The sequence below is a fragment of the Pseudomonas arcuscaelestis genome (genome assembly GCF_016881005.1).
GTDB classification, from domain to species: Bacteria; Pseudomonadota; Gammaproteobacteria; order Pseudomonadales; family Pseudomonadaceae; genus Aquipseudomonas; species Aquipseudomonas arcuscaelestis.
Window position 1 is genome coordinate 56,372 of record NZ_JACOPV010000013.1, and the last position, 55,409, is coordinate 111,780.

General features: G+C 59.5%; 57 protein-coding genes (2 of these 57 running past the window's edge). 34 read left to right on the forward strand and 23 right to left on the reverse strand.

All coding sequences use genetic code 11. The features are described from left to right. From H8F21_RS20040 to H8F21_RS20055, 4 genes are all read left to right on the forward strand, one after another. Positions 1-333, forward strand: the final stretch of a protein-coding gene (locus tag H8F21_RS20040) for a LysR substrate-binding domain-containing protein (RefSeq protein WP_203541987.1). 654 nt of this gene lie to the left of the window's left edge; 333 of the gene's 987 nt are visible here — the last part of the coding sequence; its start codon lies off the left edge, out of view; the stop codon is at positions 331-333. A 249-nt stretch (positions 334-582) separates the two neighbouring features. Next, complete coding sequence (gene katG, locus H8F21_RS20045) at positions 583-2,817, forward strand: catalase/peroxidase HPI (RefSeq protein ID WP_268963084.1); 2,235 nt, start codon at positions 583-585, stop codon at positions 2,815-2,817. 255 nt (positions 2,818-3,072) lie between these two features. Further along, complete coding sequence (locus tag H8F21_RS20050; protein ID WP_203475900.1) at positions 3,073-3,543, forward strand: VOC family protein; 471 nt, start codon at positions 3,073-3,075, stop codon at positions 3,541-3,543. A 101-nt stretch (positions 3,544-3,644) separates the two neighbouring features. Further along, a complete protein-coding gene (locus H8F21_RS20055) occupies positions 3,645-4,448 on the forward strand; it encodes a glycine betaine ABC transporter substrate-binding protein (RefSeq protein ID WP_203585187.1) in 804 nt (267 codons plus the stop codon). Positions 4,449-4,489: 41 nt separating this feature from the next. Here the strand turns inward: H8F21_RS20055 and H8F21_RS20060 are convergent, their stop codons facing one another. Then, positions 4,490-5,155 carry a TetR/AcrR family transcriptional regulator gene (locus H8F21_RS20060; RefSeq protein WP_203585188.1) on the reverse strand — a complete coding sequence of 222 codons (666 nt, stop codon included), beginning with the start codon at positions 5,153-5,155 and terminating at the stop codon, positions 4,490-4,492. Positions 5,156-5,413: 258 nt separating this feature from the next. Here H8F21_RS20060 and H8F21_RS20065 point away from each other — a divergent pair, with 258 nt between their 5' ends. Next, positions 5,414-5,788, forward strand: coding sequence for a type 1 fimbrial protein (locus H8F21_RS20065; RefSeq protein WP_236043133.1), 375 nt, complete (start codon positions 5,414-5,416; stop codon positions 5,786-5,788). A 13-nt stretch (positions 5,789-5,801) separates the two neighbouring features. On the opposite strand, the gene gliR is transcribed toward H8F21_RS20065, so the two are convergent. Further along, positions 5,802-6,830 (reverse strand): AraC family transcriptional regulator GliR, encoded by a 1,029-nt coding sequence (gene gliR, locus H8F21_RS20070; protein WP_203585189.1) that lies wholly within the window; start codon positions 6,828-6,830, stop codon positions 5,802-5,804. Between the two features lie 212 nt (positions 6,831-7,042). Between gliR and H8F21_RS20075 the strand changes: the two genes are divergently transcribed. From H8F21_RS20075 to H8F21_RS20110, 8 genes are all read left to right on the forward strand, one after another. Beyond that, on the forward strand, positions 7,043-8,638 hold the full coding sequence (locus tag H8F21_RS20075; protein WP_203585190.1) for an FAD-binding oxidoreductase: 1,596 nt from the start codon (positions 7,043-7,045) through the stop codon (positions 8,636-8,638). Positions 8,639-8,642: 4 nt separating this feature from the next. Further along, positions 8,643-10,238 (forward strand): glycerol-3-phosphate dehydrogenase/oxidase, encoded by a 1,596-nt coding sequence (locus tag H8F21_RS20080; RefSeq protein ID WP_203585191.1) that lies wholly within the window; start codon positions 8,643-8,645, stop codon positions 10,236-10,238. A 20-nt stretch (positions 10,239-10,258) separates the two neighbouring features. Continuing rightward, positions 10,259-11,827, forward strand: a complete 1,569-nt coding sequence (locus H8F21_RS20085) for an FGGY-family carbohydrate kinase (protein ID WP_203585192.1) — start codon at positions 10,259-10,261, stop codon at positions 11,825-11,827. A gap of 194 nt (positions 11,828-12,021) precedes the next feature. Next, a complete protein-coding gene (locus H8F21_RS20090) occupies positions 12,022-13,338 on the forward strand; it encodes a phospholipase C/P1 nuclease family protein (RefSeq protein WP_203585193.1) in 1,317 nt (438 codons plus the stop codon). A 50-nt stretch (positions 13,339-13,388) separates the two neighbouring features. Next, complete coding sequence (locus H8F21_RS20095; protein ID WP_203585194.1) at positions 13,389-15,344, forward strand: DUF1302 domain-containing protein; 1,956 nt, start codon at positions 13,389-13,391, stop codon at positions 15,342-15,344. Between the two features lie 50 nt (positions 15,345-15,394). Then, on the forward strand, positions 15,395-16,768 hold the full coding sequence (locus tag H8F21_RS20100) for a DUF1329 domain-containing protein (RefSeq protein ID WP_203585195.1): 1,374 nt from the start codon (positions 15,395-15,397) through the stop codon (positions 16,766-16,768). 392 nt (positions 16,769-17,160) lie between these two features. Beyond that, positions 17,161-18,600, forward strand: coding sequence for an alanine/glycine:cation symporter family protein (locus tag H8F21_RS20105; protein ID WP_203475891.1), 1,440 nt, complete (start codon positions 17,161-17,163; stop codon positions 18,598-18,600). A gap of 28 nt (positions 18,601-18,628) precedes the next feature. Next, positions 18,629-19,525: a LysR substrate-binding domain-containing protein gene (locus H8F21_RS20110; protein ID WP_203585196.1), complete on the forward strand. Its 897-nt coding sequence runs from the start codon at positions 18,629-18,631 to the stop codon at positions 19,523-19,525. Here H8F21_RS20110 and H8F21_RS20115 read toward each other — a convergent pair whose 3' ends face one another. Further along, entirely contained in the window at positions 19,526-20,923 is a 1,398-nt protein-coding gene (locus tag H8F21_RS20115) for an amino acid permease (RefSeq protein WP_203475889.1), read from the reverse strand. Between the two features lie 202 nt (positions 20,924-21,125). Here H8F21_RS20115 and H8F21_RS20120 point away from each other — a divergent pair, with 202 nt between their 5' ends. Next, positions 21,126-21,929 (forward strand): phytanoyl-CoA dioxygenase family protein, encoded by an 804-nt coding sequence (locus H8F21_RS20120; protein ID WP_203541977.1) that lies wholly within the window; start codon positions 21,126-21,128, stop codon positions 21,927-21,929. 66 nt (positions 21,930-21,995) lie between these two features. On the opposite strand, the gene H8F21_RS20125 is transcribed toward H8F21_RS20120, so the two are convergent. After that, on the reverse strand, positions 21,996-22,223 hold the full coding sequence (locus H8F21_RS20125; protein ID WP_203475887.1) for a YdcH family protein: 228 nt from the start codon (positions 22,221-22,223) through the stop codon (positions 21,996-21,998). A 115-nt stretch (positions 22,224-22,338) separates the two neighbouring features. On the opposite strand from H8F21_RS20125, the gene H8F21_RS20130 reads away from it, so the two are divergent. From H8F21_RS20130 to H8F21_RS20150, 5 genes are all read left to right on the forward strand, one after another. Beyond that, positions 22,339-22,704: a 5-carboxymethyl-2-hydroxymuconate Delta-isomerase gene (locus tag H8F21_RS20130; protein ID WP_203541976.1), complete on the forward strand. Its 366-nt coding sequence runs from the start codon at positions 22,339-22,341 to the stop codon at positions 22,702-22,704. Between the two features lie 187 nt (positions 22,705-22,891). After that, on the forward strand, positions 22,892-24,505 hold the full coding sequence (locus H8F21_RS20135; protein ID WP_203585229.1) for a phosphoethanolamine transferase: 1,614 nt from the start codon (positions 22,892-22,894) through the stop codon (positions 24,503-24,505). Between the two features lie 96 nt (positions 24,506-24,601). Continuing rightward, positions 24,602-25,735: a ribonuclease D gene (gene rnd / locus H8F21_RS20140; protein ID WP_203475885.1), complete on the forward strand. Its 1,134-nt coding sequence runs from the start codon at positions 24,602-24,604 to the stop codon at positions 25,733-25,735. Beyond that, positions 25,732-26,025, forward strand: coding sequence for a YcgL domain-containing protein (locus tag H8F21_RS20145; protein ID WP_136477706.1), 294 nt, complete (start codon positions 25,732-25,734; stop codon positions 26,023-26,025). Before rnd ends, H8F21_RS20145 begins: the two co-directional genes overlap by 4 nt. A gap of 71 nt (positions 26,026-26,096) precedes the next feature. Then, positions 26,097-27,029 (forward strand): D-2-hydroxyacid dehydrogenase, encoded by a 933-nt coding sequence (locus H8F21_RS20150; RefSeq protein ID WP_203585197.1) that lies wholly within the window; start codon positions 26,097-26,099, stop codon positions 27,027-27,029. 75 nt (positions 27,030-27,104) lie between these two features. On the opposite strand, the gene H8F21_RS20155 is transcribed toward H8F21_RS20150, so the two are convergent. After that, positions 27,105-27,698 (reverse strand): nitroreductase family protein, encoded by a 594-nt coding sequence (locus H8F21_RS20155; RefSeq protein ID WP_203585198.1) that lies wholly within the window; start codon positions 27,696-27,698, stop codon positions 27,105-27,107. Between the two features lie 157 nt (positions 27,699-27,855). Between H8F21_RS20155 and H8F21_RS20160 the strand changes: the two genes are divergently transcribed. Together H8F21_RS20160 and H8F21_RS20165 are read left to right on the forward strand one after the other, a co-directional pair. Continuing rightward, positions 27,856-28,305, forward strand: a complete 450-nt coding sequence (locus tag H8F21_RS20160; protein WP_136477703.1) for a YcgN family cysteine cluster protein — start codon at positions 27,856-27,858, stop codon at positions 28,303-28,305. Positions 28,306-28,360: 55 nt separating this feature from the next. Further along, entirely contained in the window at positions 28,361-29,575 is a 1,215-nt protein-coding gene (locus H8F21_RS20165; RefSeq protein ID WP_203476429.1) for a hypothetical protein, read from the forward strand. On the opposite strand, the gene H8F21_RS20170 is transcribed toward H8F21_RS20165, so the two are convergent. The 3 genes from H8F21_RS20170 to H8F21_RS20180 form a co-directional block, all read right to left on the reverse strand. Continuing rightward, entirely contained in the window at positions 29,572-29,931 is a 360-nt protein-coding gene (locus tag H8F21_RS20170) for a YgaP family membrane protein (RefSeq protein ID WP_203475882.1), read from the reverse strand. The two genes, H8F21_RS20165 and H8F21_RS20170, sit on opposite strands and share 4 nt — an antisense overlap. A 66-nt stretch (positions 29,932-29,997) precedes the next feature. Continuing rightward, the gene (locus H8F21_RS20175) at positions 29,998-30,468 is read right to left on the reverse strand and encodes an RNA methyltransferase (protein WP_136477701.1); all 471 of its coding nucleotides are present in this window, start codon (positions 30,466-30,468) and stop codon (positions 29,998-30,000) included. A gap of 65 nt (positions 30,469-30,533) precedes the next feature. Continuing rightward, positions 30,534-30,905, reverse strand: coding sequence for a YajD family HNH nuclease (locus tag H8F21_RS20180; RefSeq protein WP_136477700.1), 372 nt, complete (start codon positions 30,903-30,905; stop codon positions 30,534-30,536). Between the two features lie 126 nt (positions 30,906-31,031). On the opposite strand from H8F21_RS20180, the gene H8F21_RS20185 reads away from it, so the two are divergent. Further along, positions 31,032-31,310, forward strand: a complete 279-nt coding sequence (locus H8F21_RS20185) for a hypothetical protein (protein ID WP_136477699.1) — start codon at positions 31,032-31,034, stop codon at positions 31,308-31,310. 33 nt (positions 31,311-31,343) lie between these two features. Here H8F21_RS20185 and H8F21_RS20190 read toward each other — a convergent pair whose 3' ends face one another. After that, on the reverse strand, positions 31,344-33,395 hold the full coding sequence (locus H8F21_RS20190) for a S9 family peptidase (protein WP_203585199.1): 2,052 nt from the start codon (positions 33,393-33,395) through the stop codon (positions 31,344-31,346). 84 nt (positions 33,396-33,479) lie between these two features. Here H8F21_RS20190 and H8F21_RS20195 point away from each other — a divergent pair, with 84 nt between their 5' ends. From H8F21_RS20195 to H8F21_RS20205, 3 genes are read left to right on the forward strand one after another with little or no spacing between them, the layout of a single operon-like run. Next, positions 33,480-33,968, forward strand: coding sequence for an MFS transporter (locus tag H8F21_RS20195; RefSeq protein ID WP_203585200.1), 489 nt, complete (start codon positions 33,480-33,482; stop codon positions 33,966-33,968). A gap of 23 nt (positions 33,969-33,991) precedes the next feature. Continuing rightward, the gene (locus H8F21_RS20200) at positions 33,992-34,765 is read left to right on the forward strand and encodes a class II glutamine amidotransferase (RefSeq protein WP_203475879.1); all 774 of its coding nucleotides are present in this window, start codon (positions 33,992-33,994) and stop codon (positions 34,763-34,765) included. Positions 34,766-34,775: 10 nt separating this feature from the next. Beyond that, positions 34,776-35,297: a DUF2937 family protein gene (locus tag H8F21_RS20205; RefSeq protein ID WP_203541970.1), complete on the forward strand. Its 522-nt coding sequence runs from the start codon at positions 34,776-34,778 to the stop codon at positions 35,295-35,297. On the opposite strand, the gene H8F21_RS20210 is transcribed toward H8F21_RS20205, so the two are convergent. Beyond that, a complete protein-coding gene (locus H8F21_RS20210; RefSeq protein WP_203475877.1) occupies positions 35,294-36,205 on the reverse strand; it encodes a LysR family transcriptional regulator in 912 nt (303 codons plus the stop codon). The two genes, H8F21_RS20205 and H8F21_RS20210, sit on opposite strands and share 4 nt — an antisense overlap. Before the next feature lie 142 nt (positions 36,206-36,347). Between H8F21_RS20210 and H8F21_RS20215 the strand changes: the two genes are divergently transcribed. From H8F21_RS20215 to H8F21_RS20230, 4 genes are read left to right on the forward strand one after another with little or no spacing between them, the layout of a single operon-like run. Continuing rightward, complete coding sequence (locus H8F21_RS20215; RefSeq protein ID WP_203585201.1) at positions 36,348-37,634, forward strand: MFS transporter; 1,287 nt, start codon at positions 36,348-36,350, stop codon at positions 37,632-37,634. Positions 37,635-37,659: 25 nt separating this feature from the next. Continuing rightward, positions 37,660-38,412 (forward strand): 5-oxoprolinase subunit PxpA, encoded by a 753-nt coding sequence (locus H8F21_RS20220; RefSeq protein ID WP_203585202.1) that lies wholly within the window; start codon positions 37,660-37,662, stop codon positions 38,410-38,412. Further along, the gene (gene pxpB, locus H8F21_RS20225) at positions 38,409-39,113 is read left to right on the forward strand and encodes a 5-oxoprolinase subunit PxpB (RefSeq protein WP_203475874.1); all 705 of its coding nucleotides are present in this window, start codon (positions 38,409-38,411) and stop codon (positions 39,111-39,113) included. The genes H8F21_RS20220 and pxpB overlap by 4 nt, the downstream gene beginning before the upstream one ends. After that, complete coding sequence (locus H8F21_RS20230) at positions 39,110-40,027, forward strand: 5-oxoprolinase subunit C family protein (RefSeq protein ID WP_203585203.1); 918 nt, start codon at positions 39,110-39,112, stop codon at positions 40,025-40,027. The genes pxpB and H8F21_RS20230 overlap by 4 nt, the downstream gene beginning before the upstream one ends. 54 nt (positions 40,028-40,081) lie before the next feature. Here the strand turns inward: H8F21_RS20230 and H8F21_RS20235 are convergent, their stop codons facing one another. The 3 genes from H8F21_RS20235 to H8F21_RS20245 form a co-directional block, all read right to left on the reverse strand. Next, entirely contained in the window at positions 40,082-41,260 is a 1,179-nt protein-coding gene (locus H8F21_RS20235) for a vWA domain-containing protein (RefSeq protein WP_136477689.1), read from the reverse strand. Positions 41,261-41,277: 17 nt separating this feature from the next. After that, the gene (locus tag H8F21_RS20240; protein ID WP_136477688.1) at positions 41,278-42,123 is read right to left on the reverse strand and encodes an AAA family ATPase; all 846 of its coding nucleotides are present in this window, start codon (positions 42,121-42,123) and stop codon (positions 41,278-41,280) included. A 125-nt stretch (positions 42,124-42,248) separates the two neighbouring features. Continuing rightward, positions 42,249-43,334, reverse strand: a complete 1,086-nt coding sequence (locus tag H8F21_RS20245) for an AsmA family protein (protein ID WP_203585204.1) — start codon at positions 43,332-43,334, stop codon at positions 42,249-42,251. A 129-nt stretch (positions 43,335-43,463) separates the two neighbouring features. Here H8F21_RS20245 and cysK point away from each other — a divergent pair, with 129 nt between their 5' ends. The 4 genes from cysK (at position 43,464) to H8F21_RS20265 (ending at position 46,825) form a co-directional block, all read left to right on the forward strand. Continuing rightward, complete coding sequence (gene cysK / locus H8F21_RS20250) at positions 43,464-44,438, forward strand: cysteine synthase A (protein WP_203475871.1); 975 nt, start codon at positions 43,464-43,466, stop codon at positions 44,436-44,438. A gap of 161 nt (positions 44,439-44,599) precedes the next feature. After that, a complete protein-coding gene (locus H8F21_RS20255; RefSeq protein WP_203475870.1) occupies positions 44,600-45,535 on the forward strand; it encodes an aspartyl/asparaginyl beta-hydroxylase domain-containing protein in 936 nt (311 codons plus the stop codon). A gap of 132 nt (positions 45,536-45,667) precedes the next feature. Further along, positions 45,668-45,829, forward strand: a complete 162-nt coding sequence (locus tag H8F21_RS20260) for a hypothetical protein (RefSeq protein ID WP_203585205.1) — start codon at positions 45,668-45,670, stop codon at positions 45,827-45,829. A gap of 105 nt (positions 45,830-45,934) precedes the next feature. Continuing rightward, positions 45,935-46,825: a DMT family transporter gene (locus H8F21_RS20265; protein ID WP_203585206.1), complete on the forward strand. Its 891-nt coding sequence runs from the start codon at positions 45,935-45,937 to the stop codon at positions 46,823-46,825. A 41-nt stretch (positions 46,826-46,866) separates the two neighbouring features. On the opposite strand, the gene H8F21_RS20270 is transcribed toward H8F21_RS20265, so the two are convergent. After that, entirely contained in the window at positions 46,867-48,096 is a 1,230-nt protein-coding gene (locus H8F21_RS20270) for a hypothetical protein (RefSeq protein WP_203475867.1), read from the reverse strand. 52 nt (positions 48,097-48,148) lie between these two features. Here H8F21_RS20270 and H8F21_RS20275 point away from each other — a divergent pair, with 52 nt between their 5' ends. After that, the gene (locus H8F21_RS20275; RefSeq protein ID WP_203585207.1) at positions 48,149-48,412 is read left to right on the forward strand and encodes a hypothetical protein; all 264 of its coding nucleotides are present in this window, start codon (positions 48,149-48,151) and stop codon (positions 48,410-48,412) included. A 153-nt stretch (positions 48,413-48,565) separates the two neighbouring features. On the opposite strand, the gene H8F21_RS20280 is transcribed toward H8F21_RS20275, so the two are convergent. The 9 genes in view from H8F21_RS20280 to H8F21_RS20320 are tightly spaced (at most 21 nt apart) and all read right to left on the reverse strand, a layout consistent with a single transcriptional unit that may run on beyond the window. Beyond that, positions 48,566-49,525: a PDR/VanB family oxidoreductase gene (locus tag H8F21_RS20280; protein WP_203585208.1), complete on the reverse strand. Its 960-nt coding sequence runs from the start codon at positions 49,523-49,525 to the stop codon at positions 48,566-48,568. 3 nt (positions 49,526-49,528) lie between these two features. Beyond that, positions 49,529-49,966 carry a Rid family hydrolase gene (locus tag H8F21_RS20285; protein WP_203585209.1) on the reverse strand — a complete coding sequence of 146 codons (438 nt, stop codon included), beginning with the start codon at positions 49,964-49,966 and terminating at the stop codon, positions 49,529-49,531. Then, positions 49,963-50,997, reverse strand: coding sequence for an aromatic ring-hydroxylating oxygenase subunit alpha (locus H8F21_RS20290; protein ID WP_136477680.1), 1,035 nt, complete (start codon positions 50,995-50,997; stop codon positions 49,963-49,965). Before H8F21_RS20290 ends, H8F21_RS20285 begins: the two co-directional genes overlap by 4 nt. A 21-nt stretch (positions 50,998-51,018) precedes the next feature. Continuing rightward, entirely contained in the window at positions 51,019-51,246 is a 228-nt protein-coding gene (locus H8F21_RS20295; protein WP_136477679.1) for a recombinase-like helix-turn-helix domain-containing protein, read from the reverse strand. Position 51,247: 1 nt separating this feature from the next. Further along, positions 51,248-51,565 carry a hypothetical protein gene (locus H8F21_RS20300; protein ID WP_203475862.1) on the reverse strand — a complete coding sequence of 106 codons (318 nt, stop codon included), beginning with the start codon at positions 51,563-51,565 and terminating at the stop codon, positions 51,248-51,250. A 10-nt stretch (positions 51,566-51,575) separates the two neighbouring features. Then, positions 51,576-52,718 (reverse strand): FAD-dependent monooxygenase, encoded by a 1,143-nt coding sequence (locus H8F21_RS20305; RefSeq protein ID WP_203585210.1) that lies wholly within the window; start codon positions 52,716-52,718, stop codon positions 51,576-51,578. Between the two features lie 13 nt (positions 52,719-52,731). After that, positions 52,732-53,697 carry a VOC family protein gene (locus H8F21_RS20310; protein ID WP_203475860.1) on the reverse strand — a complete coding sequence of 322 codons (966 nt, stop codon included), beginning with the start codon at positions 53,695-53,697 and terminating at the stop codon, positions 52,732-52,734. Continuing rightward, on the reverse strand, positions 53,694-55,184 hold the full coding sequence (locus tag H8F21_RS20315) for an aldehyde dehydrogenase (protein ID WP_203475859.1): 1,491 nt from the start codon (positions 55,182-55,184) through the stop codon (positions 53,694-53,696). The genes H8F21_RS20310 and H8F21_RS20315 overlap by 4 nt, the downstream gene beginning before the upstream one ends. Positions 55,185-55,194: 10 nt before the next feature. Continuing rightward, positions 55,195-55,409 carry the final stretch of an aspartate dehydrogenase gene (locus H8F21_RS20320; protein WP_203585211.1) on the reverse strand. The gene runs 589 nt beyond the window's last position, so only the last 215 of its 804 coding nucleotides appear in the window; its start codon lies off the right edge, out of view; its stop codon occupies positions 55,195-55,197.

Genomic DNA, 55,409 nt, shown 5'->3' on the forward strand with positions numbered 1-55,409 from the left:
CTGCTTACCGATGGTCATTGTCTGCGCGGCCAAGCGTTGCAAGCATGTGGAATGACTGAGGTGCAGGCAAATGACTCGGCGGACTGCCGGGCCACCAGCCTGGAAACCCTGCAGCATCTGGTCGCTGCTGGCCGCGGGTGTACCTTGCTGCCAGCCTTGGCGGCGATCAATGCCGACCGCAGCCGATTGACCGTGAAGCCGTTACGTGGCGATGAGCATCGGCGTATTGGACTGGTATGGCGTCGTACTCATCCGCGCGCGCAAGAGTTCGAGCTATTGGCCGCGACACTCAAACGTACAGCCCCCACCGGTACTAAACCCTGGCAGCTTTGAAGTTTTCACCGTGTAATGTTTGAACTTGACCTGCATTAAGTGTGTTTCCAGAACTTTCATCAATCAGGTTATCAATCGGCCCCGTTTAGAACCTCAATTGTTCGAAAATCGGTGCGCAATTAAAGTTTGTGAAGCATATGCAACCCGGTAACTCCCGGTTTCATTGCGTACTTTTTTCCTGACTCGACGCCCGTTTTCAAACCCGGTTGATGATTGGCCTGGTTTACACACTTACAAGGATTAAGCCCCATGCGCATGAAACAGCTGCCCTTGGCGATTGCCCTGATAGTTGGCTTTTCACCTATTGTTCACGCCGATAATACCGGCGCCGCCTCGTTGGCTGGCAAGCACCAACAGATGACCAACAAGGATTGGTGGCCCAATCGCCTGGACCTTTCCTTGCTGCGACAACACAACCCGGCCTCCAGCCCTGCCGACGCTGATTTCAACTACGCCAAGGCGTTCAACAGCCTTGACTTGAGTGCGGTTAAAAAGGACATCGAAGCAACCCTGACCCAGTCTCAGGACTGGTGGCCAGCGGACTACGGCAACTATGGGCCGTTCTTCATCCGTATGGCCTGGCACAGTGCCGGCACCTACCGGACGCTGGACGGTCGTGGTGGTTCTGACGGTGGTCAACAGCGTTTCGATCCACTTAACAACTGGCCGGATAACGTCAGCCTCGATAAAGCACGGCGCTTGTTGTGGCCGGTGAAAGAGAAGTACGGAGCGAGTATTTCCTGGGGCGACCTGATGGTGTTGGCCGGCACCGTGGCGATGGAATCAATGGGGATGAAAACCTACGGTTTCGGCGGCGGTCGCGAGGATGACTGGGAACCGGATCTGGTCTATTGGGGCCCTGAGAGCACCTGGCTCGGTGATGAGCGCTACCACGGCAAGCGTGAGCTGAACAAACCCCTGGCGGCCGTGCAGATGGGCCTTATCTATGTGAACCCGGAAGGGCCCAATGGCAAGCCAGATCCGCTGGCCGCCGCCAAGGATATCCGCGATACGTTTGCGCGCATGGGCATGAATGATGAAGAAACCGTGGCACTGATTGCCGGCGGTCACACCTTCGGCAAGGCGCACGGTGCGCACAAACCAGAGGGTTGCCTGGGCGCGGATCCTGCCAGCGCACCGACCGAGCAACAAGGACTGGGCTGGAAAAATACCTGCGGCAAAGGCAACGCTGAAGACACCATAACCAGCGGCCTGGAAGGCGCGTGGACCTCAAGCCCTGCGAATTTCACCAATCAGTATCTGGCCAACCTCTTTGGCTGGACATGGGTTCAGACCAAGAGTCCGGCAGGTGCAATCCAGTGGATTCCATCCGATCCGTCGGCTGCGGTCATGGTTCCCGACGCACACGTCAAAGACAAACGCCATGCGCCGATCATGTTCACCACTGACCTTGCGCTGCGATTCGACCCTGCGTACGAGAAAGTTTCCCGTCATTTCCTGGATAACCCCAAGGCATTCGAACTTGCCTTCGCCAAGGCCTGGTTCAAGCTGACTCACCGTGATCTTGGCCCGCGTACCCACTACCTGGGAGCCGACGTACCCAAGGAAGACCTGATCTGGCAAGACCCGATTCCAGCGCTGGACCACAAGCTGATCGATACCAAAGACATCGAAGCCCTCAAAACCAAGGTTCTCGCCTCGGGCCTTAGTACCGGCGAGTTGGTACGTACTGCCTGGGCCTCGGCCTCTTCGTTCCGTGGCTCCGACATGCGCGGCGGTGCCAACGGTGCACGGCTGCGTCTTGCCCCACAGAAGGACTGGAATGCCAACAATCCGGCCGAGTTGAGCAAAGTGCTCGCCAAGCTCGAAGCGATTCAAAAGGACTTCAACAGCAAACTCAAAGGCGGCAAGCAAGTCTCGCTGGCGGACGTGATTGTGATTGCGGGTTCTGCAGCGGTTGAGTCTGCCGCCAAGAAAGGTGGATTCAACGTGCAAATCCCGGTAACCCTGGGGCGGATGGACACTACCCAGGACAAGACCGATATCAACTCCTTCGCGGTGCTGGAACCCAAGGCTGACGGTTTCCGTAACTACTACAGCGCTGACGCTCGTCTCTCGCCAACCGAAATGTTGGTCGACAAGGCCAGCTTGTTGACCCTCACTGCACCGGAGATGACCGTGCTTGTCGGTGGCATGCGGGCGCTCGGGGCGAATACCGATGGCAGCAAAAATGGTGTGCTTACTGCTCACCCAGGCACATTGTCCAACGACTTCTTCGTCAACTTGATGGACATGTCGACTGTCTGGTCGAAGTCTTCAACTGATGGCTTGTATGAAGGTCGCGACCGTAAGACTGGCGAGGTCAAATGGTCAGCCACGCCGGTCGATCTGGTCTTCGGTTCTAACTCGGAGTTGCGTGCGGTGTCCGAGTTCTACGCCGCAAACGATGCCAAGGAAAAGTTCGTCAAGGACTTCGCCAAAGCATGGACCAAGGTCATGAACCTCGATCGCTTCGACATCTGAACAGTGGCTGAGCCTGTGCCTTAGCGCCTGTGCTCAAGGCCCTATCGCTGGGAAATACCACGGAGCCCTCGCAAGTCGCTGATTTTCGAGGGCTCTTTTGCGTCTGTCAGAGCCTCTATGCCGCACATGAATATTATCAATCGATAAATTATTGTGCGTGAGAAGTTATCGACTGATAATTAATTTCGGGTCGCGGCGTTTCCGGCCTTTCGCAACGACCTTGATCTCTTTACTCACTGACAGGCAGGGGAAGCTATGGGTGTACTAGCGCTCGACCATTTCACAATTCGAACCCGCCGTTGGGGTGAAACCGCTGACTTCTTCGAACGGGTCATCGGTCTCACGCCGGGACCTCGGCCTGGTTTCAGTTTTCCTGGGTGCTGGATGTACGCCGGTGGCCGTCCGTTGTTGCACATCGCCAGTGTCGATGTTGACCAACAGGAGTTGCGTGCCTATTTGGGCGACAAGCCAGACAGCTACGGCTCCGGGGCGCTCGATCATGTGTCGCTGCGTTGCGAGGGGCTCGACCACGTTCAGATGCGCTTGCAGTCGCTGGGTATTGCCTTTCGTGAACGGGTGATTCCGGATATCGGCGAACATCAGCTGTTTCTCGAAGACCCTAACGGCATCACCATCGAGATGATCTTCGAGTACATACCTGGAAGCCGAATTGTTGGCCGCGCTATGCCGAGCCTTGCCGTAGACCAGACTCAGGCTGATGACTGATGTCGAGATTCAATAGAAGGCAGTTCATTCACGCTTTCGGGGGCGCGGCGCTGTTGGCGGCGGCGCAAGCCCGTGGCAATAAACTTGCGGGAAGCCAGCCCATGATTCGCCTTGGTGTAACAGATCTTTCCTTTCATCGTGCGACGGCTGCCGTTGTTTCCTTGGTATTGCAGCGCATGGGCTTGAGCGTGGAGCGTTCCTACGCGTTGCACGAGGCCAACTTTGAACGGCTGCGTGAAGGTTCGATCGACATGATCGCGTCCGCCTGGATTCCTTCCAGCCATGGCATGTACAAGGCCCGTGTTGAAGAGCAGGTTGCTACCCGTGAGATGGGGCTGCACTACCAGCCTTATGCGCTGTGGGGAGTACCGGACTATATTCCGGCGTCCGAGGTGGACTCAGTCGAGGATCTGCTCAAACCCAGGGTGCAGACGCGTATGCACAAGCTTATCCAGGGGATCGGGCCAGGTGCGGGTATAACGCGTTTTTCCCTGCGGATGATGGACGATTACGGCCTGGCTACGGCCGGCTACAGCTTTCGTACTGGCACCCAGGAAGAATGCGTCGGCGCATTCGAGGCGCTGGTGAAGGCGGGCGAGTGGGGCGTGGTCCCGCTCTGGCACCCGCAGTTTCTACATTTTCGCCATCGAATCCGCGATCTCAAGGACCCTAAGGGACTGCTGGGCAGCGTCGACCGCGCGGTACTGCTCGCTCGGGTCGATCGCCTCGGTGTATTCAGTACAGCGCAGATCCAGGTTCTGGACAGCGTGCGCCTGAGCAACGCCATCGTTGCTGAACTCGATTACGCAATCAACCGCGAGGGTAAAAGTGCCGACCAGGCCGCTGCCAACTGGTTGGACAACAATCCACAGGTGCTCGCTGCATGGCTCGCACCGCTAGGTTGAGTCGTGCCAGCGATTCTCACGGCAAGGCATAGGTCAGAGGGTCACGGCGTCAGATCCTGATCGTAATGCAAGGCACCCTCCAGAAAGGCATTCACCCGGTGGGTGATCAATTCGCTCAGGTCTTCGGGAACGGGCATTTGATACACCCACTTGCGCACCCCCAGGTAAAAGAAACTGCTGTGGAAACCCCACAGCACTTCCATTTCCACTGCCAACTCATGTTCAGTCGGCGGCTGGGTAAATTGCCGCTGATGGCGTAGCTCTTCATTGATCACCACGAAAGTGTCCTGATGCAGGCGCTGAAGATAACGCTGGTTCAAGCTGGGGTCTTGCAACCCTGCGTAGAGAAAGATACGCACCCACTCACTACTCAGAATTGTCTCGGTATAGCCAATGAAGTAGTCAATCAGGCGCTCTTTCAAAGGGCGGCTGCGATCTTTGAGTTGAAGCTCCAGGCCAGGGTCCCAGCGATTCATGAACACTTGCTTGTAAACCTGTTCAATCAACAACTGCTTGCTGGGGAAGTAGCGGTACAGCAGGGGTTGGGTAACCTGCAGACCCTTGGCAAGTTCTCGAGTGGTCAGGGCGAAGCCTTTTTCAGCGAAAAGGGCAATGGCCCTTTCAACCATTTGCTGCTGACGATCGGCAGCAGCGAGATTTTTCCGGCCAGCCGTAGCCGTCTTACCGGTAGCGCTGATTTTTGCCATTCTCGACCTTTGCAGTGACTCATATTGAACGCGTGACAGGATCATACCCGTTGACGTGTGCATGTGTTACGGGTCGCTACGCTTGCAGCCATGCCACCTGGCCTTGTATGCCAGCGTTTACAGGCGTGTGCCGATGTGGCCAGGCGTTGCATTTGTGACGCATTTGGCGCTTCGCAATATTTGCTGGCAGCCAGCCCTGGAATTTATCCCAAGCTTGCCGACACTCAAGCAAGGGACTTTTTCTTCGGGAGTGCCAACATGCACAGGACGTTTAAGGTTGTCGGTATGGCCATGCTCGTTTGCCTTAATGCAGTGGGCTCAACGGCAATGGCAGAGGCTCAGGGTGTGATCAGGTTTGCCGGAAGTATTGTCGAACCTACGTGTTCCACCTCCACCCTGTCGAGTGGTTGGCGCGTAGAAGGGTGTTCAGAAATGTCCCGCGGTACTGCAATCAATGTACGCGAGATGAAACCGCAGGCGTCGGCCAGTTCCTTGGACAACGCATCGGTGCAGGTCAAGTTGGTGGCCGACAGTAACCGGGGCCTTTATTACGATCAGCTTTACACGCTGGTCGATAACTCAGGCAAAGCGGTCACCCAAGGCTTATACCTGATTACCCTGACCTCACCATGAGCCAACGCCTTGCTCATTCTCCAGCCGGTTCCCGGTAAGTCTGGCGAAACTCTCCCGGCGGCATGCCGCGTCGGCTTTTGAAGGTGCGATGGAACGAGCGCGGTTCAGTAAAGCCCAGGTACTGGGCGATGTCTTGTATCGGCAAAGTGCTGTGCAGCAGGTAGTGCTCGGCGAGCTCCTGGCGCAGATCATCGAGGATTTGTTGGTAGGAGGTATTGGCCTGGTGCAGTTGGCGTTGCAGGGTGCGTACCGATACCGAAAATTGCTCCGCCACTTGCTCCTTGCGTGGCAGCCCCTCCTTGAGCAACTGACGCAAAATGCTCTTCACGCGCTGCTCCAGCGATGCATCTTCGAGCGTGGCCATCAATCCTTGGGCGTGTTCCTCCAGGGTGCGCAACAACTGCGCATCGGCTTGGCGCAAGGGCAGTTGCAGGTAGGGCAGGGGAACCACAAGCGCTGAATAAGGCTGGCCGAACAGCACTGGGCAGTCGAAAAACTGTTCGTACTGGGCGAGCTCGATATCAGCCGGCTGGGCATGTTCGAACCAGACCTGGGTCGGGGATAGCTGGGTATCGGCAATCCAGCGCGCATATTGCAACCACGATCCGAGGACGTTCTCCACCAGGTGACGGCGAATGCGTGGGCGTTGGTGGCGGCAATTCCAGATCAGGTGGACCTGTTCGCCCTGCATTTCGGCACGACTGACACCCATGTCACCGACCAGTTTCTCGAAGGGCATGATGCGATTCATGGCATCGCCCAGGGTCGCGCAGTTCATGGTGATGTAGCCCAGCACGCTCCAGGAGTTGGGCAGCACGAATCGCGCTGAATTGAGGCCGAACAAGGGATCGCCCGAGTGCTCGCAGAAGTAGTCGAGCAAGCGTTCGTGGGCTTCGCCCGGCAGTCGCAGGCTATTGTCACTCAGTTGTTGGGCCTGCAGTCCGGCGACCGCCAATGCAGGTTCGATGGCCATGCCCAGTTGCTCGGCGTGGCGCACGTACTTAAGCAGGGGCGGAACCGAAGTGTAGCCAAGGGATTGCATGATCGAGTTCCTTTGATCGAGGCACACTGGCACAGAAAAAGACCCTGAAAGGTAATTTGAAACCACCGTTAAAGTAAATGGCTGGAGCGGTGTACAGCCCTTGGCTCAATTGGCTACTCCAGCTGGCTTGATGCGACCGTGACAGGTTTTGGTGGCTGGCTACTATAGGCGCCAGAACTATTACCTTATAAGAACCGCAAAAGGACACACGCATGCGACGCTGGAACGGCTGGGGGGATGCAACCACGGTGGTCGAACTGCCAGCCCAGGGCGCGGGGTTTCTCGCCGCGCGGGTGGGGGTGGGACGTGTACTGCCCGACGCCACCCTGGAGACTGCACTGGCCCGGGTTCCGGCATCGCGCCTGGCGGCCCATGGGTTGTACAGCGTGGATGTTCAGGATCGCCTGCTGCACGCCCGCGGCCAGAGCCTGCCGGATTGGCTGGCACTGCGCGAGGGCTCGTTGGGGCGATACCCGGATGCGGTGGCTTTCCCGCAGAGTGCCGAGCATATCCGCCAGTTGCTGGCGCTCGCCCATGACCAGGACTTGTGCCTGATTCCTTACGGCGGCGGCACTTCGGTTGCCGGACACATCAATCCGCCGTCATCCACCCGGCCGGTACTGACTGTTTCCCTGGCGCACATGAGCCGCCTGCTCGATCTTGATGAACAGAGCTTGCTGGCCACCTTTGGCCCTGGCGCCACCGGGCCGCAAGTGGAAAGCCAACTACGGGCCCGTGGCTACACCCTGGGGCACTTCCCTCAATCATGGGAATTGTCGACCCTCGGCGGCTGGGTTGCCAGTCGTTCCAGCGGCCAGCAGTCGTTACGTTATGGCCGCATCGAGCAACTGTTCGCTGGCGGCACCCTGGAAACCTTCTCAGGGCCATTGGAAATCGCCAGCTTTCCGGCCTCGGCTGCCGGCCCTGACCTGCGCGAAGTGGTGATGGGCAGTGAAGGGCGGTTCGGGATCATTTCCGAGGTCAAGGTAAGGATTAGTGCCCTGCCTGCCGACGAGCGCTTTTATGGCGTGTTCCTGCCGAACTGGGAGCAGGCCCTGCAGGCTATTCGGCAATTGGCCCAGGCGCGCGTGCCGCTGTCGATGCTGCGCTTGTCCAATGCCGTGGAAACCGAAACCCAACTGGCCCTGGCCGGGCATCCGCAACAAATCGCCTGGTTGGAAAAATACCTGGCGTTTCGCGGTGCCGGTAGCGGGAAGTGCCTGCTGACCTTCGGGGTGACCGGCAACCGGCGGCAGAATGCGCTGTCCCTCAGCCAGGCCAGACAACACTTGAAAGCCTTTGGCGGGGTATTCACCGGCACACTGCTGGGCAATAAGTGGGCGCAGAACCGCTTTCGCTTTCCTTACCTGCGCGAAAACCTGTGGAACGCCGGATACGTGGTGGACACCCTGGAAACCGCTACCGACTGGAGCAATGTCGACAACTTGCTCAACCGCATCGAGACTAGCCTGCGCGATGGCCTGGCCGCTGAAGGCGAGCGGGTTCATGTGTTCACTCATCTGTCCCATGTATACGGTGAAGGGTCGAGTATCTACACCACCTATGTGTTCCGACCGGCAGAGGATTACCCGGCTACCCTGGCACGTTGGCAGGCGCTCAAGCACGCGGCCAGCCAGGTTATCGTCGAAAACAACGGCACCATCAGCCATCAGCATGGCGTGGGCAGGGACCATGCCCCTTATCTGCTGCGTGAAAAAGGCGAATTGGTGCTGGACACGTTGCAGGCATTGAGTCGCCATTTCGACCCGGCCGGACGCCTGAATCCCGGCACGCTGTTGCAGGAGTGACGGCATGAGCCAGGACTGGAATGGCGCTTGGCGCCAGCAGGTGTTGCCGACGCTGGCGCAGCAAACCTGGGACCTGATCGTCATTGGCGGCGGCATAAGCGGTGCCGGTATCCTGCGTGAAGCCGCTCGGCGTGGCTGGCGTTGTCTGTTGCTTGAGCAACGCGATTTTGCCTGGGGCACCTCCAGCCGCTCGTCGAAGATGGTGCATGGTGGTTTGCGCTACATCGCCAAGGGCCAGTGGCGCTTGACCCGCGACTCGGTCCACGAGCGCCAGCGCTTGCTCGACGAAGCGCCGGGGCTGGTCGAGCCCATGAGTTTCATGATGCCGCACTATCGCGGTGGCTTCCCTGGACCGTGGGTTCTGGGGGGGCTGTTGACGGTATACGACGCCCTCGCCGGACGCCGTCGCCACAGCTTTCACAACGCGCAACAACTGCGCTATCTGGCCCCGGGGCTCAAGGAAGACAAGCTGCTTGGCGGAACCTGTTTTGTCGACGCCCTGACCGATGACGCACGCCTGGTCATGCGCGTGCTGACCGAAGCGCGGGCTGATGGCGCGCTGGCGCTCAATGGGCTACGTGTTGCGCAACTGCTACGTGAAAACGACCGGGTTTGTGGCGTTGAGGTTGAAGACGAAGAAAGCGGCGAGTTGCTGCAGTTGCGCTGTCGAGCCTTGGCAGTGGCAACGGGCGCCTGGGCCGAGCGTCTACGCCCCGCTGATGCGCCGCCTCAGTTGCGTCCGCTGCGCGGCAGTCACCTGCTGTTACCCGGCTGGCGTTTGCCGGTGGCCCAGGCCTTCACCTTTTTGCATGCTCACGACCGGCGACCGGTGTTTGTGTTTCCCTGGGAAGGCGCCACGGTGGTTGGCACTACCGACCTGGATCACCACGAGGACCTGGACCAGAGCGCGAGTATCAGCAGCGAAGAGCTCGACTACCTGCTGGCCGCGTGCGCTCAACAGTTTCCCCAGGCCCAGGTGCAGGCAAACGATGTGCTTTCGACCTGGTCTGGCGTGCGACCTGTAGTGGGAAGTGCCCACGGTACTGCGCAGGACAAACCGTCCAATGAAACCCGTGAGCATGTGCTGTGGTGCGAACCCGGTTGCGTGACCCTGGCTGGTGGCAAATTGACCACGTTCCGACCGCAGGCGCTCGAGGTGCTCAAGGTTTGCGCGCAGATGAACGGCCGTGAACTCAGCGATGACGGCGCCCCGGTTTTTGCCAAGGTCGCGGCGCAGCCGATTGCCGGACTCAATGGCCGCCAGTGGCGGCGCCTGGCCGGACGTCATGGCCGAGACCTGCCGCGCCTGGCGTTGCTGGTCGAACAGCTGGGCCACGCAACCGTCGGCGCCAGTGACACGTTATGGGCGGAGCTGGCGTTTGCCTGCGATGCCGAACTGGTCTTGCATCTTGATGACCTGTTGCTGCGCCGCACCCGTATCGGCCTGCTCCTGGCGCAAGGGGCACAAGAATACCTGCCGGCCATTCGCCGCCTGTGTCAGCCCCGGTTGGGCTGGGACGACCAGCGTTGGCAGGCAGAAGAACAACGCTACAGGGTTTTGTGGCAACGCCACCATGGTTTGCCGGACGCCACGCATTAATGCCCATTGAAGAGAGCTCCATGGATAACAACAAGAACAAGCGCTACCTGCTGGCAATCGACAATGGCACCCAGAGCGTACGGGCGCTGCTGTTCGACCTGCAGGGCAATCTGTTGGGCAAAGGCAAGGTCGAACTGCACGCCTACACGTCGGCGCAACCTGGCTGGGCGGAACAGGAACCTGACTATTACTGGGCCAAACTGGGCGAAGCCTGTCAGCAGTTGTGGCAACAAACCGGCATCGATCGCACGCAGATCGCCGGCGTGTCACTGACTACTCAGCGCGGCACGGTGATAAACGTCGATGCCCAAGGCAAGGCGTTGCGTCCGGCAATTCTTTGGCTCGATCAGCGCCAAGCCGAGGTTGAAGGCGGGATCAAGGGGCCGTGGGGCTGGCTGTTCAAACTGGTTGGCGCGCAGGCTACCGTGGATTACTTCCGGGCCCAGGCCGAGGCGAACTGGATCGCCCAGCATCAACCCGAGGTTTGGGCCGCGACCGACAAATTCCTGCTGCTGTCGGGTTTTCTCACCCATCGCCTGTGCGGGCGTTTCGTCGACTCGATCGGCTGCTGCGTCGGCTACTTGCCGTTCGACTTCAAACGCCTGCGTTGGGCTGCACCCTCCGATTGGAAATGGCAGGCGTTGACGGTACGGCCGGAGCAATTGCCGAGTTTGTTCAAACCGGGCGAAACCCTGGGTCATATCAGCGCCGAGGCAAGTCGGCACACGGGTATCCCCGAGGGCACTGCGCTGATTGCTGCAGGTGCCGACAAGGCTTGTGAAGTACTCGGTGCCGGCGTGGTCGATTCGTCTACGGTGTGTCTGTCTTATGGCACCACGGCAACCATCACCACCACCCGGTCGCGCTACCTGGAAATCATCCCGTTGATTCCGCCTTACCCGGCAGCGGTGCCGGATCAATACAACTGCGAAGTGATGATTTACCGCGGCTACTGGATGGTCAGTTGGTTCAAGAACGAATTCGGCCTGCGGGAAATGCAACAGGCCAAGGAGCAGGGCCTGGAGCCAGAGCAACTGTTCGATGCCTTGGTCAATGCAGTGCCGCCCGGTTCCATGGGGCTGATGTTGCAACCCTATTGGTCGCCTGGGATCCGAGAGCCGGGCTTGGAGGCCAAGGGTGCGATGATCGGCTTTGGTGACGTACACACCCGTGCGCATATTTATCGGGCGATCCTAGAAGGCTTGGCGTATGCGCTGCGACAGGGCAAGGAGAACCTTGAAAGACGCTCGAAACAATCAATCCAGCGCCTGCGTGTTGCCGGTGGGGGGTCGCAGAGCGATGCAGCGATGCAACTCACGGCAGACATCTTCGGCCTGCCGGCAGAGCGTCCGCATGTTTATGAAGCCTCGGGGTTGGGGGCCGCCATATGCTGTGCGGTGGGACTTGGCCTTTATCCCGACTTTCCTGCGGCAATCGGGTCCATGACCCGGGTAGGCACGGTGTTCATGCCCCAGCCTGAGGCGCAGCAGATTTATCAGCGGCTGTACAAGGAGGTTTACCTGCGTATGTACCGTCAGCTCAAACCGTTGTACCAGAGCATTCGGCAGATCACCGGCTACCCGGCCTAGTGAGCATCCTTGGGGGTGGGACTGGCGTGTACAGAGGAAACCAAGCCCGTGCCTGAATGCCCACCCCGCGCTTACCGATTTGACACATTGCGGTGGCGCTATCGGAGAACTTTATTGGCGAGATCGGACAGTGTCAGGCGCAAGGGCGATTGTTAGGCTCAGCCCCCAAGCACATCCAATAAGAATTAAAATCAATGAAGCTCAAACTTCTCTTAGCGCTGCTTTGCGCGTTCGCTCCAGCGGCCTGGGGGTGGTCCAATCATACGGTTGGCAGCTACCTGGCATTGCAGGACCTGGCGGCCTTGCGTGAAGCGCCTCAGGTTGAGGTCGAGCCGTTGGAGCAGTTTCTCTCTCAACAATATGGCGCTATTGCCACGCTGCTCGACGAGCAGGAAAGCTTCGCCCGCAAGCACTTTCCCCAGTACCCCTCTCGCCCCGACAACCTGCGATTGCCCGCAGCGCCAAGGGACAATCTGCGCCACGACTTTTTCACGGCGCTGCGCATCAACCCACAGATCCATCTGGCCATGGTCATCCAGCCGCTACCAGGCCAGGACCAGCCGCAACGCTCCCATCTCAAGGCCGAACAGGTGATGGTCGAGCAAACGCTTTCGCCGTGGAACCAGCAGCGGTTCATGGTGGTGCAAAACGGCGCAAAGGTTTCGCCAATTGCCGTGCTGGCCACCGCTGCCGACGAGCCGGACTACGGTCACGACATCAACCTGTTCAGCGACAACAAGAGCGATGTCGCCGCCCTTTACGGCTTTGGTCCGCAGCCATTTGGCGATGAGCGCTTCCAGTACAGCTCCCAAGCTCCCTTTCACATGGGCTTCTTCCATGAAAACCCGGTGGTGTATGCCGCAGCCGGTTTTCTTGAGCGCAGTTGGCCAGACTGGCGCGCCTATCAATATCTTGGCCTGGCTCGGCTGGCTTTCGCCACCGGTCATCGCTATTGGGGCTATCGCTTTCTCGGATGGGGTGTTCATCACGTTCAGGACCTGACCCAGCCTTATCACGCCAAGCCACTGCCCGGGGTAGGGCTGGTCAGCATGCTGCTGATGGAAGGCAAGGCCATGGTTGGTTTTGACGGTGAAAAGCAGGCCGCTATCGAGCGCGTCGCCACCCGCCACATGGAGGTGGAGAAGTATCAGGCTGCCTGGCTCTCCCAACTGCTGCGCAGCGCCCACCCCGTGCATCCGATGCTCCAGGCCTATGCCGATACCACGCAGGACGCCGGGTACCCACCGTACTCGGTGGACTATCTGCGCCAGGTGGTCAGCGCGCAGTCCGCGGCCGCCGGGGCAGCGTTTGACCACGTCATCGGCCAGTGGCTTTCCACCACGCCCGTTACCAGCAGCTTCAGCGCCGGCAACCACGTGACGGGCGAAGACTACGACCATCCGCAGCTCAATCAGCAACTGTTCCAGTTGCTCGGGAATTTTGGCGCACACAGCCGAATTTACGTCCGCGCCGGGCTGACGCCACCAGCAGTAGCCAACACAGCGCAATAGCCGCTGTGCAGATACAAAAACAACAAGATCAGCTAAGGGAGAAGCACACCATGGGGATGCGATTACGCCAGTCTGGCGCTGTGATGTCCGGGGTAGGGTTGGCAGGGCTGTTGCAACTGTTCGCGCTTGAGGGAGCACAGGCTGTCGAGTTCAAGGTGCTGGATAACCAGGTCACCGGCTCGCTCGACACGACCTTGTCGTATGGCCGCTTGTGGCGGGTGCAGGGGCGGGACAAGACCAACGATGACGTCAACACCAACGACGGCAATCGCAACTTCGATACCGGGTTGGTTTCTGAGGTCTACAAGATCACTTCGGAGTTGGAGGCCAACTATCAGAACTATGGTGTGTTCCTGCGCGGTAGCGCGTTCTACGACACCCAACTGATGGACAAGCGCAACGACTACTACAGCAACAACAATCCATCGCAACCAAGCCAGAACTACCCCAACGACGACCGCTTCACCAACGAGACCCGCGACATCGCCGGTAGCCACATTGAAATGCTCGACGCCTATGTCTATGGCAGTTGGGATGTAGCACAGATGCCAGTGACCGCGCGCCTGGGGCGCCAGGTGTTCAACTGGGGCGAGGGTATTTTCTACCGCGGCGGGATCAACACTACCAACCCGGTGGACGCGGCCAGGTTCCGCTTGCCGGGGGCCGAGGTCAAGGAAGTGCTGATTCCGGTGGAGGCGCTCAGTTTCAACATCGGCCTGACCGACAACCTGACCATGGAAAGTTTCTACCAGACCAACTGGAAAGAAACCCGTATCGACCCGGTCGGCACCTTCTACTCGCAGACCGACCTGTTCGCCGATGGCGGCAACACAGCCTACAACGACTTCACTGGCACAGCGCTGGATACACCCGTGCCAGGCTTTGGCAACGTGATCGGCATGTACGAGGCGTTGGGCAACAACCCGATGTTCAACCAGTTGCTTGGCAGCACCGGCCTGTACGCCAACGGCGTAACCCCGGCGTTTGGCAACACCCTGAAAGTGGCCAGCATCGGCAAGGACTTCAACGCCCGCAACGACGGTCAGTTCGGTTTCGCCTTCCGCTACATTGCCGAGGAACTCAACAGCACTGAGTTTGGCCTGTACATGGTCAACTACCACGCCAAGGAACCCACTATCTCTGCCGACCTTGGTGGTTACCAGGGTATCGACATGGCCGCGCTGACCAACCTGCTGTCCGGCCTGGCTGGCAGTCAGGCTGCGGCGCTGGCCCATGGCCTGGCTACTGCGGATGTGATGGGCAATATCCAGGCGCATCGGCGTTACGCCGAAGACATTCGCATGTATGGCTTCAGCTTCAACACCACCATTGGCCAGGCGTCGGTGTTTGGTGAGTTGGCTTATCGCCCCAACCTGCCCATCGGTGTCGCGGCGACCAACGACCTGATCGGCGACCTGGCCAATGGTGCGGCGGCCGCTGCAGCGGGCCAGACCATCAACATTGGCGGGCAGATGGTCCAGCTCGACAGCGAGATCAACAACGCCGAGCGGGTCGAAGCCTTCAATACCTCGCTGGGCACTATCTACAACTTCGGCCCGGGTATGTCGTTCGACTCGGTTTTCGGCATCTTCGAGTTGTCCTCCGAGCACTTGCGCGGCAGCAGCTTGCATTACACCGCCTATGACGGCAGCAGCCGCTACTACGCCGGCTCCGGCAACTACTCGTATGTGTCCGGCGGTGACCGTGGCGATCAGGTCAATCGTAACTCCTACAGCTACACGGCGATGGTCAATGGCACCTGGAACGACGTGTATGCCGGGGTCAACCTCTCGCCCTATGTCGTCTACAAGGACGACTTCAAAGGTAACAGCTATCAGGCCGGCAACAACATTGAAGGTCGCAAGGCCTACACCCTGGGCATCAAGGCCATCTACCAGAACAAGCTGGAAGCCGAGTTGCAGTACACCGAGTTCTACGGTGGTGGCCAGAACAACGGTATTCGTGACCGTGACAACGTTGGCTTCAACCTCAAGTACTTCCTGTGAGTGCCCAGACCCCAAGGCCTTCGGCCCGGTTTTTAATTCGGAGAACGTCCATGCTTCACACACCACGACTGCTCAAGACCACCCTGGCGTTGGTCCTGAGCCTGGCGGCCGGCGGGGCGCTGGCGGCAGTTTCGGCGCAGCAGGCCGAGCAACTTAAAACGACCTTGACGCCGCTTGGCGCAGAACGCGCAGGCAATGCTGCCGGCACCATTCCGGCCTGGGAAGGCGGTATTACCCAGGCTCCTCAAGGGTATGTGCCAGGCAAGCATCACCTGGACCCGTTTGCCGCCGACAAGCCGCTGTTCACCATCACCAAGGCTAACCTTGAACAGTACAAGGGGCAGTTGAGCGAGGGGCAGATTGCACTGTTCAACAGCTACCCCGACACCTTCCAGATGCCGGTGTATACCAGCCGCCGCTCCGGCTCTGCGCCGCAATGGCTGTACGACAACACCTTCAAGAACGCCACCTCGGCGAAGTTGTTGGAGGGCGGCAATGGCTTTAGCGATGCCTATGGCGGCGTACCGTTCCCGATCCCCAAGGATGGTGTCGAGGCACTGTGGAACCACATCACCCGTTACCGCGGTATCTACGTGGTACGTCGCGCATCCGAAGCGCCGGTGCAGCGTAATGGCAGCTTCGCGCTGGTCACTTCGCAACAGGAAGGGATGTTCAAGTACTACCGTCCAGGTGGGCAGTTCGCCGACCTCAACAACATCCTGTTCTACTACCTGGCCTTCGTGAAAAGCCCGGCCCGCCTGGCAGGTGGCGCGACCTTGGTTCACGAGACCCTGGACCAGGTCAAGGATCCGCGCCAGGCCTGGATCTACGACGCCGGACAACGACGCGTGCGGCGTGCGCCGAGCCTGGCGTACGACACACCGATTGCATCCTCCGACGGCCTGCGCACAGCGGACGACACTGACCTGTTCAACGGTTCCCCCGACCGCTACAACTGGAAGTTGGTGGGCAAGAAAGAGGTCTATATCCCTTACAACAACTACAAGGTCTCAAGCCCGGATGTGAAGTACACCGACCTGCTCAAGCAGGGGCACCTCAACCCGCAATACACCCGTTATGAGCTGCACCGGGTGTGGGTGGTGGAAGGCACGCTGAAATCGACCGCGCGGCACATTTATTCCAAGCGCGTGCTGTTTCTCGACGAGGACAGCTGGGGCGCGGCGCTGGTGGATCAGTATGACGGTCGTGGGCAGCTGTGGCGGGTGTCGATGGGCTACCTGAAGAACTTCTACGACCTGCCCACCACCTGGAGTTCGCTGGATGTGTTCCACGATTTGCAAGCTCGTCGCTACTACGTGCAAAACCTGGATAACGAGGAAGCAGAGACTGTGGACTTCAATCAGCCGGTGCCTGAAGACGCCTACTTCATGCCGTCGGCATTGCGTCAGCGTGGAACCCGTTAACATTTTGATCTGAACTGGGATGATCGGATGCTGCACCGCCTGCGATGGATTCGACTGACTACGTGCGTTTGCCCATGACGCACCGGCGTGAAGTTCATCGCAGGCACCGCTGGCCGCCACCTTGGGCAAGGTGATGGCAAAACCTGCTAATATGCCCCCTTTCAACAGCAAACCAGCCTATCGTCTTACGTAGGCTGGTCGCTTCGAAGTCAGACCTCCTACGCACTTCGTCGCCCCCAGCGGTGATGTCGAAGCGCCTCGCTGAAACCATGGGCATCCCCATCGTTACAGGCCATTCATATTGAAACTGGCACGGGTCGTTTCCGGCGCCGGTCGCTTTACAGACAGAGCACGGTCCTTACGGGGCCCTGCGCTTTATTTGGGAACATACGATGACAGCCGTGATCAACACGCTCAATACCTTCTTCTGGGGGTATGTCCTGATCTATGGCCTGCTTGCCGCAGGTATCTACTTCACTGTCCGCTTGGGCTTTATCCAGTTTCGCCATTTGCCGGAGTTCTTCCGCTCGGTACTGCGTGCGCCGGCCAATGATCCAAGTGGTATCACGCCGTTTCAGGCGTTGTGCACCAGCCTGGCTTCCAGGGTAGGTACCGGTAACCTTGCGGGTGTGGCCGTGGCCATTACCCTGGGCGGGCCGGGTGCGGTGTTCTGGATGTGGGTGGTAGCCTCGTTGGGCATGGCCACCGCCTATGCGGAAAGCACCCTGGCGCAGCTGTATAAAGTGCGCAACAGCAACGGTGAGTATCGCGGTGGTCCGGCGTTCTATATCGCCAAGGGGTTGAATGCCCCTTGGGCTGCGGCGATTTTCTCGGTGTGCCTGATTATCGCGTTCGGCCTGGTATTTGGCGCGGTACAAGCCAACTCCATTGCCGATGCTACCCTCGGCGCCTTTGGGGTTCCCAAACTGACCACCGGTGTAGCGGTGGCGCTGCTGGCGGGCCTGGTGATATTTGGCGGAATCAAGAAAATCGCCCGTATCGCCGAATGGATCGTGCCCTTCATGGCGGGCGCCTACTTGTTGGTAGCGGTGTATGTGATCGTCACCAACCTGGGTGAAGTGCCTGGCGTATTGATGTTGATCGTCAAGAGCGCCTTTGGCCTGGAGTCCGCTGTCGGCGGTGTTGCCGGGGCCATGCTCAACGGTGTCAAACGTGGCTTGTTCTCCAACGAAGCGGGCATGGGCTCGGCGCCGAACATTGCTGCGGTGGCAACGCCCAACCCACACCATCCTTCCTCGCAGGGCTTTGTACAGGCCTTGGGCGTGTTCATCGATACGCTGCTGATCTGTACCGCCACGGCGATCATGATTCTGCTTTCCGGCGTAGTTCCTGGCCCTGAAATGACCGGTACACCGCTCACTCAGGCGGCCATGAACGTACACATCGGCTCTGCCGGGCAGTACTTTATTGCGGTTGCGATTTTCTTCTTTGCCTTCACCTCGATCATCGGTAACTACACCTACGCCGAAAACGCCATGGTCTATCTCAAGTTGAACACTCGCCTGGGCCTGACGGTGTTGCGCTGTGCAGCATTGCTGATGGTGGTGTGGGGCGCCTATGAAAGTGTTGCCACGGTGTTTGATGCTGCCGATGCGGCGATGGGCCTGATGGCGACCATCAACCTGATTGCCATTTGCTTGCTGTCGGGTGTGGTGGTCAAGTTGACGCGTGACTACTTTGCCCAGAAGGCTGTGGGCACGCCGGAGTTCAACGCCAAGGATTACCCAGAACTGTCGGGTAAGATCGATGCAGAAATCTGGGGCGCGGCCAATGGCGCCGAGCAGCCGGTAGAGGCGTTGAAAGATCGCTAACGGTTAAAACACAGCTAAGGGCATCGCGATGATCGGCTTCACCTTTCGCCAGTTGGAGTATTTCGTCGCTGCGGCTGAGCAGGGCAGTGTCAGTGCTGCGGCGCGGACCAAGCATATTTCTCAGCCATCGGTGTCACTGGCGTTGTCGCAGCTGGAGGCCACGCTGGGTGAAAAGCTTTTCCATCGCCAGGTAAGCCGTGGCCTGGAGCTGACGCCAGCGGGGCGCAAGCTGCTTGAGCAGGCGCGAGACATGCTCAGCCTTGCCGCCTCGATCAGCGGCAAGGGCGTAGAGCAGGATGTGGTGCGCGGGTCGTTGAGTCTGATCTGCTTTCAGGACCTTGGCCCCTACTATGCGCCGCGCCTGCTCAGCGGTTTTCGTCAGCGTTATCCGGACGTCACCATAACCTTGCTTGAAGCTGATCTGGCCGAGGTAAACCGTCGCTTAGCCGATGGCAAGGCCGAGCTGGCCCTGACCTACGATGTCGGGCTGGACTCCCCCATCGAGAAACGCGTGCTGGCGCAATTGACGCCCTACGCCTTGCTGCCCGCCGACCATCCACTGGCGTTGCAGGAGCGGGTATCGCTGGTGGATCTGGCCAATGAATGCCTGATCCTCGAAGACATCTCGCGAACCCGTGAGTACTTTCTCTCGCTGTTCTGGGCCCACGACCTGCAACCGGGATCGTTGCAATTGACCCAGACATTTGAAATGCAGCGCGGTCTGGTCGCGCATGGTTATGGCGTGGCGTTGTCGTGCACCCGTCCGGTTGCAGATTGCAGTTACGACGGCCAGCCATTGGCTTGCCGGCCGCTGCTCGAGAGCGTCAGCCCGCAGCCCGTGGTGTTGGCCCAGTCCAGTGCCATGCGCCCTTCATTGGCGGCACAAGCGTTCCTCGACTGGGCCAGCCAGCAGTTTGTGGATTGATCAGCCAGCGGTCGAGTCAGCCAGTGTAGCCACCGGTTGGCGTGCCACGAACAGCCAGTAACCCAGTGACAGCAACGCCAGCCAGCCGATACCCACATACAGCGCCATGCGGGTGTCGGGGAACCAGGCCAGTACGCCGAAGATGAACAACATGAAGACCGCCGCGCAGGCCGGACCCACTGGCCACAGAGGTACGGGGAAACGCAATGCGGCGACTTCCTCGGCGTTCATGCCGCGGCGCATCACCATCTGCGACAGCAGGATCATCAACCACACCCAGACAATCGAGAAAGTGACCACTGCCGCGAGGATCAGGAACAGGTTTTCCGGTGCCAGGTAATTGAGCACCACACCAAGCAAGAGCGCGACGGCCATCACCACCACGGTCATCCACGGCACGCCAAAGCGCGAGAGCTGCGCGAAGCTTGCCGGTGCCTGACCGTTCTGAGCCATGCCATACATCATGCGCCCGGCGCTGAAGATGTCGCTGTTGATCGCCGAAATCGCCGCCGAGATCACCACGATATTGAGCAAGGTGGCTGCAGAGCCAATACCCAGGCCACTGAAAATTTGTACGAACGGGCTGCCTTCGCTGCCGATCCGTGTCCATGGGTAAATCGACATCAGCACGAACAGGGTGAACACGTAAAACAGTAGGATGCGCAGGGGCACCGAGTTGATCGCCTTGGGAATGACCCGTTGTGGGTCCTTGGCTTCGCCGGCGGTAATACCGATCATTTCGACCCCGCCGAAGGCAAACATGACCACTGTGAACGAAGCGATCATGCCGCTGATGCCATTGGGGAAAAAGCCGCCATGGCTCCACAGGTTGCTGATCGTTGCCAGTTGTTCACCGGAACCGCCCAGCTGGATACCAAACATCAGCACTGCTGCCCCGGCAAGGATCATCGAGACAATCGCGGTAACCTTCAGCAGTGACAGCCAGAACTCCATTTCTCCGAAAACCTTCACGCTGCACAGGTTAAGGGCGCCGATGAACAACACGATACCCAGCACCCAGATCCAGCGGGGCGTCTCGGGAAACCAGAAGCTCATGTACACACCGAAGGCGGTGACGTCGGCCAGGCACACCACCAACATCGAAAAGGCATAGCTCCAGCCGGTCAGAAAACCTGGGAAGCGTCCCAGGTATTGACTGGCGTATTGACCGAAGGAGCCGGAAACCGGGTTGCGTACTGCCATCTCGCCCAGGGCGCGCATCATCATGTAGATGGCCGCGCCACCGATCAGGTACGCCAGCAGCACGGAAGGCCCAGCCAGTTTGATCGCCGCCGCTGAGCCATAAAAAAGCCCGGTGCCGATGGCAGAACCGAGCGCCATGAAACGAATGTGGCGGGTACTCAGACCGCGCCGCATAGCGGAGCTGTTTTCGTTCATCCCAGGTAACTCCTCATTGTTCTTATTCTTGGATAGCAAGGCGCCTCAGGACACAGGCAAGGCTATTAACCGGCCAAAGACGGGGGCTGACAACAGCTGCGCCATACAGATTGCCTATAGTGGCGAATAGGTAATCTGTGGTTTACCGTGCGGGCGACGCCACCCAATACTTTTGTCATTACAACAAGAGAGGTGGCCCCCGATGAATGCCGATATCGAACAGTTTCAGCGCGACGGTGCAATCGTGTTACGTGGCGTTTTCCGCGATTGGATAGAGCGCCTGCGGGAAGGGTTCGAGCAGAACCTGGCCGCACCCAGTGCCTTTGCCATCGAGAACGTTGGCAGTGGTGAAGGCGGGCGCTTCTTCGAGGACTACTGCAACTGGCAGCGCATTCCGGCGTTTACGGATTTTGTCTTGAATTCACCGGCAGCGGCGATTGCCGGCGAGCTGATGCAGTCCCAGGCAGTGCAGGTGTTTCATGACCATATCCTGGTCAAGGAACCGGGCACCTCAAAGCCGACACCCTGGCACCAGGACCTGCCGTACTATTGCGTCGATGGCTTGCAGACCGCCAGCTACTGGATTCCCCTCGATCCCGTGACGCGTCACAACACCCTGAGCGTAGTGCTGGGCTCACATCAATGGGCCAAGCCGGTTCGACCCAAAAGTTGGGCCAGCAATAAGGACTTCTATGGCGCCCAGGATGCCGAGACAGGCCAGAGCCTGTTCATGGACATGCCGGATGTGGAAAACGGCGAGTATGAAATCATCTCGCCAGCGCTGGAACCGGGCGACGCGGTGGTGTTCGATTTTCGCACCGTACATGGTGCTGCCGGCAACATTGGCGGCAATCGGCGCCGGGCGTTTTCGACGCGCTTCATGGGGGATGATGTGCGCTATGTACAGCGCCCCGGTCGAACTTCGCCGCCGTTTCCCGGTATCGATCTGCAAAACGGCGATCGCATGCGTGAGGACTGGTTCCCGGTAGTCTGGTCAAAACGTTGAGCTTGATGGCTACAAACGAAGAGCCCCGCAGTGAGCCTGCGGGGCTTTTTACTGTTGCCCAGGTGGTTACTGCTTCACATGGGCGACGATCTCGTCTTTGATCATCAAGCGCTTTTTGCGCAGTTGCGTAATCTGGTCGTCGGAGGCGCTACTACTTTCTGCCCTGACCACTTCACCATCGATGGCATTGTATTTTTCGTGCAGCTCGCTGAGCCTTGCGTCGGTTTTTTTCTTGGCGTCGAACGCGTCCCTGGTCATGTTCAGGTCTGCGAGCAAATCGTGCTTGACCGGCATTTCTTCACCTCTCGGGGTTTGGGGTGGAAGTCATGAACTATCAGGATAGTCGTGTTTGGCGGGTTTCGGGATTGAGGTAGTCTGTTGCAACATTTCTGACTTCAGGACCTGCCCAATGCCTCATCTGCATGTGGAATACAGCAACAACCTGCGTGATCTGGACGTCGATCGCTTACTGCTGCGCCTGAACCACACGCTGGTGGGTAGCGGTCAGTTTGCCGACGAACTGGATATCAAGAGCCGGGCAGTGGCGCTGGCCAGCTACCGAGTGGGTACGGCCTTGAGCGAGCGGGCGTTCGCGCATATCAAGCTTTCGATTCTCAGCGGCCGCTCGCCAGAGGTGAAGCGGCAGCTGTCGGCAGCTTTGCTGGAAGTACTTAAAGAGGCCGTTCCGGCGGTGGCAGGTGTGGATATACAGTTGTGCGTCGAAGTTCTGGATATAGACCGTGATTCTTATGCCAAAACGCACGTGCCTGCTTAATGCGTCAGGCATAACTAATGTGAAAAAATTGTAATAATAAAAAAGGCGCTTATCGACTAAATGTTAGCGTCTTTTTCACAAAAAATTGATCCCGTTGTCTTTAACTTCGCTTGGTCTGAAGGCAGTGCCGTAACGGCACTCATTACCGAACAATAGCTAAGCGAGCGTCAACTTGAAGATCAAACCAATGCGGGCCGAATGGGTCACTCTGCTCGCAAGTCTGTACCTGCTTGTCGCCTTTAATTCGGTGCTCTGGCAGTACCTTTACAGTGTCATTGAACCCGGTGTTTCCGGTGTGTTCCTGCGTCTGGCCTTCGCTGTGCTGATCTTCTGTGCGTTCAATTTGCTGTTGACCTTTGCGGCTTTTAAATGGGTATTTAAGCCGGTATTGATTACCTTGCTTTTCGTTGGCGCTGGCGCGGCGTATTTCATGAATCAGTACGGTATCCTGATTGATGTTGGTATGCTGCGCAATACCATGGAGACCAATGTTACGGAAGTGCGCGATCTGCTGTCGGTCAAGCTTGGTTTGTATATATTGTTGTTGGCAGTTGTGCCGGCTTTGCTGTTGTATACGACACCGATCAATTATCGCGTGTGGTATCGCGAGTTATTCGCAAAGTGTATTTCCAGCCTGGCGTGTATTGCCTTGCTCGGTATGGTGGCGCTGCTCAACTACCAAGGCCTGGCCTCACTGTTTCGCAACCACCATGAGATTCGCTTGATGGTTGTGCCGAGCAATGTGGTTGGTGCTTCCATGGGCTATGTAAAGGAGCGTATCGGCTCTGCGGCCAAGCCCTTTGCCAAGATCGGCGAAGACGCCAAGCGTGACCCGTTGTGGAAGCATGAGCGCAAGTCTCTGACGGTGCTGGTGGTCGGTGAAAGTGCCCGGGCGCAGAACTTCGCGTTGCTTGGCTATGACCGTGACACCACACCGCAATTGAGCACAGAGGCCGGGCTGATCGCCTTCAGCGATGTTCACTCCTGTGGAACCGAGACGGCGGTGTCAGTGCCCTGCATGTTCTCCGGGCTGACCCGCCAGGACTATCAGGCCAGCAAGGCCAAGAACCAGGAAGGGTTGCTCGATGTGCTGCAACGCGCGGGCTTGAGTGTTCTCTGGCGTGACAATCAGTCCGGCTGCAAAGGTACCTGTGACCGTGTCCAGTTCGACGATGTGAGTAATGCCAAGGACCCAGCGCTGTGCACCAATAGTGAATGTCACGACGAGATCCTGTTACAAGGCCTGGCATCGATGATCGACAACTTGCAGCAGGACACCGTATTGGTATTGCATCAGATGGGCAGTCATGGCCCGGAATATTTCAAGCGTTATCCCATGCAATATGAGCGTTTTACCCCGGTCTGCCCGAGCAACGCGTTAAACCAGTGCAGTGAACAGAGCATTATCAATGCCTATGACAACACCCTGGTGTACACCGACCATGTATTGGCATCGCTGATCGACATCTTGCGCAGCAAGCAAGACACGGTCGACACCGCCATGCTTTATTTGTCCGACCACGGCGAGTCACTGGGTGAGTACAACCTGTTCTTGCATGGCACCCCTTATGTGCTGGCGCCGGAGCAGCAAAAGCATGTGCCGATGCTGGCCTGGTTTTCCGACAGCTATCGCAAGGACTATGACGTCGATACCAACTGCTTGAACAAGATGCGTGACGAGCCGCTGAGCCAGGACAACCTGTTTCACTCGATGCTTGGCCTGTTGCAAGTACGTACCACCCTCTATGACCCGCAACTGGATATGTTTGCCAGCTGCCGGCCGACGCTCGCACAGCACTAAAACAACGCTCGGGCCAGGCAGGGATAGCGGTCGAGCGGTCTCCCGGCAATGGCCTGCGCCGTATATACTGCGCGCCATTGTTTGTGGGAGAGCCTTGTGGCCATCGAAATACACTGGATTTGCGACGACGCCAGCCTGGCCGAACATTGCCAGCAGTGGCGCAAGCTACCCTTCGTGGCAGTCGACACCGAGTTCATGCGGGTCGATACCTTTTATCCGATTGCCGGGTTGATCCAGGTCGGCGACGGGGCGCGTGCCTTTTTGATCGATCCGTTGCGGGTCAACGACTGGCAGCCGCTGGCCCAATTGCTTGAAGACACTCAAGTCATCAAGGTTCTGCATGCCTGCAGCGAAGATCTTGAAGTGCTTTCGCGCCTGACCGGCAGCCTGCCGGCACCGCTGTTTGATACCCAATTGGCTGCGGGTTACCTGAACCTGGGCTTTTCCATGGGCTACTCGCGTCTGGTCCAGGAAGTCCTTGGCATAGAGCTGCCCAAGGGCGAAACCCGCTCTGACTGGTTGCAGCGTCCGTTGTCGGAAACCCAGGTCAGCTACGCCGCAGAAGATGCGGTGCACCTGGCCGAGCTTTACGAGCGCCTGCGTCCGCAGCTGTCGGATGAGAAAAACGCCTGGGTGCTCGAAGACGGTGCCGAACTGGTGGCGCAGCTACGTCGGGAAATCGACCCCAACGAGCTGTACCGCGACGCCAAACTTGCCTGGAAGCTGTCCCGTGCACAGCTGGCCGTATTGCGTGAACTGTGTGCCTGGCGCGAGCGTGAAGCGCGGGCCCGCGATCTGCCGCGTAACCGCATTCTGCGTGAAAACGCTTTGTGGCCGATGGCCAAAACCCAGCCCGACTCATTGTCGGCACTGGCGAAAATCGAAGACATGCACCCGCGTACCATCCGTCAGGATGGCGAGTTTCTGCTCGACCTGATTAAAAAAGCTGCAAGCCTGCCCCCCGAGCAATGGCCACCGGCGGTGCCCGAGCCACTGCCGATCGAGGCTTCGGCGTTGCTCAAGAAGCTACGTGCCATTGGCCAGGCCGAGGGTGAACGCCTGAACATCGCGCCGGAACTGATGCTGCGCAAGAAAATCCTCGAGTTGCTGCTCAAGAGCGGCTACCCCTCAGGTCCTTATCAACTTCCCGATTCGCTGCGCGGCTGGCGCCGTGAGCGGATGGGGCAAGCGCTGCTCGACTGTCTGGCCAGCGCTGGAGATCCGCAATGAAACGTATCTGCTCTATCTACAAGAGCCCACGCAAGAACGAAATGTACCTCTATTTGCTCAAGGCCGACGGCCTGGAGCGCGTTCCAGAAGCTTTGTTGCCGTTCTTTGGCAAGCCGGTGCATGCCTTCGACCTGGTACTCACCCCAGAGCGCCAATTGGCTCGCGAAGACATCACCAAGGTTCTGGAGAACCTGGAGCAGCAGGGGTACCACCTGCAGATGCCGCCAGTCGAAGATGAGTACATCGAGCACCTGCCCGAAGAGTTGTTGCGTCGCAACGACCCGATTTGAGCCCAGCCGCTGTGATGCCGCCAAGCTATCGGGCCTGGCGGCCTTCGTTGTTTCTGCCAAGGTTGTAAAACATGCGTGTTTTGATCGCTGAACAGGATCATGCCCTTTACGCTCGCCTGCTGCGCGAAGCGGCACCGGCGCTTGAGGTCTTGACCAGTGGCAACTCGGCCGAATTGGCCGATTATGCCGCTCAATGCCCGGTATGGCTGGGGCAGCCGGATCTGCTGGCTACCCTGTTGCGCCAGGGCCACCAGCCGCAATGGCTGCAGTCGACCTGGGCCGGAATCACGCCGCTGCTGGCTGAGGGTCTGCAACGTGAGTACCGCCTGACCCGTGCAGTCGGCATCTTTGGCCAGGTGATGGCCGAATACGTCCTGACCTACATGCTCGGCCATGAGCGGGAAGTATTGGCGCGGCTGGTCAGTCAGGTCGAACGTAAATGGGATGATCGACCTGGGCGCAGCCTGGAAGGGCGCCGGGTGCTGATCGTGGGTACAGGCGACATCGGGCAGCGGGTGGCCGAGTTCCTCCTGCCATTTGGCGTCAAACTCTATGGTATCGCCAGCCAGGCCAGAGAGCAGGCACCGTTCCTTGAAGTGGCAGCCATGAGTGAGCTGGGGCGCCTGGTCGGCGAGGTCGATTACGTCGTCAACCTGTTGCCCGACACCCCGGCTACCCATGACCTGTACAACGCCGAGCTATTTGCACGCTTCAACCCCGAGGCGTTATTCATCAATGCTGGACGTGGCGTGGCAGTGGTCGATGGAGACCTTGTCGATGCCTTGAAGCTTGGCCATCTGGCCGGCGCAGTGATCGATGTTTGCCGCCAGGAACCGCTGCCGGCCCGTCATCCGTTCTGGACTGCCTGGGGGCTGCTGCTGACTGGCCACAGCTCGGCACCGACCTCGCCAACGGCGATGGTGCGTTTGTTTGTCGAGAACCTTCGGGCGTATCAGGCGGGTGAGGTGTTGCGCGGGGAAGTGGATTTTGTCCGCGGCTACTGACCGCATCGCGGGGTAAGGCCACTCCCACAGCAGTGTTGCTAAAACCTGTGGGAGCGGGCTTGCCCCGCGCTAACCTTACAAGCTGAAATCACCCTCAGCCGCCAGTTCGCTCAGCGGCCGACGCGGGCTAGGCATTTCACGGGCCTGCAGGGCCTCAGCCAGGCTGGCCTTGTCGCCCAGCTTGCCGATCGCCACGGCAGCGTGCAGGGCATAGCCTTCAGGGATTTTCAGTTCCTTGCGGGTCAGTTCCTGGTCAAAACCGGCCATGCCGTGGGTGTGCCAACCACTGATGCTGGCCTGGAGTGCTAGATGACCCCAGGCGGAGCCGGTATCGAAGGTGTGCCACAGCGCTGGAGTTTCTTCGCTGGCGCCGGGAGCCGTGAAGGTGGTCTTGGACATCACGATCACCAAGGCCGAGGCATGTTGTGCCCAACTGCGATTGAACGGGTTGAGCAGGCTCAGGTAGCGCTCCCAGTTTGGCGTGTCGCGACGGGCATAGAGAAAGCGCCAGGGCTGCGAGTTATAGGCCGAAGGCGCCCAGCGTGCAGCCTCAAGGAAGCTCAGTAGGGTGGCTTCGCTGATCGGTTCGCCCGTGAAGGCGCGTGGCGACCAGCGCTTGATGAACTGATCGTCGATGGCATGTTCGGCAACACGAGGGTTGGCACTCATTGAAAGTTCCTGAAAGTGAGGAAAAGGTGGGGAGCAACTGCCGGCCAAACTACTGTGTCGAACCAACCCTGACAAGCGGTCTGGTGTTGACGCAAGACACGCCCTAGACTGGCGCCGCCGTACTGCGACGCCTCTATTGAAACAGGACACCCGTTACATGAATGCCAGCGCCGAATCCTTCTGGAAGCGTAAAACCCTTGAACAGCTCGACCGCCAGGAATGGGAGTCGCTGTGTGATGGCTGTGGCCTGTGCTGTTTGCAAAAGCTTGAAGATGAGGACGACAGTAGCGTCTATTACACGCGTATCGCCTGCAAACTGCTGGATCTGCAATCCTGTCAGTGCAGCGATTATCCGAACCGGCTCAAGCTGGTGCCCGATTGCATTCAACTGACGCCGGGCAAGGCCGACCAGTTCAAATGGTTGCCGACCACCTGTGGTTATCGGCTGATCAGCGAAGGCAAGGACCTGCCAAGCTGGCATCACCTGGTTTGTGGTGATCGTGACCAGGTGCATAAACAACGTATTTCCCAGTCCGGACGCATGCTGAGCGAAAACAGCGTGGACGAGGACGACTGGGAAGATTATCTGATTTTCCGCGCCGGCTGAGCCGCCCAGGCTTAGCGGGTATCGCGTCAGTGGAACAAGGAGTTTCGGTATGCGGGTGCGTTGCCATTGGCTATTGGTACTGACGGTACTTGCCAGTTCGCCAGCCTGGGCGAAGAAGGTCAATCTCGATTATCACGTTCGATTGCTCCCTCAAAGCGAGCAGGCCGAAGTGCGCCTGACCCTGGGTGACGGTGAGGCAGTGCGCAGCCTGGATTTCGATTTGGGCAAGGAGGGCGCCTACAGCGACTTCAAGGCCGACGGCCAGTGGTTGATGCAAGGTGATGGCTTGCGCGGGAAATGGCAGCCGTCAGCCGGCAAGAGCGAGCTGACCTACCGCGTGCGTCTGGCGCATCACCTCGGTAATGGCAACTACGAATCACGCATGACGGCCGACTGGGCGCTGTTTCGTGGCGACGATCTGGTCCCGCCGGCACGGCTCGACCAGCAGGACGGCACCGAACTGGTGTCGCGTCTGAGCTTTGACTTGCCTACTGGCTGGAGAAGTGTCGAGACGCCATGGCCACGCATCGGCAAGCAGCGTTTTCGCATCGACAATGTTTCACGTCTGTTTGATCGCCCCACCGGCTGGATGATCGCCGGCAAGGTCGGCACGCGGCGTGCGCGTCTTGGCGAAACCGAAGTCAGTGTGGCCGCTCCCCAGGGCCAGGGCATGCGACGCCTGGATAACCTCACCCTGCTGACGTTTGTGTGGCCACAACTAACGGCAGTGTTCCCGCGCAACCCGCCAAAATTGTTGCTGGTCGGTGCACGCGATCAGCTTTGGCGCGGTACACGTGCCGGGCACAACTCGATCTACCTGCACAGCAGTCGGCCACTGGTCAACGAAAACGGCTCAAGCCCATTGTTGCGCGAAGTGGTGCATGTGTTCGCGCAGATCAACGACCGCCAGGGCAGTGACTGGATTGGTGAAAGTATCAATGAGTATTACGCCATTGAGTTGCTGCGTCGGGCGGGCGGTATCGCCGACGATCGTTACCAGGCCCTGCAAGGTGGCCTGGAGCGGCGCAGCGCCAAGGTCACCAGCCTCAAAGGCGATCAGGTGGACGGTGCAGTGACTGCGCGCGGGGTGCTGCTGTTGCAGGCACTGGACCGGGAAATCCGCGTACACACCCACAATCAGCGCTCGCTGGATGACGTCGCGCGGGCGCTGATGCGTTTAAACAGTGTCAGCACCCAAGAGTTCATTCACCTTAGCGAAAGCGTGCTGGGGCGTGAATCCGAGGTGCTGTCGAGCAAGCTGTTGCGTTAGCTTTTCGGGTTTTTCAATGAATCGTTGCCGGTGACCGTGGCGCTGTGGGTCGCCGCTTCGGCACTGGCTTTTAGGGCTTCAAGCTCGGCGCCGCTGCGTTCGATCTTTGCGCGGATGTTGTCGAGGTCATTGCGGCCGCGCTCCAGCAGGCTCTTGACCGAACTGTGGCCGGTAATGCCACGCGCCAAGGCCACGCCGCCGATCGCCATTTGAATCAAGCCGAACAACCCGCCGCGGCGCAACCCCTTGCCAACCATCACGACACCGCCGGCCACGGAGCCTGCGCGCTCCCAGCCAGTCACGTTGGATGCGGGTTTGTCTTGCAGGACACGGATCGGCGTCTTGTTATCGGACATGGTCATTCTCCAGTGGGGGCGATGATAATCAAATGACCATCGCAGGCGCCGGGCTGTTCATTCGAATTACTTGAATTTTGGTCCGGAACGGGTGTTCAGGCCCTTGGCGAGCCGGTCGTACAACACCACATTGACCGTGGCGGCGAGGTTCATGCAGCCATTGGTCGGGATGTAGATGGTTTCTTCGCACCAGGCACGAACACTCGGATCGAGCGAGCCGTCCTCCGGGCCGAAAATATAGATCGCCCGGTCCGGGTGGGTGTATTCGGGTAGTGGGCGAGCCCCTTCGATCAGCTCGACCGCCACGGGTGTACAGCCCAGGGGAATGATTTTTTGCAAATCGTCGATGCCGATCAACGGGATGTCGTAGTGCACACGCTTGGTGTCGGTGACGAAATCTCGGGCACGCTCGTAGCGTTTACCGGTGTAGAACACCGAGTTGACGCCGTAGCAACCCGCTGCGCGCATCACCGAACCGACGTTCTCTGCTGACTTGGGGTTGAACAGACCAATGCAGCTGTACCGTTTGTTCGCCACGTGCCGGGGCCCTTCGCAAAAAAGAACGCGATTATACGGGCTTGCCGGCAATGTAGGGGGGCGGTTCAGTCTTTTTTCAGCAGGCCGGCCAGTCCCGCGAACGGGTTATGAGTGGCTTTGGCGATGCTTGGGCTGCTGGTAGAGCCTTCGCTGAAGTATTGCTGGTCGGTGTAGCGCGAATGCTCGTTGTCGTGGCAGTACAGGCACAGCAGTTCCCAGTTGGAACCGTCCTGTGGGTTATTGTCGTGGTTGTGGTCACGATGGTGCACGGTCAGTTCGCTCAGGCGCTTGCCGGCGAACTCGCGGGCGCAACGGCCGCAGACGTGCGGGTACATTCTCAGGGCTTTGTCGCGATAGCCCATTTCCTTGTCGCGCTTGGCGTCGGCAAGGATGCGGTCGAGCCGTGCGGTTGCAGCGGCGGAGGATGGCGAACTCATGGGATTACCTTTTCTCGGGCTTGTTACGGTTATGCCTTGAAGTTTAGCGTGTGCACGGGGGATTCGGACAGGCAAACCGCTTCGCTTGGGAGTAGCCTGTAAGAAGTTGCTACGAGGAGTCTGCGCATGCGCTTTTTGACCATCGCTGTCCTGTTCTTTGCCAGCCTGCAACTCGCAACGGCGGCCGAGTTGCAACCGCGACCGATAGCACCGGTACCTGGCGCGCCGGGAACGCCGACGCCAACACCCTACCCGCAGATCACCCCAAGCGCGGTACCCAGGGCAGGAGATGCACGGCCGGGCGCGCCGCTGCTACCGGCTATCAAAGTGCCTGTTCCACCCAGGGACCAGCCGTTGCCAGGCCTGACGCCCCAGGACAGCAAGGCCAAGGGAAAGTCGGACTAGCGCAGCCCGGCAAGGCTGCGCCAGCCCCTGGGGTCACACCAGGCCCAGGACCTTGAAGACAAAAGCGTATTCCAGCGCCACATCGCGCAGCCCCTGATAACGCCCGCTCATGCCGCCGTGACCGGCGTCCATTTCGGTCTTGAGCAGCAACAGATTGTTGTCTGTCTTGGTGACGCGCAACTTGGCCACCCACTTGGCCGCTTCCCAGTACTGCACGCGGCTGTCGTTGTAGCCCGCCACCACCAGCAGGGCAGGGTAGGCCTGGGCCTTGACGTTCTCGTAGGGCGCGTAGGCCTTGATGCGTTCGTACACGTCGGGCTCTTCAGGATTGCCCCATTCGTCGTACTCGGTGATGGTCAGCGGTAGCTCGGGGTCGAGCATGGTGTTGAGCACGTCGACAAACGGTACTTCGGCGATTGCCGCCTTGAACAGCTCCGGGCGTTGATTGAGCACTGCGCCAATCAGCAGGCCGCCAGCGCTGCCGCCACTGACGGCGAGTTGGTCGGCGCGGGTAACGCCTTGGCTAATCAGGTGTTCAGCACAGGCGATGAAATCGCTGAAGGTATTGTGCTTGTGTTCCTGCTTACCAGCCCGATACCAGGCTTCACCCAGCTCACCGCCGCCGCGTACATGGGCAATGGCAAAGGCTACGCCGCGGTCGAGCAGGCTCAGGCGGGCGTGGGAAAACCACGGGTCAAGGCTTTCGCCGTAGGCGCCATAGCCATACAGGTACAGGGGCACGGGCTTGCCCACGTCACTGCGGCGCTGCACCAGGCTGATCGGCACTTGGGTGCCGTCAGCGGCGGTCGCCCAGAGGCGTTGGCTGACGTAGGCATCGGCGTCGAAGGGGCCCAGTACCGGGGTTTCCTTGAGTACCACCTGAGCACCCGTGGCCAGCTCCAGTTGACGTACCTGGGCCGGGCGGTTCAGGGCCTGATAGCGCAGGCGGATACGCGAGCTGGCAAACTCCAGAGTGTCCTGCACGTACAGGCTATAGGCGGCATCGGGTAACTCCACCCGATAATGCGCCAGCCCTTGCGGGTGCACCTCGATAATCGGCAAGCCGCCTTCGCGCAAGCTCAGGGTCAGGGCGCTGGCGTTCAGGCTCAGGCCTTCGAGCATTACCGTGTCGCGGTGCGCTACCAGCCGTTGCCACTGATCGCGGACAGGCACTTGATCGCTCGCAGCCTGGTACAGGGCGAAGTTGATGCCGTCCTGGTTGGTGCGAATAAACCAGCGCCACTGGCCCTCGAATTGACCGTGGTCGGGGAAGTATTCGTGACCTTCGACCCGTGGTGCCAGGCAGGTAAAGGCATCTTCCGGCCGTTCGGCGTCCAGCACCCAGGCTTCACTGGTGGTCTTGCTGTTGAGCAGCAGGATCAACTGGCGTTCGGAGCTGGCCCGGTAGCAGTGCAGGAAGAAGCGTCCGTCATCTTCTTCGTACACCACCTGACAGCCTTCACGCCCAAGACGATGACGCAGCAGTTTATGCGGGCGGTGGGTGTCGTCCAATTCGGCAAAGAACAGCGTCTGGCTGTCGTTGGCCCAGGTCATGCTGCCGTCGCAGTCATCGAACGGCAGTTGCTCGATAGTGCCGCTGAGCAGGTCCTTGACATACAGGGTGTAGATTTCATCACCCGTGGTATCGAGGCTGTAGGCCAGGCGCTGGTGATCGGGGCTGACATTGAAGGCGCCAAGGGTCAGAAACCCGCCATTGGCCAGTTGGTTGGGGTCCAGTAGCAGTTCTTCGTGGTTTTCATCGACCGTGTTGGAGTCATCGGCCGGACGCGGGCAACGGTAATGACGTGGGTACTCTTCGCCGGCAGTGGTGCGGCTGTAGTAAAGCCAGGGGCCCCAGGGCGAAGGCAGCGACAGGTCGGTTTCCAGGATCCGGCCTTTGATTTCTTCGAACAGCTGTTCGCGCAGGGGGGCTTGGTCGGCCAGTTGAGCTTGCTGGTAGGCGTTCTCGGCGTTCAAGTAGTCGATGACTTCTGCGCTGTCGCGTTCCTGAAGCCAGGCGTACGGATCAGCGCCTTCGGCCTTGCGGGCAATCGGGGCGTGGGGAGCTGTGGCGTCTGCGGACATGCGGGGATCTCTTGGCTGGGGGGCGCCTGCGCGCTGAAATGTGTTTATCATAAGCGTCTATTTGCCTAGCTTGCCACGGACACTATGACCGAGAACGACTATCTGCTCGCCTGGGGCCTTTACGCCCTGGCCGCCCTGGGTTGCCTGGCGGTGGGCTTTCGCCTAACCCGCTGGATGTGGCGTTGGCTGCGCGAACCCCTGCGGGTATTGATGGCAGTGCTGCTGCTGACCCCGACCATCATTGACCCGGTCAAAGAAAAATTTGCCCCGGCCATTGCCATCACTGCCCTCGACTTGCTGTTCAAGGTCGGCAACAACGTCTTGCGCGCCGCGGCTGACCTTGCCATGTACGGCATGATCGCTTTCGCGCTGTACGGGGTATTCGTGGTGGTGCGTTGGCCGCTGGAAAAACGCGCCAAAGCCCGACGTGAGCAAGCTGAAGCGGCAGCCAAGCGCGATGCCGAGGACGCTGGGCCCGGTGAGGCATTCGCCGCCGACAACCGCGACCGTTATCGCACTCCGCCCGAAGCACCACTGGGCGGCAATCGTTCGCGGGTTGAGCCGCGCTTGTAGGATTTGCCCCGGAGCAGCCAAGCATGTGTGAACTATTGGGCATGAGCGCCAATGTGCCGACCGATATTGTTTTCAGCTTTACCGGGCTGATGCAGCGCGGTGGCCGCACCGGTCCACATCGCGACGGTTGGGGCATCGGCTTCTACGAAGGCCGTGGCCTGCGCCTGTTCCAGGACCCGGCGGCAAGCTGCGAGTCGGAAGTGGCCAATCTGGTCCAGCGTTATCCGATCAAGAGCGAGGTGGTGATTGGCCACATTCGCCAGGCCAATGTCGGCAAGGTGTGCCTGTCCAATACCCACCCCTTTGTGCGTGAGCTATGGGGGCGCAATTGGTGCTTTGCCCATAACGGCCAGTTGGGTCAGTTTCAGGGCTCGACCAGCTTCTACCGACCGATTGGCGATACCGACAGCGAAGCGGCGTTCTGCGACTTGCTCAACCGCATCCGCGAAGCCTTCCCGGAACCGGTCGAGGTCGAAATGCTTCTGCCGGTGCTGGTCCAAGCCTGCGCCGAATACCGTGGCAAGGGTGTGTTCAATTGCCTGCTCAGTGATGGCGACTGGCTGTTTTGCTTTTGCTCGACCAAGCTTGTGCATATCACCCGACGCGCCCCGTTCGGGCCGGCGCGGCTCAAGGACGTCGACATGATTGTCGACTTCCAGGCCGAAACCACCCCCAATGACGTGGTAACGGTGATTGCTACCGAGGCGTTGACCGAGAACGAGACCTGGCAGCGCTATGAACCCGGTCAATGGGCATTGTGGCGCCAAGGCGAGTGCCTGGCCCAGGGACAACGCTAAGGAATAGCCCATGTTCAGAAGTTACCTGCGGTTAATGCTGTTTACCTTCGGTTTGCTGGTGGGGGTGCAGGTTCCTGGCTTGATCAACGACTATAGCCAGCGGGTCGACGCGCACCTGCTTGAGTCCCGCGAGGGCCTCAAGGGGTTCCAGGCAACGGCCCAGCGTTTTTTCAATGGCGATTTGCAGGCGTTGGTTCGCCACTACCGTAGCAGTGATGATCCGGTGTTCAACAGTGATGCCAACAGCATCGAAAGCCTGTTGATCCGCAATCGCGTGTTCGAGCACGAATGGCAGATGCTGCAGAACGGCTGGCTGGAGCGAACCTGGCACGTGCTGGTCAACGCCGACAGCCAGTTGCGTGAAGAAACCCTCAAAGGCTACAGCTACCAGATTCTCCTCGCCCCCGAAGCGCTGGCATGGGGGCTGAGCTGCGCATTGCTGCTGGCGCTGTTGGTGGAAAGCCTGTTGTTGCTGATCGGTTGGGTAGCACTTGGTGGGCGGCGCAAGCCGGTTGCCGAGAGCTGGCGCTAAACCAGCTTGATACGCTCAGGGCCGGCATTGGCGGCATAGCGTTCAAGCACATTGCGACATAGCGCTACCACTTCATCAACCAGCTCGACCCCGGTCTGCCAGGCCACCACCAGCTCCAGGCTAGGCGGCTGTTGCGCCAGCGGCAGTTGGGTCAGTTCCCCGCGCGCCAATTCCTCGCTGACCAGCGCCGGGGGGAGGGCACCGATGCCGAAGCCGTCACGCAGCAAGCGGGTAATGGCCGCCACCGAATTCACGCAGTTCAAGCGAGGCGCACTGACGCCTTCGGCCTGGAGCAGGCTAAGCACTTCTTGATGCGGACGGGAGTTTTTCGAGAAGGTCACGATTCGCTCGCGAGCAAGCTCGGCAAGCGATGCAAAGTCGCGGTTGTAGATGGACTGGGTGGCAACGATCCAACCCATGGGGTAGCGCGCCAGGTCCAGGCTACGGATCGATTCCTGACGCAGCAGGTCGGTTTGCAGAATGACATCGAGGAAGCCTTTTTGCAGCTGTTCGCGCAAGTTGAGCGCGGTATCGGCGACCAGTTCGATTTCCACCTGCGGGTAGCGCTCCATCAGTTCCGACACCAGCGGGCTCATCCAGGTATGGATCACCGTATCCATGACACCCAGGCGTACGCGTCCGACCTTCGCCCGGTCGCTGTCCAGCGATTGCTTGAGCGCCTTGGCGGTGTCGAGCATCTGTTCGGCGTACTCGAGCACCTTGCTGCCTTCAGGCGTAAGGCTGACCCCACGCGAATCGCGCAGCAGCAACTTGACCCCCAGATCCGCCTCCAGCGCAGCAATACGGCTGGAGATCGACGCCTGGGTGGTGAAGAGCTTCTCGGCGGTCAGGCGAAAGCTCTTGAGTCGGGCCACCCAGACAAAGGTTTCGAGGAACTTGAGGTTCATGGTGCGCTCACTGATCAATTTTTTCTTATGCCAGACCGCTGGTTTTTCTCGTTGGACGTAACGGCGCCAGGGTCAAAAAATATCGGCATGGTTGCGACGCAGATCGCCGCCTTTAAAACAATACCAACAAGCTGAGGCAACCATGAACCCATCGGGCGTGCAGCAACAGGCCAAATCCAGATCCGTGGCGGGACCTTTCGATTGGTACCGCAACATCAACAAGCAGGAACGCCGCACCTTCTGGAGCTGCAAGATCGGTTATGGCCTGGATGGCATGGACACGCAGATGCTCAGCTTTGTCGTTCCCACCCTGATTGCACTGTGGGGGATCACCACGGCCGAAGCCGGCTTGATTCATACCAGCACACTGATCGCTTCGGCCCTCGGTGGCTGGATCGCCGGCATTCTTTCCGACCGTATCGGCCGGGTGCGTACCCTGCAACTGACCGTGCTGTGGTTCGCCTTCTTCACTTTTCTCTGTGGTTTCGCCCAGAACTACGAACAGCTATTGATCGCTCGCACCCTGATGGGCTTCGGTTTTGGTGGTGAGTGGACCGCCGGCGCCGTGTTGATCGGTGAAGTCATTCGCGCCAAGGACCGCGGCAAGGCGGTGGGCATGGTGCAATCGGGCTGGGCCATTGGCTGGGGCCTGACGGCGATTCTCTATGCGGTTTTGTTCACCCTGCTACCCCCTGAGGATGCTTGGCGGGCCCTGTTCCTGTTGGGAATTGTGCCAGCGGTGTTCGTGATTTTCGTCCGTCGCCTGGTCAAGGACCCGGAAGTCTACCGCCAGGCCAAGGCGGCGGAAAAAACCGAGGCACCGTCGCATTTCTATGAAATTTTTGCTCCCGGCATGCTTTTCACCACCCTTCGCGCTTCGTTGCTGACAACGGGTGCCTTGGGCGGGTACTACGCCATCACCTCGTGGCTGCCGACCTTCCTCAAGAACGAACGCGGCCTGAGCGTACTCGGCACGGGTGGCTACCTGGCCATGGTGATCTTCGGTTCCTACATAGGCTATGTAATCAGCGCCTACCTCACTGACCTGCTGGGGCGCAAAAAGAACTTCATCCTGTTCGCCGTGGGTTCATTCATCATCGTGCTGCTGTACACCCAGATGCAGGTCAGCGATGGCGTCATGCTCTGGCTTGGCTTCCCCCTGGGCTTCTTCGCCTCGGGCATTTTCAGCGGCATGGGGGCGTTTCTCACCGAACTCTTCCCTACTCGTATCCGCGGCTCGGGCCAGGGCTTTTGCTACAACATCGGGCGCGCCCTGGCGGCGTTCTTCCCGCTGCTCATTGGTATGCTCAGCCAGAAGATACCGCTGGGCCTGGGTATCGGCGCATTTGCCGCGGTGTCCTACGGAGTGGTAATTCTGGCAGCGTTGAGCCTGCCGGAAACGCGCGGCAAAGAACTTGAAGCCCATTAAGGCCAAGCCTGAAGGAGTTACAGACGTGAGCCGCCTACTACTGAATTGCGATATGGGTGAAAGTTTCGGCAGTTGGACCATGGGCCTGGATGCCCAGGTCATGCCCTTTGTCGACTGTGCCAATATCGCCTGCGGTTTCCATGCCGGTGATCCGGGCATCATGCGCAAAACGGTGGCCTTGGCTGTTGCCAGCAACGTAAGCATTGGTGCCCATCCGGCCTATCAGGACCTGGCAGGCTTCGGTCGTCGTTCCATGGCCTGCAGTGCCGAAGAAATCCGTGACCTGCTGCATTACCAGATCGGTGCACTCGATGGCATCTGTCGCACCCAGGGTACCCGCGTAGCCTACGTGAAGCCCCACGGTGCGCTGTATACAGACATGATGGCCGACCCGCTCAAGCTGCGCGCGGTGCTTGAGGCGGTGAGCAGTTACGGTCGGGACTTACCGTTGATGCTCATGGCCACGGCTGACAACAGTGCTGCCCAGGCCTTGGGTGATGAGTACGGCGTGACCTTGTGGTTCGAGGCCTTCGCCGACCGTGGCTATGATGCCGCCGGGCACTTGCTGTCGCGGCGCTTGCCGGGCGCTGTGCATCATGACCCGGCGCTGATTGTCGATCAGGCCTTGCGCCTGGCTCGAGGCGAGCCGCTGATCGCCGTGGACGGCAGCGAATTGCGCCTGCACGCGCATACGCTGTGCGTGCATGGCGACAACGAAAGTTCGGTGGCGGCGGTGCAGCAGATTCGTGAAGCGCTCGATAGCCTGGTGAACTCATGAAACAGCGCATTGAAACGGCGGCCATTGACTGCCTGATGGTGCGATTGTTCGACGCTATCGATGAGACCAACATGCCCTGGATGCTGGCAGCGAGTCAGCGCTTGCGGGCTGTATTCGGCGCACAGCTGATCGATCTGGTGCCGTCCTATACAACCGTGATGGTGCATTTCGACCTCATGCAACTGTCGCCGCAGCAGGCCCGAATCCTGATTCGCGAAGCGCTGGAAAACCTGCAACCCGATAATGGCAGCGGTGGCAGCCTGCACGAAATTCCAGTGTGGTACGACCTCAGTGTCGGGCCGGAGTTGAGCCTGTTGGCGGCGCGCTGCAATACCTCGGTGGCCGACATCGTGCGTCGTCACAGTGAGCGCGAGTATCAGGTGTTCGCCTTGGGCTTCGCCCCGGGGTTTGCGTTCATGGGCCTGGTTGAAGAGGCGCTGGCGGCGCCGCGCTTGTCCACCCCACGCAAGCGCGTGGCGGCAGGCAGCGTGGGGATCGCCGAGCGCCAGACCGCTGCTTACCCTGCGGTGTCGCCTGGAGGCTGGAACCTGATCGGCCGCACCCCGAGCACACTCTTTGACCGTCAGCGCCAAGGCTACAGCCTGCTGCAGCCGGGCGATCGGGTGCGATTCGTGGCGGTGGATCGCGGCACCTTTATCAACCTGGGCGGCGACGATACCCCGCAGGAGATGTCGGCATGAGCCGCTTGTCGATCGAGGCCAGCACCGCGCTGTGCCTGTTGCAGGACGCCGGACGCTTTGGTGTGCGACATCTGGGCGTGACCCAAGGCGGGGCGCTGGATTGGGTGTCGATGCGTTGGGCCAACTGGCTGTTGGGCAATGCTGCCGATGCTGCGGTAGTGGAAGTTACCTTGGGTGGTTTCAGCCTGGTGGCTGAGCAGGATTGCCACCTGGCACTTGCAGGGGCAGATCTGGATGCGCGCATTGATGGCCAGCCGCTCAAGCCCTGGTCCAGCTTCACCTTGGCGCAAGGTCAGCGTCTGCGCCTGAACCAGCCCTTGCAGGGGGCTCGCGCCTACCTCGCCGCACCGGGTGGGTTCGACGCTGTACAGGTCCTGGGCAGTTGTGCCAGCGTGGTGCGTGAGGCGCTGGGCGGTCTTGATGGTCTGGGCTCACCGTTGGCCAAGGGGCAGCAATTGAGTTACAGCAGCCAGCCGTGTGGCGGGCGAGAGGTGCCGCTGGCATTGCGTCCGCAGTTCAGCAACAACAGCTTGGATCTACTACTGGGCGCCCAGATTGGCGACTTCAGCGGCACGAGTCTGTTCGAGGCCTTCAACCGTGACTGGACCCTGGACAATCGCGCCGACCGCATGGGTATGCGCTTGCTCGGCCCTGTCTTGCAGTATCAAGGGGCGCCTATGATTTCCGAAGGTATTGCGCTGGGCGCGGTGCAGGTGCCGCCGGATGGCCAGCCGATTGTGTTGCTCAATGATCGCCAGACCATTGGCGGCTATCCGCGTTTGGGAGCGTTGACGCCGTTGGCGCTGGCACGCCTGGCGCAGATGCTGCCAGGGAACGTAGTGAGATTCCGGCCAGTGGTGCAGGAGACGGCTTGGCAGGAACAGCGGGCGTTCATCGAGAGATTTGCAGGATGATGGATCGCTAGGCAAGCGCGCTCCGCCAAGAGCGGGCTTGCCCGGCGAAAAGCGCTACTTGGACAAGAACCGCATTCCCTCTTCCAGCCCCCGCAAGGTCAATGGGAACATCCGGTCTTCAACCAGCTCGCGAACGATGTTGGTCGAGGTGGTGTAGCCCCAGGTGTCCTTGGGATACGGGTTGATCCAGATGAGTTTCTTGTACTTCTCCATGAAACGCTGCATCCACACGTATCCGGCTTCTTCGTTCCAATGCTCGACGCTACCGCCCGGCTGGGTGATTTCGTAGGGGGCCATTGCCGCATCGCCGACGAACACCACTTTGTAATCAGCGCCGTATTTGTGCAGCAGGTCCATGGTCGAGGTGCGTTCGGAAGTGCGGCGCATGTTGTTCTTCCACACCGACTCATAAACGAAGTTGTGGAAGTAGTAATACTCCAAGTGCTTGAATTCGGTCTTGCAGGCCGAGAACAGCTCTTCGCAGATTTTTACGTGAGCATCCATCGAACCGCCAATATCGAACAACAACAGCAACTTGACGCTGTTGCGCCGTTCCGGACGCATCTGGATATTGAGCAGGCCAGCGTCGCGCGCGGTGTGGTCGATGGTGCCGTCGATGTCCAGTTCTTCGGCTGCACCCTGGCGCGCAAACTTGCGCAAGCGGCGCAGTGCCAGCTTGATGTTACGCGTGCCCAGTTCGACCTGATCGTCGAGGTTCTTGTACTCGCGCTGATCCCAGACCTTGACCGCCTTGCCTTGACGCTTGCCAGCATCGCCGACCCGAATGCCTTCGGGGTTGTACCCGCCTGAGCCAAACGGGCTGGTACCACCGGTGCCGATCCACTTGTTGCCACCGGCATGACGTTCCTTTTGCTCTTCAAGGCGCTTCTTGAACTCTTCGATGAGCTTGTCCAGGCCACCCAGGGACTGGATCTGGGCGCGTTCTTCATCGGTCAGCGAGCGTTCGAATTCCTTGCGCAACCAATCTTCCGGAATCAGTGCTTCCAGATGCTGGTTAAGGTTCTCAAGGCCCTTGAAGTAAGCAGAGAACGCGCGGTCGAACTTGTCGAAATGACGCTCGTCCTTGACCAGGATCGCCCGCGACAGGAAGTAGAACTCGTCCATGTCGGCAAAGGTGACCCGCTGCTTGAGCGCATTGATCAAATCAAGCAGCTCACGTACCGACACCGGCACCTTAGCTGCGCGCATTTCATTGAACAGATTGAGCAACATGGCTATTGCCCCCTGGCTCAGCGGTTACCGCGACGGCTCATGAAGGCCAGGCGCTCGAGCAGTTGCACATCCTGTTCGTTTTTAACCAGGGCACCGGCCAATGGCGGGATAGCCTTGGTCGGATCGCGTTCACGCAACACGGCTTCGCCAATGTTGTCGGCCATCAGCAGCTTCAGCCAGTCAACCAGTTCGGAGGTGGACGGCTTTTTCTTCAGGCCCGGCACCTTGCGCACGTCGAAGAACACGTCCAGCGCTTCGCTGACCAGGTCCTTCTTGATGTTCGGGTAATGGACATCGACGATCTGCTGCAGGGTGTCGCGGTCGGGGAAGGCGATGTAATGGAAGAAGCAGCGGCGCAGGAAGGCGTCGGGCAGCTCTTTTTCGTTGTTCGAGGTAATGATGATGATCGGACGGTGCTTGGCCTTGATCGTTTCGTCGGTCTCGTAAACGTAGAACTCCATCTTATCCAGTTCTTGCAACAGGTCGTTGGGGAACTCGATGTCGGCCTTGTCGATTTCGTCGATCAGCAGAATGACTCGCTCCTCGGCTTCGAAGGCTTCCCAGAGCTTGCCCTTTTTCAGGTAGTTGCGTACGTCGTGTACCTTGTCGACACCCAATTGCGAGTCGCGCAGGCGGCTTACCGCGTCGTACTCATAGAGCCCCTGGTGGGCCTTGGTGGTCGATTTGATGTGCCAGGTGATCAGTTTGGCGCCAAAGGACTCGGCCAACTGTTCGGCGAGCATGGTCTTGCCGGTACCGGGTTCACCCTTGACCAGCAGTGGCCGCTCCAGGGTGATTGCCGCGTTGACTGCCAGTTTCAGGTCGTTTGTGGCGACGTATGTGCTGGTGCCTTCGAACTTCATGAACCGATCCTCTAACGTAGCGCCGGGGTGCATGGCCCCTGGCAGAAAAATTGTCATGCACGACTATAACGCGGGCTCTGGTCGACTGGGAACGCAGACGGTCCATTCAGTCTCTGAATAGCCCGTCACTTGTTGACTTGGTCAGACTGGGGAGGCGCTTGCTCGTAGCGTGCATTAAAGGCCTGGACAAAGCCGTTGCGCAGAATCTGCAGGAACGCTTCAAAGGCACTGATATCGCTTTTATGCACGCTGCCGCTCAGTTCTACACGAGTAGCGAATTGGTTCTTGCGCTGGTTTTTCAGCACCGTTTCGGTGCCGCCTACCAATGCTTCCCAGATCGAGCGGAAAAAGCCTTTGTCTTCGTTTTTTACATCCTGCTGCCAGTTGAACACGTCGACATCACGCAGCAGGGGCTTGATGTAACCGGTAAGGCGACCGTTCTGCGCTTCAGTCTCGATGACCAGGTCGCCGTGTCCGGCATTGAAGTCGAACTTGCCGTAGGCACTGGCAAAGTCGTTGAGCTTGCGCAGTTGGATGCCCGTGGCACGCAGGCGAAACTGGAAGTCGTCGAAGTCACTGAACGGGTCGAACGTGGCACTGCTTTGCACCTGTGCATCGCCCAGCAGCCGGGCCTTGCCATTGAAGCGCGCATCGCGCCGGCCCTTGAGATCTTCGACATTGGTCAGGTTACGGATACTGGCATCCAGATGGGTGGCCTTCAGATCGACCGGTGGCTTGGAAGTAAAGTTGTTGAAGGTCAGGGTGCCGTTGTCGATACGCACCTCGTTCAAGGTAATAGGCAGCAGCTTTTCCAACTGCTGACGCCAGTCGGTACCGCGCCCGGTCTGCGATGCTTGCCGGGAACCGCCGTCAACGAAGTTCAGTTCGGGGCGTAGGAACACCACTTCGGCGACGACCGCATGCTCGTACCACAGCGAGCGCCAGCTGACCGAGAGGTCGATCACGGGGGCCTGGAGGAACGGCACAGGTACCTTGCCGGTGGTCTTGACGATGGTCAGGCCGTTGATCTTGTAGGCACCGCGCCACCAGGCAAGATCAACGTCGGTGACGTGCCCGCGGTAGTCTCCCATGTCGGCAAGTTTGTCGTTGAGGTAATTGCGTACCAGCACCGGCAGGCTCAAATGCAGGATCAGCAACAGCAGGGCAATGCTCAATAATCCCCATAGGGGCCAACGGTAGCGAGGTTTCATCGACGATGGTTCCGGTCAGGGGTATTGATCGGTTGACTGCGGGCAGCCCCAGGGGTTCGCAGTTATGGACGCACCGGGCTGGCGGGCTTACCCTTGAGGTTTTCCCTCCGGTGCAAAAAGGACCCCGCGATGAGCCGTATCTTTGCTGACAACGCGCATTCCATCGGCAACACGCCGCTGGTGCAGATCAATCGCATCGCCCCGCGCGGCGTGACCATCCTGGCCAAGACGGAAGGGCGCAACCCAGGCTATTCGGTCAAATGCCGGATCGGCGCAAACATGATCTGGGACGCTGAAAGCAGCGGTAAGCTCAAGACCGGCATGACCATCGTCGAGCCGACCTCGGGCAACACAGGTATTGGCCTGGCCTTCGTTGCTGCGGCGCGTGGCTACAAGCTGATGCTGACCATGCCGGCTTCGATGAGCATCGAGCGACGTAAGGTTCTCAAGGCGCTGGGTGCTGAATTGGTACTGACCGAGCCGGCCAAAGGCATGAAAGGCGCTATTGAGAAAGCCGCAGAAATCGTTGCCAGCGACCCGGCGACCTACTTCTTGCCCGGCCAGTTCGAAAACCCGGCCAACCCGGCAATCCACGAAAAGACCACAGGCCCGGAAATCTGGAACGATACCGACGGTGCCGTCGATGTGCTGGTTTCCGGGGTTGGTACCGGTGGCACCCTTACCGGGATTTCGCGCTACATCAAGCAGACTCAGGGCAAAGCCATTATTTCGGTAGCGGTTGAACCGATGGTCTCGCCCGTGATCACCCAGGCCCTGGCCGGCGAAGAAATCAAGCCCAGCCCGCACAAGATCCAGGGCATTGGCGCAGGTTTCGTACCGAAGAACCTTGATCTGGCCATGGTCGACCTGGTCGAGTTGGTCAGCGATGAGGAGTCCAAGGCCATGGCCCTGCGCCTGATGCAGGAAGAGGGCATCCTGTGCGGAATTTCCTCGGGCGCAGCCATGGCCGCCGCCGTGCGCCTCGCGGAAAAGCCCGAGATGCAAGGCAAGACCATCGTCGTTATCCTCCCCGACTCCGGAGAGCGCTACCTGTCGAGCATGCTTTTCAGTGATCTGTTCACCGATCAGGAAACCCAGCAATAAGCCCGTCCACGCTGACCCGGCGCAATTAATTGCGCCGGTGTTTATTGCACAATCCTTAACAGTGAATGCTGGCAGTGGTTGTTTTTACCAGGACCGGATCAGTTTATGATGCCCGATTAATCTGGCAGCGATGATCAGATCGAAATTCCAAGGAGTGTTGCATGACCTTTTCCTTTGTCGCCAAGGCAGGTGTGTTGCTGCTGTTTTTCGGCAGCACATTGTATGTTCACCTGCGCGGCAAGGCGCGTTTGCCAATGTTGCGCCAGTTCGTCAACCATTCGGCGCTGTTCGCTCCTTATAACGCCTTGATGTACCTGTTTTCCGGGGTGCCTTCCAAACCTTACCTGGACCGTACGCGCTTTCCCGAGCTCGATGTGCTCAAGGACAACTGGGAAGTTATCCGCGAAGAGGCCATGCACCTGTTCGACGAGGGTTACATCCGCGCCGCCGAAAAAGATAACGACGCAGGCTTTGGTTCCTTCTTCAAGAAGGGCTGGAAACGCTTTTACTTGAAGTGGTACGACAAAGCGCTGCCGTCTGCTGAAGCGCTGTGCCCCAAGACCGTCGAGCTGGTCAACAGCATCCCCAACGTCAAGGGCGCGATGTTTGCCCTGCTGCCGGGTGGCAGCCACCTGAACCCGCACCGTGACCCGTTTGCCGGTTCGTTGCGCTATCACCTGGGCCTGTCGACGCCCAACTCCGACAATTGCCGGATTTACGTCGATGGCCAGGCCTATGCCTGGCGCGATGGTGAAGACGTGATGTTCGATGAAACCTACGTGCACTGGGTGAAGAACGAAACCGAGACCACCCGGGTAATTCTGTTTTGCGATGTCGAGCGTCCGCTCAACAGCCCGCTGATGACCCGCATCAACCGCAAGGTAAGCGCCTTCCTTGGCCGCGCTACCGCACCGCAGAACACCGATGACGAGCGCGTAGGCGGGATCAACCAGGCCTATGCCTGGAGCAAGCGCTTCAGCAACGTGATCAGCGCTCGGGTCAAACAGTTCAAGCGAGCCAACCCCAAGGCTTACCGCGTGTTGCGCCCGGTGTTGGCAGTGGTGGTTGCCTACCTGTTGTATCGCTGGTTGTTCTGATGTCTTGCACGGTGTGAGCCCTGGCCTGATCGCTGGCAGGGCTCACGCCTGGCATATGTAAACCAGCCTGCTTGCCAGACGGAAATAGGCTGGTCTATAGTCTGCCAACTTCATCTCACCGAAGACCTGCTCATGTCAGCTTCCCCCCTCAGCACCGTATTCGCTTCCGCGCCCAACGCGGTGGTAGTCGTGCGTGGGCGTCAGCAGCCGGCCATGATCAGTCACTACCCACCACCTGTCAGTCGCGTGGTTGTGTGCGTTCTCGCACCACCAGGCGTGGTCGTGCTGGGCTAAGCGGCCAAGCGCTGCATCCCCCACACCTGCACCCTACTGATTACGGTCGGCTGCCCGCATCGGGCAGCACCGTTCGGCTTATTTGCCCGAATACAGGTGGCATTCATGTTTGCTCTCTCGAAAGAATCCGTGGCCTCGGCGGCCACCACCAGTGTGTTCGTCCTGCTCTGGAGTAGCGGGGCGATTGTCTCCAAGTTGGGCCTGGCCCATGCCAGTCCCTTTGCCTTCTTGCTCATGCGCTCGGCGCTGGCGTTATGTGGTTTGTTGATGCTCGCACCGATGCTCGGGCTGCGCTGGCCGCGAGGGCGCTCGGCAGTGCTGCAGGCGCTGGTGACCGGCGCTGTGCTGCTCGGCGCGTATCAAATTTTCTACTTGCTGGCGCTCAATACCCACGTGACACCCGGCATCATGGCGACAGTGATGGGCGTGCAGCCGATCCTCACTGTGGTACTGATGGAGCGTCAGCGTTCCTGGAGCCGGCTGTTCGGCCTGGGGTTGGGCTTGAGCGGCTTGATCATGGTGGTCTACCAGGGCATCGGTCTGGGTGGTATTTCTCTGCTCGGCATGCTGTTCGCCTTGCTGGCATTGGCAAGCATGACCTTAGGTTCGATCATGCAGAAGCGCATTACCCATAATCCAATGGGGACCCTGCCTTTACAGTACGTTGCCGGACTACTGATGTGCGCACTGTTCGCCCCCCTGCAACCCTTGCATGTCGAGATGACTGGCAGCTTTGTCGGCGCCTTGCTGTGGATGGGGCTGGTGGTTTCGCTGCTGGCGACGTTACTGCTGTACCGGCTGATTGCTCGTGGCAACCTGGTCAACGTCACCAGTCTGTTCTACCTGGTGCCCGCGGTGACTGCAGTGATGGACTACCTGATCTTCGGTAACCGCCTGGCAGCGCTGAGCCTGTTGGGCATGGGGCTGATCGTGATCGGCCTGCTGTTTGTGTTCCGCAAGCCAGCGCCAGCTGTTACGCCGCTGCGCACCGACTAGTGTTGCCAGCCGCCCGGCGCCTTGCCCGGGCGGCTTGCGCTTCAGAAGTAGTAGCCAATGTTGATGTTGGTGCGGTAATACCAGTCGTTGCTGCCGATGGAGCTGGTGCTGGTCCAGCCGGTGCCATTTTCCGCGCCACCGAAGGGGTTGGCGTTCTTCGCCCAGGTCAGGTCGAGCCAGGCCATGACTGGCATGGCCAGGAACTGCGCACCGACGGTGAACATCTGCGAGTCGTCCCAGCCGCTTTTATCTTTCATCATTCGGCTGTAGTCGTTGTACAGCTTGATCTTCTTCAACTGCCCCAGGCTTGGCGTAAAGATGTCGTAGCCGATGTTGACCGACGCGATGGTTGCCTTGGACGCGATCAGGAAGGCCGGCGTCAGGCCGTTGCCGCCCATCAACACAGAATCGTCACTGACACCGTCTGGATTTTTCGGGTCATATTCGTAGCGGATGGCCTGGCTGGTGACTGTCCATGGGCCAGCGTTGACGATAGCGTGGACGCCACCTGCCCAGTAGTCGCCATTGTCGTCGGTGGTGGCGTTGTAGAGTTGCGCGGCGGCCAGCGAGGCGCCGATTTCGGTTTTCCAGCCATCCCCGGTAAAGGTCCGGGCAACCCTGGCGTTTACCTGATTGCGCTTTTCGTTGTCTTGGCGCGATTGGGTGAAAGGCACGGCGTTGTCGTTCAGGTCGGAGTAGCGACCGACTTCCGGTGAGTAGCGAATGCCGCTAGGCAGCATGCGCGGAAAGTAGCCTAGCTGCAGATCCCAGTCCTTGTCCTTGTAGCTGTATTTGAGACCCGTGCCGGCACTCACGCCGTAGCCCATGAAAAACGGAATGTGATAGCTCCAGCCAAACTGTGGGTAAGGTTCCAGGCCAAAGGGTTTGAACGGCGCACCAACTTGAAGGTTGGCATTAGGGGTAAACCGATAACCCACGTAGCCGCGGTCGATAGAGCGTTTGCCGTCGTCCTGAAACCAGTAGCCGACATCACTGAACAATTGCTTGTGGGTGGCCTGGACATCGATACGGAAGGTATCGAAAAGAAAACGGCCATTGTTCTCTGTGGTGTCCCAATGTTCATCCCTGTAGTTCACCCGCAGGGCACCGCCGATATCCAATGAGCTTTGTCCGTCGTCACTGCGCCAGGCAATGTGTGGGAACGGCTTTTTTGCCGCAGGTGGCTGATCGGGGGCGGCCGGACCGGGTTCGGAGGCGAAACTTGCACAACTACTGAGGATCAGGCCCAGGCTTACCACGTACTTGTTCATATCATGCCCTGCAAGGTTGAGCCATTTCTGTGGGCGACAGTTGTCCGTTGCCTTGAACAAGGCGTTAAACGAAAAACAGCGCTGGTATACAGTTGGCTGGCGGCGTTGGGTATTTATTGTTTTATCGGTGGTACGTTGTTTTATGTTTGAACGCGATAGAGCAAGAGCAGGAACTGTGCCAGTGCGGGTAAATACTGAAAAACCTGATAAATTCCATATAAAACAATTATTTATATTTGAAACGGCTGGGTTTGTATCGTGGGTGGAACGGGGTGGGAATGAAGTAACAGGCGTGTGCAATTGCAGTGCGGTTTAATTGCACAACGCGCGTTAGTGGCGCGTGGTTTGTTTTACGAGTGGATAATTAGCTGGCTATTTTAATCCCCCTGAGTACGCGATATATCCCGCACAGGGGCAAAAAAAACCGGCACATCGGTGCCGGTCAATCGTGCGCGTAAAGTTTCAGCGATTACAAATCGAGGACCATGCGCCGACTCTTGCAGCCCGATACACAGACCATCATCGATTTGTTTGCCGCGCGTTCAGCCTTGGTCAGCACCCCGTCGCGGTGGTCGATATCACCTTCCAGCACGCGGGTTTCGCATGACCCGCATACCCCTTCGCGGCAGCTGTATTCAATGTCGCATCCCGCTTCCAGAAGCACATCGAGCAGGTTCAGCCCCGGTTCGATGTTCAAGGTTTTGCCGGACTTTTTCAGTTCGACGCTGTAGCTGTCCTGGGCGTCGTCGGCCGGCGGCAGTTCGGCAGCGGCGAAGCGTTCGATATGAGCATGGGGATAACCCAGGTTTTCGCAGGTGCTTTCGAAGGCATCGAGCATCGGTGTCGGGCCGCAGCAGTAAAAGTGCGTATCACGTGGCTGGTCGGCGAGATAACGGCCGAGATCTGGCACGGTGCCTTTCTCGTCGTTGAAGTGATAAATCACCTTGGCATCGAGGCCGCTCAGTTGTTCCAGCAGCGCCGCTTCCTTGCGTGAGCGGGCGCAGTAGATCAACTCGGCGGATTTACCCAACGCCAGCAACTGGCGAAACATGCAGTAGATCGGGGTGATGCCGATGCCACCCGCCACCAGCACGTTGTGGCTGGCGTGCGGGTTGAGGGCAAAATTGTTGCGTGGCTGCGAAATGTTCAGTTGCGAGCCGACGCGTAGCTGTTCGTGTACGAAGGCCGAACCGCCACGGCTGTTGCGATCGCGCAAAATGCCAACCACATAGCGGCCCTGGTCCGTTGGCGAATTGAGCAGCGAGTAACTGCGTACCAGGCCGTTGGGTAGGTGCAGGTCGATGTGCGAGCCGGCTTCGAATGGCGCGAATACGGTATCGCCCCAAGGGCGCAGTTCGACGCTGATGATACCTTCGGCTTCATGGCGCAGGGTATGCACCAGCGCTGTAACAGTAGAGGAGTTGGACATCATTCACCTCGTTGGCGCAGTGCGCATGTCAATGTCGAGCCGGGCGCTGGCTTCGATTTCCACCACCAGTTCCGGAAATACCAGGGCGCTCACTTCGACCAGGGTGGAGGTGGGGTAGCAAGCAAATCCTGCGAAGAAGTCGCGGCGTGCGCGACCGACTTCGTCTTTGTCGGCGATCCGGGTGAGGTACAGGGTCATCCGGTAGATATTGCCGATATGCCCGCCCGCAGCCTCCACCAAAGCCCGCACCTTGTTCAGCACCACCAGGGTCTGTGCATAGGCATCCAGTGGCGCTCCGGCTTCAGCTGCAAGTCGAGTGGCGGGATGCCCGGTCATGCCGGACATCACCAGTTCATTGCCGAGCAGCAGGGCGTTGGACCAACTGGCCGTAGCCAGCTCGCCCACAGACTGTGCCTGAATACGCTGCACGGCCTGGCTCATGACAGCTGCTTCGCTTCGATCAGCGCCAATTGCTCCTTGGCCTGGCCCTTGAGGTAGCGGCGCAGGCGCACCACACCCAGGTCATGCTGGTAGAGGTTTTCACGCTGATTGGCATCGGCTTCCATGAACTCCAGCAACACCCGGTCCTGTTCCAGTACGGCCCAGTGGCGTGCTTCCAGGCGGTTCTTGTAGAGGAAGCGCCAGGTGTCACGCTGCCAGCCGGTCAACGGCCGGGCGCGCCAGTGGAACACTGCAGACAAGTTGCGACTGCTCGGGGTATAGCTGCCGATGATGGTGAAGTTACCGCCTGGGCCACCGGTCTTTGGATACGGAATTTCCAGACGCAGCCAATGACAACCGTTGTCGAGGAATTCGGTCCAGTCGAAGTTGACCCCGCGCTGGCCTTCCTTCTCGAAGACGAAACCCTGGTCGGTGTCGCGAGTGACGAATTTGGCGGTAGCTTCGCCTTCGCTCATTGAGTGCGACATTTTGTGCAGGTAAGTGCCGTGCATCGGGTCCATGACGTTGTCGAGCACGTAGCGATAGTCGCCTTTCCATTCGGTGTAGCAGAGGAAGCTGCTCCACTCGGGCGAGGTCAACTGCTCAGGCAGTACCAGCGCGGGTGGGTTTTGCAGATGTGGATCGGTGGCGTTGAACAGGAAGATCGCACCGGCCGCTTCGTGGGTGTGGAACATACGGGTAGGGCGGCTGCCTTCGAGCTTGCAACCGGGGCTGCCAGGGACCTTGGTCACGGTACCGTCGCAGCGCACTTCAACGCCGTGGTACGGGCACTGCAGACGGTCACCCAGCACCGGGCCCTGGGAAAGCGGCGCGCCGCGGTGCGGACAGTGGTCTTCCAGGGCGTGTACGCTGCCATCGTTATCGCGCCACAAGGCGATCTTGTAGCCCAGGCGCCGTACCGATACCGGCTTTTCGCCGAGCAGGTCCGACGGCAGGACCGGGAACCAGAGGTCTTTGAGGCCATTGGCCAGGTGATTCTCAACAGGGTCGACGGTGAATTGCATATTCATCTTGTTCTTACCTCCGGCGGGTCATGCGCCCAGCCGTGCCATCAGGGTTTTGTAGGAGTCTTCGGTCCATTCGCCACTGGTCAGCGGGCACGGTGGCCCGGCCAGATTGAGGTGCGCGAGCAGCTCGGGCAGTTGCGTCACGCCATTGCCGTAGGCGCGCTCGATGGAGTCGCCAAGCAGCTCTTCGAACTGGGTGTTGGGCCGTTTGCGCGCCTGGTGTGGGTCCAGGTACCGTTCGGTGTTGCTCATGTCATTGACCTCCATTGCGGACCCGTTCGCGGATCATTTCGCGGACCGGGACAAAGTCGTACGTGGGATAGCATTCGGTGCGGAACACGCCCCAGGCGGCGCGCTCCAGCTCTACATTGACCTTACTCAGCAAGTTCGGCGGCAAGCGCAGGGTGACGATCTGGCCCAAGCCCATGGCCACGGTCCAGGACACCACTTCGACGCCTTGCGGCGGGAAGCTTTCCCACCAGCCCATGGCTTTCATATGCGCCTGGATCTGCTCCAGGTTCTTCGACTGGTCGTGCTTGAGCAGCACGGTCAGCAGCATCGATTCGCTCATCGGCCAGGGCTCACGCGGCATGGGTGGTCGGCACGGTCCAGGCGTCGTAGCCGTAGACCCAGTCGGCATTGCCACCGGCCTTGAGCCATTGGTTGCCGCGCGAACCGATCTGGATCTGGCTGGTGCGCTCAAGACGCGCCTGTTGGTAGCCCTGCAAGGCCGGGGCTATTTGTGCAGCATCGGTCACACCGTGAAGATGACGGGCCAGGACCACGGCATCCTCGATGGCCTGACCGGCTCCTTGGGCCATGAATGGCATCATCGGGTGGCAAGCGTCACCCAACAGGGTAATTGCCCCTTGCGACCAGAACGGCAGGGGATCACGCTCATACAGTGCGGTCTTGAGCACTTCATCGCAGGCATCGAGCAAGGCGCGGGCATCGGGATGGAAGCCCTGATAGTGACTGCGCAATTCGGCGGCGTCGCCCGCAGTGGTCCATGACTCCAGATGCCAACTGTCCTGGGCTGTGGTGGCGAAAATGAAGATGTCGCGGCCCTGGTTCAGCGGGAACGTGACAATCTGGCTTTGAGGGTTTGGTCCCCACCATTTGGTAAAAGCTTGAATGTTCGGGACGTGGGCCACACGGCTGGCCGGAACCACGGCTCGATAGGCAACCACGCCAGTGAAACGCGGTTGCTCCTCGCCAAACAGCGCGTTGCGCACCACCGAATGAATACCGTCGGCGCCGATCAACAGGTCTGTGCGATGCTGGCTGCCATCTTTGAAGTGCAGTTCGATGCCGCTGGCATCTTGGCGCACCTGCTCGGCACGCTTGCCGAACTGCACGTTCTGTAGTGGAAATACCTCAGCCAGCGCCGCCAGCAAGTCGGCGCGGTGGATCGTCAGTTGCGGTGCGCCGTACTGGCTTTCGGCAGCTTCGGCCATCTCCAGGCGCGAGGTTTCCTCGCCGCTGTCCCACAGGCGACTGATGCGGTGTGTGGGGCGTGCGGCCGGAACACGCACCGCCGCGCCAATGCCCAGGCCATCGAGGGCTCGGACGGCGTTGGGGGTCAGGTTGATGTCGGCACCGACCCGCAGAAAGGCCTTGGACTGCTCGAAGACGGTGACCTGATGACCGGCCTGGCGTAGGGCAATAGCGGCGGTGAGGCCGCCGATTCCGGCACCGTTGATAGCGATGTTCAACGAAGACATGGGCGACTCCTGTTCAAGGTTTCGGTTTGTCGGTAAGAAACTTGCCTTGCGGCGCCTCGACATGCTGCTGGCGTCGGGTGTTGCCATCGATGCCACCGGCGATTGCCCACTCGGCGAAGACGGTCGGTCCCGGCTCGAACTCGCGGGGTTGCCACTCAGCGGTCAACTGGTCTTCATCGGCGTAATACTCGACCAGCGCGCCAGCCGGGTTCTTGAAGTACCAGAAGAACGCCGAGGAAACCGGGTGACGCCCCGGGCCGATTTCGGTAGCCCAGCCGCTGCGAGAGATGTGCATGCCACCACCGAATACTTCATGCAGGTCGCGCACGGTGAACGCCACATGGTTCAGGCCTGCCCTGGGTGCTGGCAGTTGCAGCATGAACAGGTCGTGGTGACCGCCTTCCTCGGCGGTACGCAGGAAAGCGCCACGGTTGGGATAACGGTCCGAGGCCTGGAAGCCGAAGCGTTCGTGGTAGAAGGCTTCGCAGCTATTCACGTCTTTGACGAAGAACACCACGTGGCCCACTTCGATAGGCGTGGCACGCTCGTAGACCGGCGCCGGCTTGTTGATTCGGCCTTTGCTCTGCCAGGTGTTGTGGCCGCTGCATTCGATGTCCAGGGCACGTTTGCGCGTAACCTGCAGGCGAATCGCCAAGCCGTTGGGGTCGGTGCAGCCGATACGCCCGTTGCCTTCGACAAAGCCTGGGTCATTGGCGATGCGCTGGCTGTACACGGCCAGGTCAGTTTCGCTTTCCACGCCCCAGACCACTTCCCGAACGGTGGAGCCCGGCTCGATGGCGGGCGGTAGGTCGGCCTTGTTGATGTCTGCCAGCACCACCCGGCAGCCATTAAGCGTTTCGAAGACCACCTGGTCGGCTGCTTCGCTGATCTTTGTCAGCCCCCAGTCGCTGAAAAAACGTACGCAGGTGTCGAGGTCCTCGACGCCGTAGGTGACTTCATCGATACCTAAAACACTCATGACGTTGCCTCCGCTGCGGCCCAGGCCAGGGGTTGTTCGTTCATGCCCCAATAGAGGCTCTTTTGTTCCATGTACTGCAGGATTCCCAGGCGGCCTTTTTCGCGGCCCAGGCCGCTGTCACGCCAACCACCGAAGGGGGTGGAAATGGAGAATTGCTTGTAGGTGTTGATCCATACGGTGCCCGCCTGAATTTTGCGTCCCAGGGCCCAGGCGCGTTTGTAGTCACGGCTCCAGATCCCGGCGGCGAGGGCGTACAGGCTGTCGTTGGCTTGCTCGATCAATTGCTCTTCGTTGTCGAAGGGCATCGCCACCAGCACCGGGCCAAAGATTTCTTCCTGGCAGGTCTGTTGGTCATTGCTCAGGCCTTCGAGAATGGTCGGCGGATAAAAATAGCCCTGATCGTAAATGCCTCCTGCAGGACGCTGGCCGCCCAGCAGCAGGCGCCCGCCTTCAGCTAGGCCAAGGGCCACGTAACGCTCTACCGACTCGCGATGCCCGGCGCTGATCAAGGGCCCCATCTGGGTGCTTTCGTCCGCCGGATCACCCAAGCGCAGGCGCGCTGCGCCTTCGACCAGGCGCTGCATGAAAGGCGCATACAGGGCACGGGCGACGAACAGTCGGGAACCGGCGATGCAGGCCTCGCCCGATGAGCTGAAGATGCCATACAACACGCCGGCCACGGCGTGGTCCAGATCGGCATCATCGAGGACGATGGTCGGCGATTTGCCGCCCAGCTCCAGCGACACCGGCATCATTTTGTCGGCGGCAATATGGGCGATGTGCTTGCCGGTTCGGGTGCCGCCGGTGAACGACACACGCTTGATCAGCGGGTGCTGGGTCAAGGCGTCGCCAAGTACCGAACCTTTACCCGGCAGTACACTGATCAGACCCTTGGGCAAACCTGCGTCTTCGCAGATCCGGGCCAGTTGCAGGGCCAGCAGCGGGGTGATTTCTGCAGGCTTGATGACCACCGCATTGCCCGCCGCCAGCGCCGGGGCAACCTTCTGTGCTTCGCTGGCGATCGGCGAATTCCAGGGGGTGATCGCGGCGACCACGCCCATGGGTTCGTAGACGCTCATGCTGACAAAATCGCCGCGCGATGGGGTGATGGTTTCTTCCAGGGTTTCGCAGGCTGCGGCAAAAAACTGGAAGGTGCCGGCAGCGCTGGCCACCAGCGCGCGAGTTTCGTTGATCGGTTTGCCATTGTCCTGGCGCTGCAGTTGGGCCAGCTCTTCGCTGCGCTGGCGGATCAGTTCGCCAATGCGGTACAGCACGCCAGCACGCTCATGGGGTTTGCGCTGTGCCCAGCCGCTGTGCAGGAAGGCCTGGTGTGCGCCTTGCACGGCTTGCTCGACGTCCTCGAGGCTGGCGGCGTTGAGCCACGCCACGGGTTCACCCGTTGCTGGGTAGCGCGTGGCATAGCGCTCACCGCCACCCAGACGCCAGGTGCCGGCGATGCAAATGGGTAAAGTCTGTTCCAGCGTCATCGATGTTCCCCTAGATGGAAATGGCATGAGCGTGATTGCCCAGGGCACGGACCACGCTGTACACCGTCAGCGCCGAAGTCTTCGGGTTGGCTTGCAACGGCTTGCCGCGCAGGCTCATCTCGAAACCACCAAAGGCGCCGCGGGCCTCGAAGTGGTGGACGTTTTCTTCGCTCAGCGGATCGGCGATCAGCGTCACGCGGGTGCGGTCCAGGCCCAGCCCGGCCA

Bases quoted from the DNA above. Each gene is read 5' to 3' on its own strand.
- katG (WP_268963084.1), top strand. From the start codon at position 583: ATGCGCATGAAACAGCTGCCCTTGGCGATTGCCCTGATAGTTGGCTTT.
- H8F21_RS20050 (WP_203475900.1), top strand. From the start codon at position 3,073: ATGGGTGTACTAGCGCTCGACCATTTCACAATTCGAACCCGCCGTTGG.
- H8F21_RS20055 (WP_203585187.1), top strand. From the start codon at position 3,645: ATGATTCGCCTTGGTGTAACAGATCTTTCCTTTCATCGTGCGACGGCT.
- H8F21_RS20060 (WP_203585188.1), bottom strand. From the start codon at position 5,155: ATGGCAAAAATCAGCGCTACCGGTAAGACGGCTACGGCTGGCCGGAAA.
- H8F21_RS20065 (WP_236043133.1), top strand. From the start codon at position 5,414: ATGCACAGGACGTTTAAGGTTGTCGGTATGGCCATGCTCGTTTGCCTT.
- gliR (WP_203585189.1), bottom strand. From the start codon at position 6,830: ATGCAATCCCTTGGCTACACTTCGGTTCCGCCCCTGCTTAAGTACGTG.
- H8F21_RS20075 (WP_203585190.1), top strand. From the start codon at position 7,043: ATGCGACGCTGGAACGGCTGGGGGGATGCAACCACGGTGGTCGAACTG.
- H8F21_RS20080 (WP_203585191.1), top strand. From the start codon at position 8,643: ATGAGCCAGGACTGGAATGGCGCTTGGCGCCAGCAGGTGTTGCCGACG.
- H8F21_RS20085 (WP_203585192.1), top strand. From the start codon at position 10,259: ATGGATAACAACAAGAACAAGCGCTACCTGCTGGCAATCGACAATGGC.
- H8F21_RS20090 (WP_203585193.1), top strand. From the start codon at position 12,022: ATGAAGCTCAAACTTCTCTTAGCGCTGCTTTGCGCGTTCGCTCCAGCG.
- H8F21_RS20095 (WP_203585194.1), top strand. From the start codon at position 13,389: ATGGGGATGCGATTACGCCAGTCTGGCGCTGTGATGTCCGGGGTAGGG.
- H8F21_RS20100 (WP_203585195.1), top strand. From the start codon at position 15,395: ATGCTTCACACACCACGACTGCTCAAGACCACCCTGGCGTTGGTCCTG.
- H8F21_RS20105 (WP_203475891.1), top strand. From the start codon at position 17,161: ATGACAGCCGTGATCAACACGCTCAATACCTTCTTCTGGGGGTATGTC.
- H8F21_RS20110 (WP_203585196.1), top strand. From the start codon at position 18,629: ATGATCGGCTTCACCTTTCGCCAGTTGGAGTATTTCGTCGCTGCGGCT.
- H8F21_RS20115 (WP_203475889.1), bottom strand. From the start codon at position 20,923: ATGAACGAAAACAGCTCCGCTATGCGGCGCGGTCTGAGTACCCGCCAC.
- H8F21_RS20120 (WP_203541977.1), top strand. From the start codon at position 21,126: ATGAATGCCGATATCGAACAGTTTCAGCGCGACGGTGCAATCGTGTTA.
- H8F21_RS20125 (WP_203475887.1), bottom strand. From the start codon at position 22,223: ATGCCGGTCAAGCACGATTTGCTCGCAGACCTGAACATGACCAGGGAC.
- H8F21_RS20130 (WP_203541976.1), top strand. From the start codon at position 22,339: ATGCCTCATCTGCATGTGGAATACAGCAACAACCTGCGTGATCTGGAC.
- H8F21_RS20135 (WP_203585229.1), top strand. From the start codon at position 22,892: ATGCGGGCCGAATGGGTCACTCTGCTCGCAAGTCTGTACCTGCTTGTC.
- H8F21_RS20145 (WP_136477706.1), top strand. From the start codon at position 25,732: ATGAAACGTATCTGCTCTATCTACAAGAGCCCACGCAAGAACGAAATG.
- H8F21_RS20150 (WP_203585197.1), top strand. From the start codon at position 26,097: ATGCGTGTTTTGATCGCTGAACAGGATCATGCCCTTTACGCTCGCCTG.
- H8F21_RS20155 (WP_203585198.1), bottom strand. From the start codon at position 27,698: ATGAGTGCCAACCCTCGTGTTGCCGAACATGCCATCGACGATCAGTTC.
- H8F21_RS20160 (WP_136477703.1), top strand. From the start codon at position 27,856: ATGAATGCCAGCGCCGAATCCTTCTGGAAGCGTAAAACCCTTGAACAG.
- H8F21_RS20170 (WP_203475882.1), bottom strand. From the start codon at position 29,931: ATGTCCGATAACAAGACGCCGATCCGTGTCCTGCAAGACAAACCCGCA.
- H8F21_RS20180 (WP_136477700.1), bottom strand. From the start codon at position 30,905: ATGAGTTCGCCATCCTCCGCCGCTGCAACCGCACGGCTCGACCGCATC.
- H8F21_RS20185 (WP_136477699.1), top strand. From the start codon at position 31,032: ATGCGCTTTTTGACCATCGCTGTCCTGTTCTTTGCCAGCCTGCAACTC.
- H8F21_RS20190 (WP_203585199.1), bottom strand. From the start codon at position 33,395: ATGTCCGCAGACGCCACAGCTCCCCACGCCCCGATTGCCCGCAAGGCC.
- H8F21_RS20195 (WP_203585200.1), top strand. From the start codon at position 33,480: ATGACCGAGAACGACTATCTGCTCGCCTGGGGCCTTTACGCCCTGGCC.
- H8F21_RS20200 (WP_203475879.1), top strand. From the start codon at position 33,992: ATGTGTGAACTATTGGGCATGAGCGCCAATGTGCCGACCGATATTGTT.
- H8F21_RS20205 (WP_203541970.1), top strand. From the start codon at position 34,776: ATGTTCAGAAGTTACCTGCGGTTAATGCTGTTTACCTTCGGTTTGCTG.
- H8F21_RS20210 (WP_203475877.1), bottom strand. From the start codon at position 36,205: ATGAACCTCAAGTTCCTCGAAACCTTTGTCTGGGTGGCCCGACTCAAG.
- H8F21_RS20215 (WP_203585201.1), top strand. From the start codon at position 36,348: ATGAACCCATCGGGCGTGCAGCAACAGGCCAAATCCAGATCCGTGGCG.
- pxpB (WP_203475874.1), top strand. From the start codon at position 38,409: ATGAAACAGCGCATTGAAACGGCGGCCATTGACTGCCTGATGGTGCGA.
- H8F21_RS20230 (WP_203585203.1), top strand. From the start codon at position 39,110: ATGAGCCGCTTGTCGATCGAGGCCAGCACCGCGCTGTGCCTGTTGCAG.
- H8F21_RS20235 (WP_136477689.1), bottom strand. From the start codon at position 41,260: ATGTTGCTCAATCTGTTCAATGAAATGCGCGCAGCTAAGGTGCCGGTG.
- H8F21_RS20240 (WP_136477688.1), bottom strand. From the start codon at position 42,123: ATGAAGTTCGAAGGCACCAGCACATACGTCGCCACAAACGACCTGAAA.
- H8F21_RS20245 (WP_203585204.1), bottom strand. From the start codon at position 43,334: ATGAAACCTCGCTACCGTTGGCCCCTATGGGGATTATTGAGCATTGCC.
- cysK (WP_203475871.1), top strand. From the start codon at position 43,464: ATGAGCCGTATCTTTGCTGACAACGCGCATTCCATCGGCAACACGCCG.
- H8F21_RS20255 (WP_203475870.1), top strand. From the start codon at position 44,600: ATGACCTTTTCCTTTGTCGCCAAGGCAGGTGTGTTGCTGCTGTTTTTC.
- H8F21_RS20260 (WP_203585205.1), top strand. From the start codon at position 45,668: ATGTCAGCTTCCCCCCTCAGCACCGTATTCGCTTCCGCGCCCAACGCG.
- H8F21_RS20265 (WP_203585206.1), top strand. From the start codon at position 45,935: ATGTTTGCTCTCTCGAAAGAATCCGTGGCCTCGGCGGCCACCACCAGT.
- H8F21_RS20270 (WP_203475867.1), bottom strand. From the start codon at position 48,096: ATGAACAAGTACGTGGTAAGCCTGGGCCTGATCCTCAGTAGTTGTGCA.
- H8F21_RS20280 (WP_203585208.1), bottom strand. From the start codon at position 49,525: ATGTCCAACTCCTCTACTGTTACAGCGCTGGTGCATACCCTGCGCCAT.
- H8F21_RS20285 (WP_203585209.1), bottom strand. From the start codon at position 49,966: ATGAGCCAGGCCGTGCAGCGTATTCAGGCACAGTCTGTGGGCGAGCTG.
- H8F21_RS20290 (WP_136477680.1), bottom strand. From the start codon at position 50,997: ATGAATATGCAATTCACCGTCGACCCTGTTGAGAATCACCTGGCCAAT.
- H8F21_RS20295 (WP_136477679.1), bottom strand. From the start codon at position 51,246: ATGAGCAACACCGAACGGTACCTGGACCCACACCAGGCGCGCAAACGG.
- H8F21_RS20300 (WP_203475862.1), bottom strand. From the start codon at position 51,565: ATGAGCGAATCGATGCTGCTGACCGTGCTGCTCAAGCACGACCAGTCG.
- H8F21_RS20305 (WP_203585210.1), bottom strand. From the start codon at position 52,718: ATGTCTTCGTTGAACATCGCTATCAACGGTGCCGGAATCGGCGGCCTC.
- H8F21_RS20310 (WP_203475860.1), bottom strand. From the start codon at position 53,697: ATGAGTGTTTTAGGTATCGATGAAGTCACCTACGGCGTCGAGGACCTC.
- H8F21_RS20315 (WP_203475859.1), bottom strand. From the start codon at position 55,184: ATGACGCTGGAACAGACTTTACCCATTTGCATCGCCGGCACCTGGCGT.